Raw genomic sequence first — 55,563 nt, 5'->3', positions numbered from 1 at the left:
CCCGCGATCGTGAGCGATCAGGTGGGCTGCGCGGAGGATCTGGTGCGCAACGGGCGAACCGGGCTCGTGTATCCCTGCGGCGATGTGGAGGCCTTAGCCGAGGCCATGCGTTCGCTTTCTCTATCGCGCGATCGAGCCTCCGGCATGGGGGCTGAGGCTCGCCGCCGGGTGATGGAGCGCTACAGCGTGGATCAGAGTGCCGAAGGGGTGGAAGCTGCTCTGAACCGGATGCTAGGGAGTTTGGTGTGAGCACTACTGATCTGCTGCAATCGGTTTATCACCGGATCCTTCCGGCTGATCTCAGGGGGCGTCTCGGGTTCGGGTCTCTACTGAGCCGCTGGCGTGATCGCAGAGAGCATCAGCTGCTGGGCAGGTTGGCTTGCCACGCGCCCTTTTCCTCAGGTGAAGTGCGGCAGCGCTATGAACTGACCCTGGATGCGGCTGCACATTGCTACGACGATCTGCTGCATTTCATTGGGATCCAGAGCCCTGGATGGCTGGAGAATCGAATCATCGCCGTCACGGATGACGGCGAGCTCGATGCAGCGATCTTGGCGAGTGCTTCCGTGCTGCCGGAAGCGACAAGGCATAAGCCCACGCCTAGCATCTGTTGTATGGAAAGGCACTCCAAGACCGTTGCGAAGCATGACTGACTTGTGTGCCCCTGACTGTTCCCGCCTGCCTTTGGGTCTGGCTTTTCTGCGCTCATTGCCACTGCCCCATAAGCTGGGGCTGCTTGAGCGGCTCTATGGCCGCCGTCTGGCGGGGCGGGGGCTTTGCACGATTTCTCTCGCCAATGGCCATCTCTGGATGCTTGATCTCGAGGAGGTAACCCATCGCTGGATGGTGTATGGAGACTACGAAGGGCCTCTGCAGATGGGGTGGCTCAAGCAATGGTTGTCAACGGGAGGTGTGTTTGTGGATAGTGGAGCAAATATTGGTCAGATGGTGGTGAGCCTCTCCTCCCTTCCGGGGGTTCGCACACTTGCTTTTGAGCCTGTGCAGAGTGAACGGCAGTGGCTGGAGCGATGCCTCACTCGCTTCCCCGCGTGGCAAGTGACTGTCGTTCCCCTTGGACTTGGTGAGCAAGAGGGCGGCGCCACAATTCGCCTTTCTGGAGGTCGCTCCACCTTGCGAACTGATTGGTACTCCAATCGTGTGATGAAAGAAGAGCAGATTCAGCTAACCTCCCTGGATATCTATGCGCAGAACCACGGGATCGATCGTATCCGCCTCTGGAAGCTGGACATGGAGGGATATGAACTGCAGGCTCTCATGGGCGCCAAGCGTCTTCTGTCGGAGGGTCGAATCGATGCCCTGATGATTGAAACTCAAGCGTCTGCTCTCCCGGGCATTCAAGATCAGCTCTCCTTGGGTGGATATCGGCTGATGTGCCTTGATTCACCTGCTCAGCTCAGGCCCTTTCAATTGTCTCACTGGCCTGCCGATTACAGCGGGAACCTCATCGCATTGCCGCCCGCTGCGGAGCAGGACTGAGCGATGTGCGGCATCGCGGGTTGGCTCTTCCCAGCACCGATCCATCCTTCCAGTGAATCCGAACTGGCCTGGAACCTCCAGTTCAGGGTGCTCAAGCACAGAGGCCCCGACGACGCGGGCAACTGGGTTGAGGCATCAACAGATGGGCCATTCTCTGTCTTCTTGCACAACCGCCTGGCCATCCAGGATCTCTCCGCCGCCGGCCATCAGCCGATGGTGTCGGCCTGCGGTCGCTACGTGCTGGTGTTCAACGGCGAGATCTACAACCAGCGCCAGTTGCGCTCCGAGCTGGAAGCTCAGGGGCATCACTTCCGCTCCGGCAGCGACACCGAAGTGCTGCTCGAGCTGCTCGCTCGCCAGGGCGAGGCCGCCCTGGCGCGGTTGCGCGGCATGTATGCCTTCTGCCTCTGGGATCGCCGGCTCCGCAGCGCCCTGCTGGCCCGTGATCCCTATGGCATCAAGCCCCTCTACCTCTGGCACGGCCCGGCCGGCGAGCTGCTGTTCGCCTCGGAGGTGCGGGCCCTGCTGGCCAGCGGCCTGATCGAGCGGCGGCTCGATCCCCAGGGCCTGGCTGGTTTTCTCGCCACCGGCAGCCTGCCCGAGCCGCTCACCCTGGTGGCCGGTGTGCGCAGCCTTCCGCCCGGCCATTGCGGCACCTGGCAGGCGGGCCGCTGGACCCAGCGCCGGCATTGGCAGCCCAGCGAGGCCCACCCTGCTGCACCCGTGCCTCCTGTTGCGGCAGCACGGATCACGCGCCAGGCCCTGGAGCGATCCGTGCAGGCCCACCTGATCAGCGATGTGCCGGTGGGCCTGTTTCTCTCCGGCGGCCTGGATTCCTCGGCCCTGCTCGCCCTGGCCCCCGAGCCGCTCACCACCCTGTCGATCGGTTTCCCCCAGCAGGATTTCGACGAATCCCAGCGGGCCGCGCAGCTGGCGCGCCATTTCGGCGCCCGCCATGTGCCCCTGCAGCTGGACGCGGCCGCCGCTGCGGAGTTCTTACCGGGCTTCCTGGCCGCCATCGATCAGCCATCCGTGGACGGCTTCAACACCTACTGCGTGTCGGCTCTGGCGCGTCGGGAAGGCTTGAAGGTGGTGCTCAGCGGCCTGGGCGGCGATGAGCTCTTCGGCGGCTATCCCAGCTTCCGCGCCATTCCCCGCCTGCTGCGGCTGCATCGCGGCCTGGGGCCGGGCCGGGCGTCCATCGCCCGTGTGCTGGCCCGTCGCCGCACGCACCGGGCTCGCCGCCTGGCGGCCTTTCTGGCCGGCCCGGCCACCCCCGAGGCCGCCCATCGCTGCCAGCGGGGGCTGTTCGCCCCGGATGAGGTGCGGCTGCTGCTGCGGTACTGGCAGATCGACGCAGCCGGCTGCCCGGAGGCTGGGTCTGCCGATCACGCCGATGCCCTGCCGGCTGCCGCCTGCCCCACCCTGGCCGACCGCATCGCCTGGCTGGAGAGCAGCCGCTACATGGGGCCCCAGCTCCTGCGCGACAGCGACACCTATTCCATGGCCCATGGCCTGGAGCTGCGCCTGCCGCTGGTGGATGCCCAGCTGTTGGGTGACCTCGCCGCCATCCCCGCCCACCAGCGCCTGGCCCCGGGCAAACGGCTGCTGCAGCGTGCCGTGCCGGAGCTGCTGAAAGCGGTGCCCCTGGAACGCAAGCGCGGCTTCGCGTTTCCCTTCCAGAGCTGGTTCGGGCAGGCCGGTTCGCCCCTGCGCCCTGGCCAGGGTCCTCTCGCCCTGCCCGGCTGTCCGGCCGACATCGACCTCCGCCCCTGGGCTCGGCGCTGGGCGCTGATCGTGCTGCGCCACTGGCTGCACCAGCATCTCGGGCTGTCCCTGCCGGTGGCGTGAGGGTTCTCCATGTGATCCCCTCGATCAGCCCGCTGCGGGGCGGGCCTTCCGCGGCGGTGCTGGCGATGGTGGCAGCCCTGCGCCGCCGTGGCGTGGATGCGGCGATCCTCACCAGCAACGACAACGGGCCCGGCGTCGATCCCTCCCTGCCCCTCGGCGAGTGGTGCGAGCGGCAGGGTGCGCCGGTGCTGGCCTTTCCCCGCTGGAGCCCGCCGCTGCGGCCGCTGCGGGAGTTCGCCGTCACCCCCGGCCTCAACCGCTGGCTGGCCTCCAACCTGCACGGCTTCCAGTTGCTGCATGTGCATGCCCTGTTCTCCTGGCCCTCCACCACCGCCATGGCCCAGGCCCGCCGAGCCGGCGTGCCCTACGTGCTGCGTCCCATCGGTCAGCTCAACCACTGGAGCCTGCGCCGCAGTGCCGGCCGCAAGCGCCTGCTGCTGCGGCTGATCGAGCGCCGCAACCTGGCAAGCGCCGCTGCCCTGCACTTCACCAGCGAGGCGGAGCGGGATCAGGCGGCTGCTCTCGGGCTGGCAACACCCTCCTTTGTGCTGCCGCTGGGTGTGGAGGCCCCCGCCGACCTGCCGGCCGGGCCGCCGGCAGCGCCCCCCACCGTGTTCCTCTTCCTCTCGCGCCTGCATCCCAAGAAGCAGCTCGAGCAGCTGCTCGAGGCCCTCGCCCTGCTGCAGCGCCGCCAGCCAGCCGCCGCCTGGGAGCTGCGCGTCGCCGGCGATGGCGATCCGGCCTACGTGGCGGGCCTGCAGGAGCGCGCCCGTCGGCTGGGGCTGACGGGCCATTGCCGCTGGCTCGGCTTTCTGGAGGGCGAGGCGAAATGGCAGGCCCTGCGCCAGGCCCACTGGTTCGTGCTGCCCTCGGCCTCGGAAAACTTCGGCATCGCCGCCGTGGAGGCCCTCGCCGCCGGCACGCCGGTGATCCTCAGCCCTGAGGTGGCGGTGGCCCCGGCCGTGGCCCAGGCGGGCGCCGGCCTGATCTGCTCCTCCGATCCTTCCCAGCTGGCGGCCGCCCTGGACACCGCCCTGGCCGGGCCGGGCGAGCCGATGCGGGCCGCCGCCCGTAGCCTGGCCCTGAGCCGCTATGGCTGGGCCGGGATCGCCGAACACCTGGAGCACACCTACGCCGCCCTGATCCGTTGACGCTGCTGCTGCTCGCCCTCTTCGCCCTGCTAGCCCTGGTGCTGCTCAGCGGCGACTGGCGCGGCGGCCTGCTGCTCACCCTGGTGATCGGCTTCCTGCAGGATCCGATCCGCAAGCTCACCCCCGGTCAGCCCGGCCTCTACGTGGGCCTGGTGCTGATCGCCTTTCTGGGCACCGCCGTGGTGCTGCTGCAGAAGCGCCGCGGCCGCCTGGAGCTGCCGGCGATGTTCTGGAGCGCCCCGGCGCTCACCCGCTGGGTGCCGCTGTTCGTGCTGCTGATCGCCCTGCAGGCCGCCAACGGCCTGGTGCGTTCCGGCGTTCCCCTGCGCACCGTGGTCGGTGTGGGCTTCTACCTCGCCCCCCTGCTGGGGCTGTGGATGGGCTTCCAGCTCGGGCGCGAGCAGCCCTTCCTGCGCCGCGTTCTGCAGGTGTATCTGCTCGGTTCGGCGCTGGTGGCCATCACCGTGTTCCTCGACTACCAGGGCGTCGACATCCCCCTCTTCCGGGAGGTGGGCGGCGGCATCCTCATCCACTTCCGCTACGGCTTCTACACCTATGGCGCCAGTGGCCTCTGGCGCACCAGTGAGCTGGCCGCCTGGCACCTGAGTGCCTCTGCCGCCCTGGCGCTGGTGATGGCCTCAGCCGCCCGCCAGGCGCAGAGCCGCAACGGCTGGCTGCTGCTGGCAGGTGCCTTCGCCCTGCTCACCCTCAGCACCGGCCGCCGCAAGGGGATCGTGTTCGTGGCGGTGTTCGTGGCCGTGTTCCTCTGGCTGCTGGCCCGCAACGCCCCGGGTCGATCCGCCGGCCGTCTGCTCACCACCCTGGTTTCGGCGGGGGGCCTGGCCCTGGTGCTGGTGTTCCTGCTTCCCGAGACGATCCTCGGCGACGACTTCGGCGAATACGTCAGCCGCGCCGCCTCGGTGCGGGAAGACCTGCTGGAGCGCTTCAACGTGCTTGGCCTGCGCGGCTTCCTGCGGGGGGTGGAGATCTCCGGCGGTCTCGGCCTCGGGGCCGGCGCCCTCGCCCAGACCGGCGAGCTGCAGCTGGGCGTGGGCGGCGGGGAGGGTGCCGCCTTCGTGAGCGAGAGCGGTGCCGGCAAGCTGGCCGCCGAGCTCGGCATCCCCGGTCTGCTGATTCTGGCGGTGCTGGGCCTGGAGCTGCTGCGCGCCCTGGTGCGCAACCTCGCCCTGATGCGACGCCTGCCCACCGCCACCGCAAACCTGGAGCTGGGCCTGATGGCCTTCGCGCTCGCCCAGCTCCCCTTCTTCGCCGCCGCCGCCGGCGTCTACGGGGATCCCTTCGTGCTGCTGCTCTGCGGGCTCAGCATCGGCAGCGTGTTCGCGGTGCCATCGCTGCTCGCTCAGCAGGCCGCCCGCCAGCGCCCGGTGCTCGTGGTGCCGGAGGAGGCACCCCGGCTGGCGGCCCCGCTGGGCCGCGCCCCCTGAGGGCCCCGTCGTTGCCGACCCCCCGGGCCCTGATCAGCACCATCCAGCCCTTCAGCGGTGGCGTGCCGGCCAAGACGCGCTGGGTGGTGGCCGAGCTGGCCGCCCTCGGCATCCCCAGCCTGGTGGCCTGGTATGAGCCCTGGAGCTGCACCCCGCGTCTGTCGGTGCCGCTGCACCGGCTGCTCAGCGGCGCCCGGCCCGGGGCCGTGGATCACACCCTCTGGAGCGGCGTGCCGGGCCAGGGCATCGGCTGCTGGCTGCCGGAGCTGGAGTTCACCCACTACCTGCCCAACCGCCATTGGCGCCATCTGGTGGCTGCCGCTGATCTGCACCTGGCCGTCACCGGCAACCCCCTCTGTGCCCAGCGCTTTCTGCCCTTCCGGATTCCCTTCCTGGCCTGGATCGGCACCCCCTGGCACGACGACCGCGTCGACCGGGTACGGCGCTTCCCCTGGCCCCGCCGCCTGCTCGATGGCGCCGTGAACGCGCCGGTGCTGCGGGCCATGGAACGCCGCGTGCTGCGCGCCCCCCAGGGGCGGATCCTTACGATCAGCGCCCACACCGCCCGCGCCCTCGAGGCCCTCGGTGGCCGGGCTCCGGCCGGGGTGCTGCTGCTGCCGCCCGACCCGGCGCTGTTCCGCCCGGAACCGGCGGCCCGGGTGCCCTGGCGCATCGGCTTCGCCGGCCGCTGGAGCGATCCGCGCAAGCGCCTGCCGCTGCTGCTCGATGCCGTGGCCTTGCTCCGGCGCCAGGGCCACCCCGTGCGCCTGGAGCTCACCGGCGAGGCCGATGCCGATGTCCTGCAGCCGCAGCTGCAGGCCCGTGGCATCGCCGATCGCGTGCACTGCCATCCCCACCTGGGCCGCGAGCAGCTGGCGGCGGTGCTGCGCCGCTGGGACCTGTTCGTGATCCCGTCTCACCAGGAGGGGTTGTGCATCGCCGCCGTGGAGGCGATGGCCTGCGGCGTGCCGGTGGTGAGCACCCGCTGCGGCGGGCCGGAGGATTTCGTGCTGCCTGGTCGCAGCGGCGAACTGGTGCCGGCCGAGGCGGCGGCCATGGCGGCGGCGATCGCGGCGATCTGCGGCGATCCTGGCTGCCGGGGGCGGCTCAGCGCCGGCGCCCTGGCCTGGGTGGCCGCCCACGCCGATCCCGCTGCGGCCCGGCGCCGCTTCCGCGCCCATCTCGGCGCGGTGTATCCCCAGCTGGCGATGGCCCATGCCTCCTGAGCGGCGCCCCATGCCCGAGCACCCCGTGGTCCAGCGCCTCGACACCTACCGCACCCCGCCGGGCTGGTCGCCGGGCAGGCCGTGGTTGGTGCACACTCTCTGGTTCTGCCTGGGCTCGCCCCTGCTGGCCGCCCGCTGGCTGCCGGGCTCGGCCTGGCGCGTGCTGCTGCTGCGCGCCTTCGGGGCCCGCATCGGTGTGGGCTGCCGCCTCAAGCCCGGCCTGCGCGTGCAGCTGCCCTGGCGGCTGGTGGTGGGCGATCACTGCTGGCTGGGGGAGCACGCCTGGTTCGACAACCTCGCCCCGGTGACCCTCGGCGACCGGGTGTGCGTGTCGCAGGGGGCCTACCTCTGCACCGGCAACCACGACTTCCGCTCGCCCGGGTTCGAGCAGCGGCTGGCGCCGATCCAGGTTGGTGATGACGTGTGGATCGCCGCCAGGGCGGTGCTCGCCCCCGGCACCGTGGTGGGCCCCGGCGCCGTGATCGCCCTGGCGGCGGTGGTGAGCGGCACCGTGCCGCCCGGCGCCCTCCTGCGCGGCAACCCGGCGGCGGTGGTGGGGCAGCGGTAGGGGTGCATCACGGGCCACCATGTTTGCCTGGATCTCAATGACTACGATTGGTCTGACTGTTGGACTGAATGTGCAGAAGATCACCTGAAAAGGTGGCCATTGCTACGGCCGATGATGCGAGGGAGATTATATTGAGCTTGCTTAAGGACTAGCATGGCCAAAGCGTCTTCCAGTAGTGTCGATCAAAGCTCGCTTGTCTACGTTGCCGTAGAAATCAGCAAGGATCATCCCACTCCAATGTTCTGGAAGCAGGAGGCGGACGAGGGGAGGTTGGGGATTGATGTTGAAGACGAATCGACGGGCTATGCGCGGATTCTCATCAACAAGGAAACATCCGAAATTGTTCGGATGGAGCTGGAGGTCGACGGGGTTTTTCTGACGGATGGTGGAGATCCGGATAAAAATATTCTGGAGCAGAATCTTGCCACTCGCCAGCCATTTCACTTTCATAATCGATCCCAGGCTAGTCCGTTTTTCTTTGTTCAACAGCTATTCGACTATATCAATGGCGAGGTTGCTACCGCAACGTTGAAAGATACAGATACTGGGTTCTCGTTTGCCATTGAAGAGCCCTATGCCTTAAGAAATCCTGTCAACAATCCCAGTCTTACGAAGGAGTTTGTGATTCAGGAGATTCTTGACGGTGTTTCCTACCTGGGGCTTCACACAAGGCTCTACGGGATTCCGGTCACCCCCCTGGCCGGCCAGCTCATCGTCCTCTCCGACGGCACGATCGACGGCAAGATCGAATGGCTGGATGGCGAGAATGATGTTGCCAATGGTGGACCTAAGAACGACCTTCTCTCTCTTGGCGCCGGAGATGATAAGGGAAATGGTGGCAATGGAAATGACGTTCTTGATGGCGGAGCTGGTAATGACAGGCTCCGTGGCGGCGCCGGTGATGACAACCTGTGGGGCGGCGACGGCAACGACGATCTCGTTGGTGGCTCAGGCGATGATAGTTTGTATGGCAATCGAGGAGACGATAAACTTGATGGTGGCCTGGGAAATGATCTTTTGCTTGCAGGCGCTGGTGCCGACCTTTTGATCGGTGGCAACGGCGACGACATCCTCACTGGAGGGGCTGATCGAGATGTCTTTCAGTTTGGGAGAAACTCCGGAAACGACGTCATCACAGATTTCGTTGAAGATGAGGACGTTTTTAAGCTTGTAGGTGGCCAACAAATCAAAGGCATATCCTATGCCGATCTCGATGGAGCCGGATCGTTCGGCACATTGGTGAAATTGGTTGGTGGCGAAGTTTCCGTGCTCAATGTCGACCTCACATCGACGACAGGCTGGATCATCTAGCAGGGGCGCCACTCCGCCTTCTCCTGCGGCAACGTGAGGCAGCGCATGCCGAGCCTCCCGTCGACACCCGGCCTGTTTCACCGCCATGGCTTCAGTCCGCCCCGCATGCGCACCTGACGGTGTAGCCCGCCGAGGGCGAGCCCCAACGCCTCGATCAGGCCCGGCAGTTGGAGGGCGGTCCGGCCTTCCCGCGGCTGCGGCTCGATCTGGAGGAGATCTGGGCGGCCTGAACGGATTGGCCCAACGGGTTGGTCCAGTTCCGGACTGAGCTGGGTGCCCAGGCGGATCTGCCATGCGGACCGTGAATGTGCACGAAGCCAAAACCCACCTCTCCCACCCCTGAAGGCGGGCGTTCCTGGGCCCTGCCTTCACGGCGTTTCCGTCTCGAACGCTGTGGTGAAAGGCGTGGCGCTGCGAATTACCCGGCTTAAGATCTGGTAATTCAGCCCTGCCCTTCCGGGCCCTCGCCTTCGTCATGCGCAGCACCATCACCGCCCGGGGGCAGACGGTCATCCCCGCTCCGATTCGCGAGCGCTTCTCGCTCGGCCCCTCCCAGCGGCTGGAGTGGATCGTGGAGGCCGATGGGTCGATCCGCGTGGTGCCGGTGGATCCCTCGCCCGTGAAGGCCTTCCGCGGTCAGGGCCGCTGCGGTGGTTCCGCAGACCGCCTGGTGGCCGAGCGACGGGCCGACCGCCTGGCCGAGGGCGTTGCGGAAGCCTGATGGCTGGCCTGCTGCTGCTCGACACCTCCGCCCTGCTCACCCTGCGCGACGACGAGCCCGGTGCCGATCGCGTGGAAGCGGCTCTCGGGGGCATGCCCCGATGCTGCGCCTGCTTCCTCAGCCGCATGGAGGTGCTCGAACGGGTGTGGAAAGACGAAGGCGAGCGGGCTGGCCGTCTGGCCTACGAGCAACTCAAGGCCCTGCCGCTCGACTGGATCGAAGCCAGCGAGCCGCTGCTGGAGCGGGCCGCCAGCCTCAAGGCCCGCCACCCCCTCTCGGTGGCCGATGCCTGGATCGCTGCCGCCGCCCAGCAGACAGGCGCCACCCTGCTGCACAAGGACCCGGAATTCCGTGCCATCGCTGAGCTGGCCCAGGAGTGGCTCGGCTCCGAAGCCCCTTAGTCCTGCCCGAGGAGCAGGCCATGACGATCGGCCATGGGGGTGAAACGATTCTCGTCGCTCCGCCTTCACGGCCGCCTGTGTCGGCGCTCCGATCGGTGGTGCCATCACGCAATCACAGTCGTCTGCCGCACCCCACCGGCACGTCTGATGCGCTGATGCACTGACGCTACGGTCGATCCACAGACGCCTGTGGCATGCGCACCACGCTCGACATCGAGGACGACGTGCTCGCCGCGGCCAAGGAGCTGGCACGCCGCCAGGGCATGTCGGCGGGACGCATGGTCTCGCGCCTGTTGCGGGCCGCGCTGTCGGGCGAACCGCAACAGGCCCGGGCCGGGGAGACAAAGCCTGCTGGAGTGGCGGGATTCCGGCCCTTCACGGCGGCCGACCAGAAGCTGGTGACCAACGAACAGATCGATCAGCTGCGGGATCGAGAAGGCCTCTGATGCGGCCCCTGCTCGACAGCGGCCATGTGCTTCATCCCGCCGCCTGTCGTTGGATGGAGCAGGAGGTTGACCACGGCTGGGCCACCTGTCCGATCACCGAAAACGGTGTGATGCGCATCATGTCCCAGCCCGCCTATCCCAATTCCCGCCCCGCGCAGCAGGTGGCGCAACGCCTGGCTGAGGCCTGCAGGCATTCCAGTCACCAGTTCTGGCCGGAAACCATCAGCCTTCTGCACGATGGCCTCATCCAGTGGCAGCGAATCCTTGGCCCTCGGCAGATCACCGATGCCTATCTGCTGGCCCTGGCCATGGCCCATGAGGGCCGATTCGTGAGTTTCGATCAGCGCATCGGCATCGATGTGGTGCCCACAGCCACCGGGGAGCACCTCGCGATCATCGAGAGCTGAGTGATCCACCAGCTCTGCCGCGTCGGCGGCCCGCTTGGGCGGTGGTGTTTGCGGCTGATGCCAGGCTTACGGCATCTGGCTCTCGATCAGCCCTGGCGCCTCGTGATCGCCGCCCCCGTATCGATCGATCCGAGTTTCGGGATACGATCAGGTGATTGATCTCACAATCGTATCCCCCAAGTATCAGGTCGTCATTCCCAAGCGGGTGCGTGAGCAATTCGGCCTCAGGCCAGGCCAGCAGCTGCAGGTGATCGCCCTGCCCGGCAGGATTGAACTGGTACCCAGTCAGGCGCCGTCGACGCTGCGGGGCTTTCTCTCCGGGGAGAACACCTTCGAGCGGGAGGCGGATCGCCTGTGAGTGTCCAGCCAGCCGTTGTCGACTCCCCGGGCTGGATTGAGGTGTTCACCGATGGCCCGCAGGCCAGTGGGTTTCTCGATGTTCTGGATGCCGAATCCGCCTTGATCGTGCCTGCGATCAGCATCCTGGAGGTGTTCATGTGGGTGTTGCGGGAGCACAGCGAAGCCCAGGCCATCCAGGCGGTGGCGGCCATGCAGAGAGGGCAGGTCGTGAATCTGGACAGCAGCCTGGCCATCGCCGCTGCCCAGCTCAGTCACACCCTGCGTCTACCGATGGCCGACAGCATCATCCTCGCCACGGCCCGCATTCATCATGCCCGGCTGTGCACCATGGACGCCGATTTCCAGGGCCTCAACGACGTGGAGCTGATGGCCAAACAGGGCTGAACGAGTCCACAGCGGCTTCCATCCCCCCAGGGGAATCTGCAGCCGTTCCAGGGCGATTCGATGGTGCTCGGCGGCGTCCGTGCCGTGCTGGGCTCCTGCCTCCACGGCCTGCAGCAGCTGAGAGATGGGAGCATTGGCCTGGGCCGCCGTGAGGCTGCGCATGGCGAACTCTTCTTGGTCACCTGACTAGTTTATTCGTGATGTTTCCGGCCAGCCCCGCCCGCTCAGGTGCCCGATCCCGTGGCTGATCTCCTCGATCAGGTCACCCCGTTGATCCTCACGTACAACGAGGAGGCCAACATCGGCCGCACCCTCGAGGGACTGGGCTGGGCGCAGCGCATCGTGGTGGTCGACAGCGGCAGCACCGACCGCACCCTGGCGATCCTGGCCGGCTTCTCCCAGGTGGATGTGGTGACCCGGCCGTTCGACGACTTCGCGGCCCAGGCGAATTTCGGCCTCGGCCTGATCCGCACCCCCTGGTGCCTGAGCCTGGATGCCGACCACGGCATCACTTCGGCGTTCCGCGCTGCTCTGGCCCGGCTGATCGCTGCGGCGGAAAGGGATGCGGTGGCGGTGCGCACGCCGTTTCGCTACCTGGTGCATGGCCGCCCGCTGCGTTCCGCCTTGCTGCCCCCCCGCATCAACGTGATGCGCCCCGGCTGCGGCAGCTACGTGAACGACGGCCACGCTCACCGCTTCCTCCCCAGCGGCCGCGTACTGGAGCTGGCCGAGCCGATCCTCCACGACGACCGCAAACCGCTCGACCGCTGGATGGAGACCCAGCGCCGCTACCTGCCCCAGGAGGTGCACAAGCTGCGCACCACGCCTCGCCACCAGCTCTCCCGCGCCGACCGCCTGCGCCAACGCCACGTGATCGCCCCCTTCGCGGTGCTGCTGCTCTGCCTGATCTGGCACCGCGGCCTGCTCGATGGCTGGCGCGGCTGGTATTACGCCTTTCAGCGCATGCTGGTGGAGCTGATGCTCAGCCTGATGCTCTGGGAGGCGCGCAACGGAGCCTCGATCGATGATTGAGCGATCGGTTGACCGATCGGCTGACCAATCGGCCGAGCATTCCTTCGTTGATTACGGCTGGGGTGCGTGCACCCCCCACACCCAGGCCTATCTGTTCAAGCCGCTGCTGCACCTGCTGCAGCAGGGCACACCCTCGGGCAGCCGCATCCTCGATCTGGGCTGCGGCAACGGCGCGCTCTGCGACCGGCTCAGCCGCCTGGACTACGAGGTTGTGGGCGTGGACCCCAGTGCCAGCGGCATTGCTGTGGCGCGGCGATCCTTCCCCACCCTTTCCTTTCACCAGGCTGCTGCCACGCCCGATGATCTGCAGGCACTCGCACTGGCACCGTTCGATGTGGTGATCAGCACCGAAGTGGTGGAGCACTGTTATGCCCCCCGCCTGTGGGCTGCCGCGGCCTTTGCCAGCCTCAAACCCGGCGGCCTGTTCATCTGTTCCACGCCGTATCACGGGTATCTCAAGAATCTGGCCCTGGCCCTGAGCGGCAGGCTTGATGCCCACTTCACCGCCCTCTGGGATGGCGGTCACATCAAGTTCTGGAGCCGCCGCACCCTCTCCCGGCTGCTGAGCGAGGCGGGATTCGTGGACCTCCGTTTCGTGGGCGCCGGCCGCTGGCCATGGTTGTGGAAGTCCATGTTGTTGGGGGGGCGCAGGCCCTGATCCCTCAGCAACGATTAGAAGGCGCGCTACGGCAATCTGCCGGCTTCCCTGGCGGATGCCGCGCGAGTGCACCGGAGTGAGAGCATCGATGGTGCTGCTCTGCTCACCATCGACGGCAACGCTCACCTCTACCGTCGCCATGGCCGTCAGTCCGTTCCCGTGATCCACCCTTGATCCTTCGCCCTGCTCAGCACCGGTCTGGTGGGGCAGTGCTGATGCCCGCGTCTGGCTTCCTGGCCCGCTTCTGGCAACGCTGGCGCCACTGGCTGCGCTGGCGCCGCAACCGCTCTGGGGCCGCCCGGCTCACGGTGGTGAGCCAGTTCTTCCCGCCCGACTACGCCGCCACCGGCCAGCTGCTCGATGAGCTCACGGCCCGGCTGGCCACCGGTGGGCTGCAGGTGCAGGTTCTCACCGGCATGCCCGCCTACGCGGGTGAGCAGCAGCCGGCGCGCTCCCTGGAATTCGAGCTCAACCGCTGCATCCGCCGCACCCGGGCATCGCGGCTCTGGCCCCGGCGCATCCGCGGCCGGGCCGTGAACGGCTTCATCTTCTGCCTGCGCATCGGCCTGCGCCTGCTCCGCTACGCCCACCGCGGCGACCTGATCCTCTATTCCAGCGAGCCGCCCTACCTGCCGGTGCTGGCCTGGCTGGTGCACCAGCTCACCGGCACGCCCTACCTGCTGATCGTCTACGACCTCTACCCAGAGGTGCTCATTGAACTCGGCGTGCTGCCAGCCGATCACTGGCTGTGCCGCCTCTGGCGCCAGCTCAACCGCCGCGCCTTCGCCGCCGCCGCCGAGGTGGTGGTGCTCAGCCGGCCCATGGCCGACCGCATCGCCGCCCAGGTGCCGGCCGTGGCCCCGCGCCTGCAGGTGATTCCCAGCTGGGCCGATCCGGAGCGGATCCAGCCGATCCCCAAGGCCGAGAACTGGTTCGTGCGCCAGCACGGACTCGAGCACGCCTTCACGGTGCTCTATTCCGGCAACCAGGGCCGCTGCCACGACCTGGTGACCCTGCTGGCCGCCGCCGCCATCCTCCAGGGCGAGGCCGGCATCCAGTTTCTGATCGTGGGTGGCGGCCCTCAGCACGAGCGCCTGCGCCACCTGGCCCGCGAACTCAACCTGCGCCACTGCCGCTTCCTGCCCTGGCAGGACCCCTCGGTGCTGCCCTTCTCCCTTGCCGCCGCCGACCTGGCGGTGGTGAGCGTGGCCATCCAGGCCGAGGGTCTGGTGGCCCCCAGCAAGCTCTACGGTCACCTGGCCGCCGGCACGCCGATCGCCGCCGTCACCCCCGCCGGCTCCGATCTGCGCGCTCTGGTGGAGGAGAACGGCTGCGGCCGCTGGTTCGCCAACGGCGATGCCGTGGGCCTGGCCGACTGGATCCGCCAGCTGCAGGCCGATCCCGCCCTGGCCGCCCGCCACGGCGCGGCCGCCCGCAAGCTGCTGCTGGCCACGGCCACACCCGAGCGGGTCACCGCGGCCTACCGGGAGCTGGTCGAGCGGCACCTGCCCGTGGGGATGAAGACATCAACGGAACTGGCAGGCATGAGAAAGCCTGCCGGCGCTCCTACACTTCGTTGATCCCGGATCCCTACCCACCCGGTCGACTCCACAAGATGCTGACCCGGTGGATCCGATCGATCACAGCGCCACGGCCCATCCTCTCGGCGTTGGGGGGCGCAGCACTGGCAGTAGGCATCGTGTTGGCCACGGAAGCCCGGGCCTCGGCTCTCACCCTGCCCTTTTCCTTCTCCAATACCACCTTCACAACCACATCCGGAAGCGGAACCCTTTCCGGCCAGTTTTCCCTGAATTGCGGCGCCCAGACAGACGCCACGCAGTGCGTGACCGAGCCGTTCGGTAGCAACCTTGATGGCAACACCGGCACTTTCAGGCCCCTGACCATCAGCAGTATCAGCCCTGTGACCTACACACTCACATCACCCGCTGAGACTGTGGTGTTTCAGACCGGTGTGTATGGCTTCAACACCCAGGCCAACAGCTATTTTCTATCCTTCAGTTTCGACGGTCCTGGAGGCGGCGGCGACCGCAATATCCTGATCTGGCTCACCGGAACACTGCCGACCGAAGGAGGTGGAACGATTCCTGTCACCGCGTCGGTGACGAATAACAACATGACCTTCAACTCCGAGATCTGCACCAATGTACTTCCTCCTTCCGCTGCTAATGCTTGCCCGCCTGGTAAGCGAGAAACGATCACTGGATTCCAGGGTCAGGTGATCAACCTTGTGCCTTCCCCCTTCTCCATCACCCTGCTGATCCCGGCCGCCGCACTTGTGAAACTGCGCCGCCGCTATCAGCCGAAGGGCTGAAACCCCAGCCTGCTCACCCCTCCAGCCACCGCTTCACCGTGCGCCGCCAGCGCCGGCGGTTCGCCGCGCTTGGCAGCAGCGCCGACAGGCCCCGGCCCTGAGTGGGCTCGCCGGCGCCGTCGCCGCGGTAGTAGCTGTAGGCCAGCGCCGGGTCGTAGGGGTCGTCGGCTCCATAGCCATAGCCCCCATAGCGCCCGTTCCCGGAGCCGTAGCCGCCGTAGGGCCGCTCCAGTCCCTCGCGCGCCAGCCGGGCATTGGTCACCACCCCCAGCAGCGGTGCCCCGGCCGCCTGGATGCGCTGCAGGGCCTCGGCGGGCAGGCGCCGGTCCACCTTGCCCAGGCTCACCAGCAGCAGGATGCCATCCAGGTGCTCGGCCACCAGAGCCGCATCGGCCAGGCCCAGCGCCGGCGGCGTGTCGAACAGCACCAGGTCGTAGCCGCCGGTTTCGGCGATCTCGCGCACCAGTTCGCCCATCCGCGCCGAACTCAGCAGCCGCGGCGGATCGGGCGGCCGCTGCCCGGCCGTGATCACGTCCCAGTTGGGGTAGTCGGGCACCGGCTGCACCACCTCCCTCCAGGGGCGCTGCTCCTCGGTGAGCAGGTTGGTCAGTCCCGCCAGGTTGTTCAGCCCCAGCCGGTGGTGCAGCTGAGGCTTGCGCAGGTCGGCATCCACCACCAGCACCCGCTGGCCCAGTTCGCTCAGCGTTTTCGCCAGCAGCACCAGCACCAGGCTCTTGCCCTCGCCCGGCACCGAACTGCTCAGCACCACCGAGCGCACCTGCCGGTCGCTGTTCAGGAAACGCAGGCTGGTGTAGAGGTTGCGGAAGGCCTCCTGGTAGGAAAAACGCTGGTAGCTCTCCAGGCCGCCGTCGGCGCTGTCGAGCTCCCCGAGCAGGAAGCGCCTGTCGCGCCGCACCCCCTGGAAGAAGCTGATGTAGGGGATGTGGCCGAGCAGCGGCTTGCGCAGCTCATCGCGCACCTCGCCCGGGCTGTGGAACACATGATCGAGCCGGTCGTGCAGCAGCGCCGCGCCCGCCCCGGCCAGCACCCCCAGCAGCAGGCCCTGCAGCAGCCCCCGGCGCAGATTCGGCTCCACCGGGCTGGGGTTCACCGCCGAGGGGGCGATCACCTTCCAGGGCACGTTGTTCTGGGCGATCTCCAGTTGGAACTGCTCCCGGGTGCGCAGGTAGCTGGCCAGATTGCCGTCGGCGATCTCCAGCCGGCCCTGCAGGTCCTGAAATTCGCGCAGCAGCGCCGGCTGGGTGCTGAAGCGTCCCTCCAGTTCGTCGATCTTGCGCCGGGTGCCGCTGATCGCCTGGTTCTGCTGCTGCAGGGCCGCGTCCACCGCCTCCAGCTGTTTGCGCTGCAGCTCCGGCAGCAGTTGGTCGCGCGCCCGGATCAACCCCTGCAGCATCGGCGTGCCCGGTTGGTAGGTGGCCCGGGCTGTGGCGATCTTCCCCTCCAGCCGGCTCAGTTCCTCCAGTTCGGCCTGGTTGGGCACATCCACGCTCACGCTGCCGCCGCCCTCGGCACCGCCCTCACCGGCGTTGCTGCTGAAGCCCCGCGCCGCCAGCCGGCCGCTGGCCACCTCCGCCCGCAGCTGTTGCAGCCGGTTGCGTTCGCCCTCCTGGCTCAGCAGGGTTGTGCGCAGGCCCTCCACCTGGCCGCGCACTGCCTGGGCGTCCTCGGCCGGCGCCACCACGTTGTGCCGCAGCCGAAACTGCTCCAGCTCCCCCTGCAGCGCGTTGCTCCGCTCCCGAAGCACCGGTGCCTGCTCATCGAGGAACTTCACCCCCTCGCTGAGCTTCTCGCGGCGCTGCTGCAGGGCCCAGTCGAGAAAGGCGGTTTCGGTGAGCTGCAGGGCCAGGCGCACCAGTTCCGGATCGCTGCCCCGTCCTGACACCGCCAGCACCCCGGCCGACATCACGTTCTGGCCGCCGATGCCGGCGGGCAGCAGCGACACGCCGATCTGCGGCAGGGGCTTGTTGGGATGCAGCTTGCGCAGCTCGCCATACACCTGCTCCATCACCGTGGGGCTCTCCAGCACCCGGATCAGCGTCGGCACATCCACGCGGCTGATGTTGCGGGCCACCGAGGAGATCGCCCCCCCTTCGGCGCTGCCGCTGGCCTGGCCGGCGTCGTTCACCGGATCGGCGATCAGCAGCGTGAAGCCGCCCGCGAACACCGGCGACAGCATCCGCTGCGACACCGCCATCGCTCCGGCCCCCAGGGTCACCAGCGCCGTCACCAGCACGAAGGTGCGCCGCCGGCGCCGCAGCACCTTCCACAGCGTCTGCAGCTGGAAGCCGCCGCCGTCTGCCTCCTCCAGCCCCGTTGCCGGGGGCACGTAGTAGAGGCCCATCGGCTGGGATGCCCCAGCCGCTGCACCGTCAGGGGCGGAAGACCTGGCTGGACCGCTGCTGGTGGCCATCGGATCCGTTGCGTGCCCGCACTGTATGGGCGTCGGGCGGGGTGTGCTGTTCAGGGCTGTCCGTTGCGCACATGCCATCGCGGATAGCCTCAGCGGCGGCGGCCTCGCAGCAGAGCGGATGGACTTCACCGGCCGTCGGGCCCGCAGCCTCGCCCGCCTCGGCGCCTACACCCTGCTGGCGGTGTTCCTGATCAGCCTGCTGAGCGCGGTGCTGCCCCCGCCGCTCGACAACCCCGACCGGGCCATGGCGCTGATCGCGGAGCTGCTGGAGCGCTCCAGCCTGCCGCTGGTGGCGCTGCTGCTCCTCTACGCCGGCCTCGCCGACGACGCCCAGCCGGCGCTCTGGGAGGTGGGCCTGCTGGCCCGCTGGCTGCGGCCGCTGCTGCGCCTGGTGGCCCTGGCCTATCTGCTGCTCGCGATCGCCGTGATCGGCCTGGCCCAGCGCATCGAGGTCACCGGGGTGGGGCAGCTCACCAGCCAGGTGCAGACCTCCCTGCAGACCCTCGAGCGCCTGCGGCAGGGGGTGGATTCCGCCGCCGATCCCCAGCAGCTGCGCCAGCTGCTCAGCCACGACCCCGCCCTGATGGAGGCCATGCGCCAGGCCGGTGTGCCCGCCGGCGAGGCCGGCACCCTCTCCGAGCAGCGGGCCCTGGCCCGGCAGCTGCTGGAGCGCGCCGAGCTCAATCTGCGCGACGCCAGCCAGCGCCGCCGCGCCGACGCCAGCGGCAACCTCACCCGCCAGGCCCTGCGCCTGGTGCTCCTCGCCCTTGCCTATGGGAGCTTTTTCCTGCTGGCCGGCTTCATCTGGCCCCGCTCGGTAGCGGCCACCCTGGAGCGGGCGATCGAGCGGCGTGACGCCCGCGCCCGCGAAGACGATGAAAAAATAGAAGAAGGAATGGAAGAAGACAAGGAGGGCGGCGAGCTGGAGCGTCACCAGCCTTCGCCGCCATGAGCGGCTCCCCCTTGACGCCCACGCTGGCCCGCCTCACGCTGCTGGCGGCCCTGGCGGCCACCCAGCTCACCCTTGCGGCGCGGGCGGGGGTGGGCGATTTCGTGATCATGGCCGGCCTCTCCTGGCTCGGCGGGGGTGTGCTGCTGCTGGAGCGGGAGGAGCAAGTGGCAGTGGAACCTTCAGCCCTGGCTGCTCTGGCCGCTCTGCCTCTGCGCCGCTTCCTGCCCGGCGCCCTGCTGCTGCTCTGGGCACTGCTGGTGCTGAGCTTCGCCGGCCGCCTCTACGACCCCCTGTTCTGGGCGTTGCCGCTGGCGGTGCTCACCGGCCTGGGTCTGCTGGCCGGCGCCTCCTGGCGCTCGCCCCTGCTCACGCGCCTGGCGCTGATCGGCGCCCTGCTGCCGGCCCAGGGCCTGTTCAACGCCCTCTGGCCCGTGGAACCGCTGGCGCTGCTCACCGCCCGCGTCACCGCCCTGCTGCTGTGGCTGATCGGCCGGCCCGCCTACGCCAGCGGCCGGGCCGTGATGCTCGACGGCCAGGTGCTGCTGGTGGATGGCGGCTGCACCGGCCACACCACCCTGAGCTTCTGCCTCGTCACCCTGGCCCTGCTCTGGCTGCTGTTCCCCCTGCGTCTGCGCAGCGGACCGGCGCGCCTGGCGCCGCTGCTGCTGGTGCCGGTGCTGCTGGTGGCGGTGTTCCTGCTCAATGCGGTGCGCATCGCCGTGCTGGCCTACACCGTGCGCGACCCCGGCGATGGCTGGTGGCGGGCCTGGCGCGGCTTCGCCTTCTGGCACGACGGCGCCGGCGCCCAGCTGTTCGCCCTGCTCGCCAGTGGCCTGGTGTGCCTGGTGTATGTGGGCCTGCTGGAGTGGCAGCTGCGCCGCCGGCGGAGGCTGGCCCGATGAGCTCCCGCCTGCCGCCGCTGCGGCTGGTGCTTCTGGTCGCCCTGGCCGGCTGGGCCAGCCTGCTGGCGCTGGAGAGCTGGTGGCGCCTGCCTGCCGCCGGGCCGGAGCAGGGCCTGCCCGAGCGCCTCGTGCTCGACGGTCGCCCCTACCGGCGTTTCTCCGGCGTGCAGGCGCCCTTGCCCCCGAAGCGGGCCCTGCCCATCGGCCTGGTGCTGCTGGAGGCGGCCGACTACCGGCCCGCCCCTGCCTCAGGAGACGGGGCAGCAGACGGGACAGCGGACGGTGCCGCGGCTGTGCTGCAGCTGCGCCGGGTGGTTCACGCCCGCACCGGCAACAGCGGCGTGATGCCGGTGCGGGCGATCACCAGGGCCCTGGCGGGCAGCGATGGCCAGGGCCGCTGCGTGCGGCTCGATGCCGATGGGCGGGTGCAGAACACCCCGGCCGAGAGCGCCGCGTCCGCAGCCCCCACCGCCCCGGAGTCCCCGGGCGGGGTCGAGCGCCTGATCTGGCTGGCGGGCCTGCGGCCCTACCGCGTCAACACCTGCCTGTGGCTGGGGTCTCCGCAAAGCGACGGCCATCCGGCCGGCGCTGGCGCTGCCGCCGCGCCTCCCGCCGGCTGAACTCGCTGACGCTGGGGTTCGGGTTCGCCGGATCCACATGGGCCACCTGCTGCCACAGCTCCCGTGGCGCCCAGCGGACCGTGTGCTCGATGCGGTCGTGGCGGGTCACGTGGCACCAGCGCTTCTGGCCGCAGTGCGGGCACCAGAGCTCCTCCAGCCACTCGTTGCTGAGCACCAGCACCGGATGGGCCTGGATCGCCAGCTTCGCCCGCTTGTCGCTCAGGCCCCGCTGCCTGAGCTCCTCAGGGGTGAGCAGGTGCAGGAAATACTTGCGCCCGGTGCCGCTCAGGCGGCTCTCGGGATGGGCCGGACAGCGCAGATCGCGGCGCTTGGGACGCCGCGAGCGCATGGAGGGACCGCGTGCGCCGGTGCTGTCGGCTTCGACGCCTGCAGTGGCGGCGGAACGGTTGGCTGCTCGAACTTCGGCTGCTCGCACTTCGGTTGTTTGAACTTCGGCTGCTTGAACCTCGACATCCGGCTGCAATCCCGAACTGACCATCAGGCATGGGTCGTTTTTCCCACGATCTTCCTGGAGTTCTCTGCCCTTTGGTGCTGGCTTATACCAATTGCCGGCGCGATCGCTCGGGATTCCTCGGCGTACCTCCGCTGCAGTGTCCACCGATGCCTCGGCAACCACACCAGATGTGGTGTCCGGATCCGCCCTGAGCTGGACAGTCCGGCGCAGGTGCCTGGCCTGCCGGTGCTGCCGCGGCGGCCTACTTCGCCTCCTTCCAGTTCGCTCCGCTGCCGGTCTCCACCACCAGGGGCACGTCGAGCTGCACCGCCCCCTCCATCGCCTGCTTCACCACCGCCGTGGTGGCCGCGAGGGCGTCGGGAGCCACCTCCAGCACCAGTTCGTCGTGCACCTGCAGCAGCAGCCGGGCCGGCAGGCCGTCGGCCGCGAGCCGGTGGTGCAGGCGCACCATCGCCAGCTTGATGATGTCGGCCGATGAGCCCTGGATCGGCGCGTTGGCCGCCGCCCGCAGCTGCTGGGCCTCCAGCCCGCCGCGGCGGGCCACGTCCAGGTCGATCTCCAGCGGGTCCTTGCCCCGCAACCGCCCCAGCCCGGCCGGATCGAAGCTGAACGGCCGCCGCCGGCCCAGGATCGTCTCCACATAGCCCCGGCTCAGGGCCAGCCGCTCCTGCAGTTCCAGGAAGGCGAACACCTTCGGGTAGCGCTGCTTGTAGCGACTCAGGAACTCCTTGGCCTCGGCCTGGCTGACGCCCGTCTCGCGTGCGAAGCGCTGCTGGCCCATGCCGTAGATCACGCCGAAGTTGATCGTCTTGCCCAGCCGCCGCTCGTCTGTGCTCACCGTCTCCCCTTCGCCCTTCTCCAGCAGCAGCCGGGCGGTGAGCTCGTGCACGTCGGCGCCGCTGCGGTAGGCCTCCACCAGCACCTCCTCACCGCTGAGGTGGGCAAGGATGCGCAGCTCGATCTGGGAGTAGTCGGCGCTGAGCAGGGTCCAGCCCTCCTGGGGCAGGAAGGCCTGGCGGATGCGCCGGCTGAACTCGGTGCGGACCGGGATGTTCTGCAGATTCGGATTGCTGCTCGAGAGGCGCCCGGTGGCGGTCACCGCCTGGTTGAAGTCGGTGTGCACGCGGCCGGTCTCGGGCTCCACCAGGGCCGGCAGCGCGTCCACGTAGGTGCTCTTGAGCTTGCTCAGGGTGCGGTGCTCCAGCACCAGCGGCACCACCGGGTGGTCGTCCTCCAGCTTCTCCAGCACCGCCGCGTCCGTGCTCCAGCCGGTCTTGGTGCGGCGCGACTTCTTGCGCTCCAGCCCCAGGGTGTCGAACAGCAACTCCCCCAGCTGCTTGGGCGAGGCCAGGTTGAAGTCCACCCCGGCGGCCGCCTTGGCCTCGCTCTCCAGCCGCTCCAGGGTGGCGCCCAGCTCGGCGCTGAGTTCGCCCAGGTAGGCGGTGTCGATGCGGATGCCGGTGGCCTCCATCGCCGCCAGCACCGGCTCCAGGGGCAGCTCCACCTGCTCCAGCAGCGCCGGCAGCGCCGGCCCCAGCTCCGCCAGCTGGGCGCGCAGCAGCGGCGTCAGCCGCCGGGTGAGGTGCACGTCCATGCCGCAGTACTGCGCCGCGGCCTCGACCGGCACCGCCGAGAAGTCGGCACCCTTGGGCACCAGCTCGCCGTAGCTGGTGGGCGTGAAGCCGAAGTTGCGCTCCGCCAGCACCTCCAGGCCGTGGCGGGCGTTGGCGTCGCGCAGGTAGTCGGCCAGCAGGGTGTCCATCACCACCCCGCCCAGCTCCAGGCCGTGGCGCAGCAGGATCAGCCGGTCGTACTTGGCGTTCTGCAGGGCCTTGGGGTGGTCCGGGCTGGCCAGCCAGGGGGCCAGGGCGGTGAGCACCTGATCGAGGGGGAGCTGGGTGGGAGCCGGGGGGGGCTCGCTGAGCAGATCCTGCGGCGGCGGGGGCTGGTGCCCGATCGGGATGTAGGCCAGATCGGCCGGGCCCTCGCCCCAGGCCAGGCCGATGCCCACCAGCTCGGCCCGGAAGGGGTTGAGGGCGGTGGTCTCGGTGTCGAGCGCCACGGGGCCGGTCGAATCGGTGGCGGCCGCATCGGTGCAGGCCAGCAGCCGCGCCACCAGCGTTTCCAGGGCCGAGGCGGTGGTGATCAGTTCGGGCTCCAGCTCGGGCATCGCCGGGGCCGGGTCGGGCGCCTGGCTGCTGAGGTCGGCGTCAGCGACGGTACTGGTTCCCCCTGCGCTGTCGCCGGCTGCACCGCCGCCGCTCGCTGCGCTGGCTTGATTTCCGCCGCTGGTCGGGCCGGCGTCCTCTCCGGCGCCCGGCGGCACGGCCGAGAACAGCTCGGCGAACCGGTCCACCTGCCGCGCCAGCGACTTCAGCTCCAGCTCCTCCAGGCTCTGCTGCAGCGCCTCGGTGTTGACTCGGCCCAGCTCCAGCCGCGGCGGCTCGGGCAGGGGGATGTCCACCAGGATCTCGGCCAGCATGCGCGAGCGGTAGGCGCTGTCCCTGTCGGCCCGCAGCTTGTCCACCAGGGCGCCCTTGAGCACCCCCTTGGGGTCCTTGGCCTTCGGTCCCGCCTGCTCCAACTGCTCCAGGGCGGCGTAGATGCCGTCCACGTGGGTGTAGGCGGCCAGCAGGTTCACGGCCGTCTTGGGGCCCACCCCCTTCACGCCGGGGATGTTGTCGCTGCTGTCGCCGGTGAGGGCCTTGAGGTCCACCACCTCCTCGGGCGTCACGCCCAGCTTGGCGATCACCCCCTCGCGGCGGATCTCGGTGGGACCGCTGTTCCTGGCGTAGGGCCCACCGCCCATGTAGAGCACGGCGATGTCGCGCTCGTCGTCCACCAGCTGGAACAGGTCGCGGTCGCCGGAGAGGATGCGCACCCGCCAGCCCTCAGCGGCGGCCCGGTTGGCCAGGGTGCCGAGCACGTCGTCGGCCTCGTAGCCAGGCGCCATCGCCAGGGGGATGTCGAGGCTCTCGCGCAGGATGCGCTGCAGGTTCTCCACGTCGGCGAAGAACTGCTCCGGGGCCTCGTCGCGGTTGGCCTTGTAGGCCTGATCGGCGTCGTGGCGGAAGGTGGGCTGGTCGGTGTCGAAGGCCACCACCAGGCCCTGGGGGCGCAGGCCCTTGCAGTTGTCCAGCAGGGCCTTGAGGAAGCCGTAGGTCACCGAGGTGGGCACGCCGTCCCTGGTGCTGAGACCGCCGTCGCCACCCTTGGCGAAGGCGTAGAAGCTGCGGAAGGCCAGCGAGTGGCCGTCGATCAGCAGCAGCAGGGGTTTGCCGGCGCCGTTGGTGTCCGTTGCGCCGGTTTCAGCCGCCGAGTCTGCCGCCGCGCTCACTGGTTGTTTTGCTGATCGAGGGCCCAGCCTGGCAGAGCTGGGCCACAGATGATCCGGGGCGTATTATCTGCGTAGGACAATCTGCGTAAGGCAGCGGCCGGGCGATGCGAACCATCTCCGTGCGCCTCGACGACGCCAGCGAGGCCACGCTCGAGCACCTGTGCCGGAGTCTCGGTCTCTCCCAGACCGATGTGGTCAAGGCTGGTCTGCATCTGTTGCAGAGCCAGCGCCAGACCCCCGAAGCCCTGGCCAGGTCGCTGGCGCTGGTGGGGTGCTTCTCCCAGGACGGTGGGGCTGAAACCGTGCTGCAGGCCCGCCATCACTCCGATGCCGTCAAGGAGAAGCTGCGGCAGCGGCAACGGCGGCAACGGCTCTTGCCCAGTCCATGACAGCGGCTCTTCCGGGCCAGCCCACCCTGGTCGATACGGGTCCGCTGGTGGCCTGGTTGGACCGCTCGGATCAGGACCACCTGCTCTGCGCCCGTTACTTCGCCTCCGCCACCGGCCCGTTGATCTCCACCTGGCCCGTTGCCACGGAGGTGTGCCATCTGGTGCCAGCGCAGGTGGCCCCCCGTTTCCTGGAGTGGATTCAGCTTGGCGGTCTGCAGCTGGCGGAGATCCCCACGGCTGCCCTGCTCTCGATCGCACCCTGGATGAAGCAGTACGAGGATCTGCCCCTGGATCTGGCTGGTGCCTCCCTGCTGTGGGTGGCGCAGCAGACCGGCATTCGCGCCATCGCGACCCTCGATCGCCGCGATTTCGCTGGCTATCACCTGCCGGGAGGGGACCCGCTCATCAACGTTCTGGAGCCGCAGCTCTGAGCTGATCTGCAGACCTCAGCCAGGGATGGGCGGCGCCACGTCGCCCCCGGCCAGCGAACCGAAGAGCCACCCTTCGCTGCCTGGGTGGCCGGCCGCCGCCGCCTCGGCACCCAGGCGCAAGGCCTCCAGGCGAGCGCTGTGGCGTTGAGCCCTTGATCAGGCAATACGCATCACGATATCATGATATCAAGGATTGTCTGTCCGAAAAAAACAACGCTCGTCTGTTCCGAATTCAGTGTGACGAATTCAGTGGGATCCGTTCCCAGCAGCGTGATCAGGCGATCCAGTCGGTCGAGAAGGTGGTCACGCCCTCCATCTGCACGCGCAGGTCGGCGCTGCGGTTGCCGCTCACGTCGCCCTGGAGCAGTCCGCCGCTGAAGCGCAGTTCGCCGCGCCGCCCGGAGAAGCCGCGGCTGCCGATGAACCGCCAGCCCCGGTTGGCGAAGGGATCGGGGCCATCGAGCAGGGCCGTGATCGCCAGGCGGTCGCCCTGCCGGCCGTCGAAGTCCTCGATCACGTCCAGCGGCCGGCCGCTCAGGTCGCCGCTCCGCCAGAGGAAGGCGTCGGCGCCGGGGCCGCCGCGCAGGCGGTCGCTGCCCGGCCCGCCGATCAGCACGTCGTTCCCAGCCTTGCCCACCAGCCGGTCGTCGCCGCCCCCGCCGATCAGCAGGTCGTTGCCCTTGCTGCCGCCGAGCCGGTCGTTGCCGCTGCCCCCTTCCCGGCGGCGGGTGAGCGCCGCGGCGGCAAAGGTGCCGCGGCTGCTGCGCAGGGTGAGCTCCAGTGAGCGGGCCAGCATGCGGTTGCCGTTCTCGCCGAAATGCACGTTGTCGAAGTGCAGGAAGCGGCCGATCTGCCGGCGCGAGAGCGTGGCGAAGTTGCGGCTGCCCTGGGCGGCCCGCCGGGTGTCGCCGATGCCGAAGTCGGCGAAGTCGCCCAGGCGGCTGCCGAAGCGACGCCAGGAGTTCTCGAACTCGTTGCGGAATCCCACGATCGCCGCGTAGGGATAGCGCTCGCGCAGTCGGTCCAGGCCGCGGTCGAAGGCGTCGAGCAGCTCCGCGCTGCCGTTGCGGCGGAAGTAATCGGCCCAGGCGCGGGTGTTGCGGCTGGCGCCGGGTCGCTCGGCGCGCCTGACCAGCTCGGTGATGGTGGGGAGCTGGTACGCCACCCCGTTCACCTGGCCCGCGAAGGGCACCAGGGCGGAGGCCACGATCTGGCGGGCTTCGCCGGAGCGCAGCATCACCTCCACGTTGGCCAGCATGCGCTGCACGGTGCTGCGCACCACCTGCTGCGGCCTGCGCTCCTGCCGCACCCCCAGCAGCAGGTCATTGGCGCCGCCCCAGATCACCGTCAGGTCGCCGGAGGTGGGTCGGATCCCCTGGTCCAGGGCCGCGTCGATCTGGCCCTGAAGGCCGCGCCCGCGCAGGCCGGCGATCGCCAGCGGCTGCTCCTGCGGATCGCCGAACTCCGCCAGGTGCTCCCGGCCGCTGGTGGCGCCGCTCACCGCGAAGGAGGGATCGCCGGGGGAGCTGGGGCGCTGGGGCGCCACGAAGCGGTTGGCGATGCGGAAGCCGCCGGCCAGCGGATCGCGCGGCAGGGGCAGGTTGAGGCGCCGCCGCAGCAGGACCTGCCAGTTGTTGGGCGTGTTGTGGGCGGTGACGCCGCTGTAACGGCCCCGGGCTGAGGTCTCGGCGCGCAGGGCCGCCGCCAGGCTGCCGTAGTCGCTGGCGCTGTCGCCGAACACGTAGAGCTGGCTGAAGCTGGCCATCGGGGAGAGACGCGAAGTGAGGGAGGGGCAGACGGGGCCGTGGCGGGCCGAAGGTCCATCCCACCGTCTCCTCAGGGGCTTGTCGAGGGGCTCAGGGCCTCATTGAGCACCAGCTCCTGGCGCGGCAGGCCGAGGCGGATGCCCTCGCGGTCGAAGGCCTCCTTCACCCGCAGCCGGAACTCCCGTCCCACCGGCCACTGGGCCAGGGGCTGGGTCTGGATCCACACCCGGATCAGGCAGCCCGACTGGCGCACCTCATCCACCCCCAGCACCTCCGGGGGGCCGATCACCTGGTCGGCCCAGTCGGGATCGCGGCGCAGGTCCTCGGCCACGGCGCGGATCAGCTCCAGCACGGCGCGCAGGTTCTCGCGGGGGGCCACCTCGATGGTGAAGTTCACCCGCGACCAGTCCTTGGTGAGGTTCTCTACGGCCCGGATCTGACCGTTGGGCAGGCTGGTGAGCTCGCCGTCGATGCCCCGCAGCTGGGTGTTGAACAGGTTCATGTTCTCCACGAAGCCGCTGTGGGGCGGAATGCCCACCACATCGCCCACCGCGAAGCGGTCGGTGCAGATGATCACGATGCCCTGCATGAAGTCCTCCAGCAGGTTGCGCAGCAGCAGGCTCAGGGCCACGGCCACCACGCTGGCGCCGGTGAGCAGCGAGCGGTCGATGCCCAGCACCACCAGCGTGACCACCACGCCGATGGCGATGCACACCATTGTCGCCAGGTTGCGGAACAGCTTGGCGTTCGTCACCGCCCGCAGCTCGTAGCGCCGCGACTGGGGGTTGCGGATCGTGGCTTCGATCAGCCAGTTGTTGACGCTGTGGTCGATCGCCAGCACCAGCAGCCAGCGCAGCACGATCACCGCCAGCCAGGTGATCGGCAGCATCAGCGACTGCTTCATCAGCAGCGTGGCGGTGATGCGGTTGCTGGGGAAGAACGCCGCCATCGCCCCCAGTCCCCCCACCACCAGGGTGAGCTGCAGCAGCGTGCTGCTCAGCATCCCCAGCTCCAGCAGGTTGATGGCCTGGCTGCGCCAGCCCTGCTGCTGCAGATAGGGGATCGGCAGCGATCGGATCAGCCGCCGCGGCTGGCGCTCCACCCGGCGCAGCAGACGGCTGAAGCGGCCGCGGCGTGGGCTGCTGGGGCCGGGGCCGGAGCGCTGCGGTTCCTGTGGTTCCGGCTCCGGTGGTTCCGCCTCCGGTGGTTCCGCCTCCGGCGCGGCGGCGTCCGGAGCGGAGCTGGCACCCGCGCCGGCGTCCGGGCTCTCCCGGTTGCCGGCGTAGGCCGCCATCACGGTGCGGGTGGCCGACTCCCGCAGCTCCTGCTCCTGGCGGCGCAGCCGGCCCAGGGCCGCGCGCATGCTGCGGCGCAGGCCCGACACCAGCAGCAGCACCGCCGTCACCGCGGTGCCCAGCAGCAGGGCCAGCAGCGCCCTGCCGGGGGGGAAGCTGCGGTTGAACTCCATGCCCCACAGCGATTCGCTGATCACCTGCTGCAGCACCGTGCTCCAGCGCTCGGCCAGGTCCCGTTCGTCCGTTCCGGCCGTCACCGCATCCGGCTCGGTGACGGTGAGCAGGGTCACCGGACCGAGGCTCAGCTCGGGGGAGGCCGGCACGAAGATCACCGTGGCCTTGTTGCGGAAACCCACGGTCACGGTGGGGGTGAGGGGGTGGAGCGGCTTGCGCTGCAGAAAGCTCCAGAACTCGGGCGTGGCCATGCCCGCCGCCTGCCGCAGTGCGCGCACCCGCTCAGCCGTGGCCTCCGGCTGCAGGTCGGGCGGCAGGTCGTCGACCTGGCCGCTCACCACTCTGCGCAGCTGCCGCACCACCCCGTCCACGCTCACCTGCACGGTCTGGGCACGCTCCTGCGCCGCCAGCGACGCGGCGGCGGGGCCCATCTCCGCACCGGGAACGATCGCCAGGGTGAGCCGCCGGCGATCCAGCACATCGTGGGGGAACACCACCGCGCTGCACCACATGCGGCCGCAGCGGTAGCCCCGGTTCACATCCAGCCAGGAGGGCGCCGGAGCCGCCGGGGCCGCCGTCTCGCCGCCCGGCACCAGCGACTGGGCGGCGGCGGGCCGGTGGGCTGCGGCGGGCGCGAGCAGCATCAGCAGGCCCAGCACCACGGCCAGCAGTCGCGCCGGGCGGTGTCGCATCGGTCGTCTCCCCGCTGCCCTGGCGGCAGGCTAGGGGGCGTGCCCAGCCGCCCCTGCGGGATCCATGCCCGGCGCTTCCCCCCAGGCCCGCTTCAGCCCCTGCGGCCGCTACCGCTGGTGGCTGGAGCGCTGCTGGGACGCGGCCGCGCCGCGGCTGCTGTTCATCGGCCTCAACCCCTCCCGGGCCGACGGCGCGCGCGACGACCCCACCCTGCGCCGGCTGGTGGGCTTCGCCCGCGCCGGCGGCTTCGGCGCCCTGGAGGTGCTCAACCTGTTCGCCGCCGTGAGCCCCAGCCCGGCGGTGCTGAAGCGCCTCGCCGATCCGGTGGGCGGCGCCAACGACCGCTGGATCCGCCGCCGTCTGGCGGCCTGGCCCGAGGCGACGCTGGGGCTGGGCTGGGGCGCCGGCGGCGGCTGGCGCGGCCGCGACCGCCAGGTGCTGCGGCTTCTGGCCGGCCGCCGGCTGCTGGTGCTGGGGCTCACCCGCGGCGGCCAGCCCCGCCATCCCCTCTACCTGCCTGCCGCCGCCAGATGGCGCGAAGCCGCCCCGCTGGTGCATCCTGAGGACGCTCTCTCGCGATCCGGCGCCCTCCGCCCATGTCAGCCAGTCCACGGCGCTACGCCGTCCACCTGCACATGAGCGGCGGCCAGAGCGAGACGGTGATGTTCCCGACCCTGCAGGCCTTCCAGCAGTGGTATGGCGAGGTGCTCACCGCCTCGGCCCCCGACACCTTCGTGAACGTGCCGATCAGCGACCTGGACGGGGAATACCTGGTGGTGCGCCCCAGCGCCGTGGTGGGCATCCGCGTGGAGCCCCGGTTCAACGCCCTCGACGATGCATGACGCCTGAGCGGCTGGGGCTGCTCTGGGGCGTCACCGTGTTCTCCGGCGCCTTGGCCCAGGCGCTGGCCTGGCTCACCGGCCTGCCCGGCGTGGTGCTGCTGCTCAGCTCCGGCCTGCTGATCGGCCGCGCCGGGCTGGGGCTGGTGGAACCGCTGGATCTGGGCTCCGGGCTGGGCACGATCGTGGGCCTGCTGGTGAGCCTGGTGCTGTTCGACGGCGGCCTCAACCTGCGCCTGCCCGCCGACGGCACCCGCCAGGCGGTGCTGCGCATCTGCGCCGTGCGCCTGGTGCTGGCCCTGCTGGGGGGGCTGGTGCTGGCCCATGGCCTGGCGGGGCTGAACTGGCCCCTGGCGGCGGTGTTCAGCGCCATCGTGCTGGCCACCGGCCCCACGGTGGTGAACCCGCTGGTGCGCCAGATCCGCCTGGCGGCGCCCCTGGGGGAGGTGCTGGAGGGGGAGGGGCTGGTGCTGGAGCCGATCGGCGCCGTGCTGGCCCTGCTGCTGCTGGATCTGCTGCTGGGCACCCTGCAGGGCTGGCGGGAGCTGGCCACCGGTCTGCTGGTGCGCCTCGGCGGCGGCGTGCTGATCGGCGCCCTGAGCGGCTGGCTGCTGGCCGAGCTGCTGCGCCGCATCCCCGCCTCCGCCGGCAACGGCGCCCTGCGCCTGCAGCTCACCCTGGGCGTGCTGTTCCTGATGTTCACCGGCTGCGAGCAGCTGCTGCCGGAATCGGGCCTGCCGGCGGCGGTGGCCGCCGGCGTGGTGGTGGGCCGCCGGCCCGACACCGATGCCAAGGAGCTCGACGAGCTGATCCGGCAGCTGGCCCAGCTGGCGATCACCATGCTGTTCCCGCTGCTGGCCGCCGACGTCACCTTCGCCCAGCTCAGCCCCCTGGGCTGGGGTGGGGTGGCCTGCGTGCTGGCGATGATGCTGCTGCTGCGGCCCCTGGCCATCGGCCTGGCCACCTGGGGCATGGACTTCAGCCTCCCCCAGCTGGCCCTGCTCAGCTGGCTGGCGCCGCGGGGCATCGTCACCGCCGCGGTGGCCAGCCTGTTCGCCATCCGCCTGGAGCAGGCGGGCGTGGTGGGCGCCGGGCGGCTGCAGGGGCTGGTGTTCCTCACCATCCTGCTCACCGTGGGGCTGCAGGGCCTCAGCGCCGGGCCGCTGGCCCGCTGGCTGGGGCTGGTCGAGGCGTCACCCCCGGCCGCCGGATCAGCGGCAGCGGGCGAGGCGGGCGCGGTCGTCGCCGCTGCGGTGCAGCAGCAGCCAGGTGGCCAGTAGGTCGGGGCCCTGCAGGCTGCCCAGCAGGGCGGCGCGCACGCTCTTCATCACCACCCCCTTCTTCACCCCGGCGGCGGTGGCCGCCTCGCCCAGCAGCGCCTGGGCCTGATCGGCGTCCAGCTCTCCCTCCGGCAGCCGCTCCAGCAGCGCCGTCACGGCGGCGCCGGCGCCGGCGGCCTCCAGCTGGGCGCGGGCGGCGTCGTTCAGCTCCGGGGTGGTGAAGAAGGGCTCGGCCTGCTCCACCCCGTCGGCCAGGAGGGTGAGCGAGGGGCCCAGCAGCTCGGTGAGCTGGCGCTGCCAGGCGGGATCGGCGTGCACGGGGTTGGCGCCATCGGCCAGGCCCCAGCCCCGCGCGGCCCACAGCGGCGCCAGCTGCTCCCGCAGGCTCTCGGGGCCCTGCTCGCGCAGCACCTGGCCGTTGAGCCAGTTGAGCTTGTCCCAGTCGAAGCGGGCGCCGGCGCGGTTGACGCGCTCGAAGCCGAACACGGCCGCCGCCTCCTTGAGGCTGAAGCGCTCGCCCATCCCCTCCGGCGGCGACCAGCCCAGCAGGGTCATGTAGTTGGCCAGGGCGGCGGCGGTGTAGCCCATGGCTCTGAAGTCGCTGATCGAGGTCACGCCGTCGCGCTTGGAGAGCTTCTTACCCTCCTGGTTGAGGATCAGCGGCGTGTGGGCGAACACCGGCGGTTCGGCGCCCAGGGCCTCGTAGAGCAGCAGTTGCTTGGCGGTGTTGGCGATGTGGTCCTCACCGCGGATCACGTGGCTGATGGCCATGGCCGCGTCGTCCACCACCACCACCAGGTTGTAGAGGGGGTCGCCGATCCGGTCGGCCGGGGCGCGGCGGGCGATCACCATGTCGCCGCCCAGGTCGGCGCCGCTCCAGCGCATCTCGCCGCGCACCAGATCCGTCCAGGTGATCGTGCGCGCGTCGTCGATGCGGAAGCGCACCACAGGTTGGCGGCCCTCGGCGACGTAGGCCGCCTCCTGCTCGGGGCTGAGGTCGCGGTGGCGGTTGTCGTAGCGGGGGGCCTGCTTGCTGGCGGCCTGCTGCTCGCGCATGGCCGCCAGTTCCTCCTCGCTGGCGTAGCAGCGGTAGGCATGGCCCGAATCGAGCAGCCGCTGGATGGCGGCGCGGTGCTGCTCCAGGCGCTGGCTCTGGATCACGGGTTCCCCGTCCCAGTCCAGCCCCAGCCACTGCAGGCCCTCGAGGATGTTGGCGGTGTATTCGGGCTTGCTGCGCTCGCGGTCGGTGTCCTCGATGCGCAGCAGGAAGCTGCCGCCGCAGTGGCGGGCGAACAGCCAGTTGAACACCGCCGTGCGGGCCGTGCCGATGTGCAGGGTGCCGGTGGGGCTGGGGGCCAGGCGCACGCGGACGGGACGCGCTGCGTTCGCCTCAGCTGCCACGGCCGGCTCTCCTGGAAAGTGAAACGGGACTGACGGGGCTCGAACCCGCAACTTCCGCCGTGACAGGGCGGTGCTCTAACCGATTGAACTACAGTCCCAGGCCGCCGTTGCGGCGCCGCTGCGTGGTGTGCTGCGGCCTGCCGCTGGGGGCGCTGTTGTCGCCTGTGCGACCAGAAAAGTATCCGTCGCCGCCCCCCCTTCCGTCAACTCGGCCGGCGTGCAGCCGGCTCAGCCAGCAAAAAACCCATCCCCGCGGGGATGGGCTGGAGGTCTGCGGCGACGGCCGCAGACGGACGGGCGATGGCGGCCCCCCAGGGACGGGGGGTGCGCTCAGGGACGGAACCCGGCCGGTTCGATCAGGCGCACCTGATTGCCCCGGGCGGTGAATTCGCGGCCCTGGTCGCTCTGAACAACCACGCGGCCACCGGATTTGACCCGGATCACGCGGGCGCGAACCCAGCCCAGGGCTGCGGATTCGAGCACCTTGACCACATCTCCAGGTTGAAGATCCAACTCCATGTTCGGTGAGGAGAAACGGCGAGGCGAGAGCAGGAAGCCGGCAGAGCATGCCGGAGGGGACATCGAGCGCGCCGTGGAGGACTTGAACCCCCGACATCAGGTTTTGGAGACCTGCGTTCTACCAACTGAACTAACGGCGCAGGGTGATGTCCCCTGCTGGACGGTGCCAGACTGACCGGTGCGGGACCGGACTCAGCGATCGAAGCGCTGCTTGACCCTGGTGGCTTTACCCACCCGATCGCGCAGGTAGAAGAGCTTCGCTCGGCGAACCTTACCGCGCCGCTCCACCTTCACGGAGGCAACCTGGGGGCTGTGGAGCATGAAGATCCGCTCCACACCCACGCCCTGGAAGATTCGCCTCACGGTGATGGTGGCGTTCAGGCCGCCGTGGCGCTTGGCGATCACCACGCCCTCATAGGGCTGCACGCGCTCCTTGTTGCCCTCGCGGATGCGCACACCCACCTTCACGGTGTCGCCCACGTAGATGTCTGGCAGATCGCTCTTGAGCTGCTCGGCCTCGAAGGCGCGGATCAGGTCCTGGGCGCTGAGCCGGCCGGTGCGCACGCTGGCTGCGCCGGCTGCGGGCTTCTCCTGCACAGCGGTGGCCGCGACCTGGGTGGCCGTCTCCGGCTGCCCGCCGGGCTCGGGCTGGCCGCCGCTCGCCTCCAGCTCCTGTTCTGCCTGCTTCTCCTCAGCTGCCATCTCAGCTCCGCAACGCCTGGCCAAACCGACAGTGTACCGGCTGGGGGTCACCCCCTCCCCCGGGTCAGGCGCTGCAGGGCCATGGCGCCGCCGCTGATCAGCATCCACAGCAGCCCCAGGCCGTTGAGCAGCACGTACACCGTCTCACCGTTGGGGCCGAACCAGCTGGTGAGCCACTCCCCCTCGTGCAGCACCATCAGCAGGTGGGCCCGGTCGCGGTCCAGGCCGCCCCAGTCGCGCAGCAGCCGGTAGCCCATGCCCGTGGTCACCGTGAGCAGCAGGGGCAGGAGCACGAACGGCGCCAGGCCGGCGTGCAGCCGGCGCAGGCGCTGGGTGAGCTGGACGGGCAGCAGGGGCATCGGTGCGGTGGCCGGTGCGCCGTTGATAGCTTGACGGTCAATCCGTGCCCTGGCCGCGGGGCTGCCGCCCTCCTTCCATGAATCTCTTCGCCGATCTGCTGGCCAGCACCACCGGCGCCCGCCAGGCCAGCGGCCAGCGGCCCAAACCCTCGCCGCTGGTGGAGGCCGGCCCGCGCATCCAGAAGAGCCGCCGTGGCGTGGAGGTGAAGAGCGCCCGCGAGATCGAGACGATGCGCCAGGCCAGCCGCATCGTGGCCACGGTGCTGCGCGAGATCATGGAGATCGCCGCCCCGGGCCTCACCACCGGCGACCTCGACGCCCACGCCGAGAAGCGCATCCGCGAGCTGGGGGCCACCCCCAGCTTCAAGGGCTACCACGGCTTTCCCGCCAGCATCTGCGCCTCGATCAACAACGAGGTGGTACACGGCATCCCCAGCGCCAAGCGGGTGATCAGGGCCGGCGACCTGCTCAAGGTGGACACCGGCGCCTACTACGACGGCTACCACGGCGACAGCTGCGTGACCATCTGCGTGGGCGAGGAGACCCCCGACGAGGCCCAGCGTCTGGCCCGGGTGGCCCAGGAGTCGCTGATGCAGGGCCTGGCCCGGATCAAGGCCGGCAGCACCCTGCTCGACATCGCCGGCGCCGTGCAGGACCACGTGGAGGCCCACGGCTACGCCGTGGTGGAGGACTACACCGGCCACGGCGTGGGCCGCAACCTGCACGAGGAGCCCTCGGTGTTCAACTACCGCACCCGCGACCTGCCCAACATGACCCTGCGGGCCGGCATGACCCTGGCGGTGGAGCCGATCCTCAACGCCGGCAGCAAGGCCTGCCGCACCCTGCGCGACCGCTGGACCGTGGTGACGGTGGACGGCAGCCTCTCGGCCCAGTGGGAGCACACCATCGCCGTCACCAGCGACGGCTGCGAGATCCTCACCGACCGCGAGTTCTAGGTGCGGGTGAGCACCTTGTAGTAGAGCCAGCGGCTGAGGGTGGCCAGCGGCATCAGCGCGTAGGTGAAGGGATTGGGGGTGACGATGATCAGGTTGAAGCCCAGGCCCGCCTGGCCCATCACCTGGCCGGCCACGAAGTCGGCGCTCATCACGCCCACCGGGTTGAGGGCCGAGCGGAAGGGCCCCAGCACCAGCCGGCGGATGCGCAGCTGCGGCCCCGCCAGATCCAGGGCCCGCAGGCTCACCAGCTGGCCCAGCAGCCGCTTGCTGATCTCGTAGAGCGGGCTGAGGGCCGGCTGGATCTCGGCTTCCGAGGTGTTCACCCACACCTCAGCCTGGGGCCGGCCCGGCTGCTCGGCCCGCTGGGCCACCTCGGCGGCGAACAGCTCCAGCAGCCGCCAGCCGCTGAGGGCGTTCACCTCCAGCGAGCGCACGCTGGCCTCGCCGCTGCGCTGGCCGTGCACGTTCAGGCCGTGGTTGAGCACCAGCACGTCCACCTCCCGCAGCAGTTCGCTCAGCTCCTCCTCCTGGCCCACGCACCAGGTCACGTCCCGCAGCGGGATCGGCTGACCGCCGGCGTCGCGCAGATCGAGGTTGCGGGGGCCGCAGCTGAGGGCGATCAGCCGGGCGCCGCGGCGGTGCCAGCGCCGCAGCAGGGCCTGGCCGAGGCTGCCGCTGGCGCCGGTGATCGCCACGCAGGGGGAGGAGGTCATCGGCGATGGGCGGGTCAAGGGGCCGGCGGGGGAGGGCGATGGTGGGTGACGGCGGCGGCATGCGCCTGGCCCGTCCAGGCTGCGGGACCTTGGCTGGGTGCATGATGTGCCGGGCGGCCGCTGCACCGGCGGTCGCCAGCAGAATTGTGCCTGCCCTGGCCGTCCCGCCACGACGATGTTTCCACCGCCGCCGCCGCCAGGCCCTAGCGATCCAGGCCTTCTGCAGACCCCGTTCGGGTTCGATTCCGAGGGGATCCTCGAGCCGCTTGTGCCCCTGTTTGCGCCCTACTGCGGCGGGGTCACCCGGCAGCTGCTGCTGGAGGCCGCCGTGGGCCAGCTGCTGATGGGGGAGTGGTCCGGGGAACGGCGGCTGGATGGGGATGTCAGCCGTGCCTTCACCCTGCGCTGGCACGGGGAGCCGGCGCCGCTGGAGACGCTGCGCTGCGAGCTGCACTTCCCCGATCTGCCCTCGGTGAACTACGAATTCACCCTGCCGGCCTACCGGCTGGTGCTCTGGCTGATGCAGCGCCAGGACCACCAGCTGCCGGTGAGCTTCTGGCGCTGGCTGCTGCTGGGCGAGCTGCCCGGCTTCCACGGCGGCCCCGACGCGGGCGACCAGGCAGCGGTTGCCTAGCCTGGGCCCGCGGCGCGGTTGACCCATGGCCCCCACTCTGCTGATCGGCTCGTGTCAATCGTTCAGCGGCAAGTCGGCCGTTGTGCTGGGCCTGGCCCGCCAGCTGCTGCGCGCCGGCGTGCTGCTGCGCTTCGGCAAACCCCTCGCCACCGTGCTCGAGAACGAAGCCCCCGCCGCCGATGACGGCGAGCTGTTCGACGCCGACGTGCGCTTCGTGGGCGCCAACCTGCGCCTCTCCGCCGGGCAGCTGCTGCCCTCGCTGCACTCCCTCGATCTGGCGGAGGTGCGCCGCCGCCTGCTGGCCGGCGAGCAGGACCCCGGCGACGGCTACACCCGCCTGCAGGCACTGCTGGCCGACCCGCCCGCGACCGAACCGGCCCTGGCCGGCGCGCTGCGGCTCAATCTGCTGGAGGCGGCCGGCAGTCTCGACGAGGGCCTGCTGCACGGGCTGAGCCTGGCTCAGCTGGCCCGGGAACTGGACGCGCCGGTGCTGCTGGTGCATCCCTGGAGCGATGTGCGCAGCGTCGATCCGCTGCTGGCGGCCCGCGCCGCCCTGGGCGAGCGGCTGGCCGGCGTGGTGCTCAACGGCGTCGATCCCGACGGCCTGGCCGGCGTGCGCCAGGAGATCGTGCCGGCGCTGGAGCGCTTCGGCCTGCCGGTGCTGGGGGTGATGCCCCGCAGCCCGCTGCTGCGCAGCGTCACCGTGGAGGAACTGGCCCGGCGCCTGCAGGCCGAGGTGCTCTGCAGCCGCGACCGCCTCGACCTGCTGGTGGAGACCCTCTCGATCGGCGCCATGAACGTGAACTCCGCCATGGAGTTCTTCCGCCGCCGCCGCAACATGGCCGTGGTCACCGGCGCCGACCGCACCGACATCCAGCTGGCGGCTCTGGAGGCCTCCACCCAGTGCCTGATCCTCACCGGCGCCGGCGAGCCCCTGCCCCAGCTCGTGACCCGCGCCGAGGAGCTGGACGTGCCCCTGCTGAAGGTGGAGCACGACACCCTCACCACCGTGGAGGTGATCGAGCAGGCCTTCGGCCATGTGCGCCTGCACGAGGACGTGAAGGCCACCTACGCGGTGCGGCTGGTGGAGGAGCACTGCAACTTCGAGCCACTGTTTCAGCGCCTCGCCCTGCCCCTGCCGGTGGCCTGAAACCCCTTCCACCACTGCTAGTTTCGGGTTGCCGCCTGGGGTTTGGTGTGACCCGGTCTCTGGATATCGCCTCGCTGGATCGGATCGACACGCTGGCCCAGGAGCTGGCGATGCTGCAGGACCGCAGCAAGCGGCGTATCGCCATCCTCGGCAGCCGCCACGTGCCGGTGGTGTCGGTGCATCTGGTGGAGCTGGTGGCCCGCTCCCTGGCCCAGGAGGGCCACAGCCTGATCACCTCCGGCGCCCAGGGTGTGAACGCCGCCGTGATCCGCAGCGTGCTGGAGATCGACCCCGGCAAGCTCACGGTGCTGCTGCCCCAGAGCCTGGACCGCCAGCCCAGCGAGTCGCGCGAGCAGCTCGAGCAGGTGCTGCACCTGGTGGAGAAGCCCGAGCACGACGAACTGCCCCTGCCGATGGCCAGCAGCCTCTGCAACCAGGAGATCATCAGCCGCTGCGACCAGCTGATCTGCTACGCCTTCCACGACAGCGAGACGCTGCTGGCGAGCGTGCGCGTGGCCGAGGACATGGGCAAGGTGGTGAGCCTGATGTACTTCGACTGAACTGGCGTGCAGGCTCAGCCGGCCAGCATCGCCTGCAGCCCCGCCAGGTAGAGGATGCCGCTGCAGGTGAGGCCGCCGGCCCAGCACAGCCCCCGCAGCGGCGGCACGTTGCCCAGATAGGCGCCCATGTAGGCCAGGCGCAGGGCCGGGTGCAGCCAGGCGGCCGCCACCGCCGCCTTCACCGCCAGCGGCGCCCCCTCCGTGGCGGCACCCACGCCGGCCAGCAGGCAGAGCAGGGCCGCCGGCGCGTGCAGCGTGAAGGCCTCGAAGCAGTTCTGGTGCGCCCAGGCCGCCCGCTTGCCCCAGGCCGGCAGGCGCTCGAACATCGCCCGCGGCGCCGCCAGGTCGGCCATCTGGAAGTTGGCCTGGGAGCGCGCCGCCCCCAGGGGCACGGTGCTGAACACCACCACCCCGGCGGCCAGCAGCAGCGACCAGGCGAAGGGGGCGGCGGCCGCGGCGGGGGCGGCGAGACCGGTGGCGAGTGCCATGGCGGGCTGGGTGGATGCTCTTTTCTAGGCTGCCCGAAGCCCGTTCCACCCGCGCCGCCCCGCCCCATGGCTGAGTCCTTCTCCTTCGACGTCGTGTCGGATTTCGACCGCCAGGAACTGGTGAACACCGTGGATCAGGTGCGCCGCGAGCTGGTGCAGCGCTACGACCTCAAGGATTCCGGCACGGAGATCGAACTGGAGGAGGCCAGCCTCACGATCACCACCGCCAGCGACATGACCCTGCAGGCGGTGAGCGACGTGCTGCGCCAGAAGGCCACCAAGCGCAACCTGTCGCTGAAGATCTTCGACTTCCAGGACCCCGAGGCGGTGGGCGGCAACAAGGTGAAGCAGGTGGTGAAGCTGCGCAAGGGGCTCAGCCAGGAGCTGGCCAAGAAGCTCAGCAAGCAGGTGCGCGACAGCATCAAGAAGGTGACGGTGGCGATCCAGGGCGACAGCCTGCGGGTGACCAGCAAGAGCAAGGACGATCTCCAGCAGGTGATCGCCCTGCTGCGCGAGCAGGAGAAGGATCTGGAGGTGCCGCTGCAGTTCGAGAACTACCGTTGAGCGCCCCCCGTTGAGCTCGCCGCTGCTGTTCGGCAAGACGCACTTTCTCGAGGCTCAGATCGATGAGTTCCTCGACAAGGTGTCGGAGGGTGGGATCTACTTCCAGCGCGGCATGGAGCTGCTGCTCGATCGCGGCGTGGTGCCGGAGACCGAGCTCAAGCTCGACCAGCTGATCCAGCTCAAGGAGCGCGCCAACGAGCTGCGCCGGGCGGTGGTGAACACCCTCTACAGCGAGATGCTGATCCCCGACTTCCGCGGCGATGTGCTGCGGCTGCTCTCCCATCTCTACGGCCTGCTCGATGCCACCAAGAATGTGTTCCAGGAGCTGCTGATCGAGTACGCCGCCGCCTTCGAGGGGCTGGAGACGGGCGCCGACGTGCGCGAGCTGGTGGCGGTGGTGGACCAGAGCATGCAGGCGGCGGTGCGGGGGGCGCGGGCGTTCTTCCGCCAGCCCGAGGCCGTGCGCGACCACATCAACCACATCCGCGTCTACGAATCCGAGGCCGACGCCATCACCCTGCGCCTCAAGAAAGGCCTGTTCGGCAGTGCCCTGCCGCTGGAGAGCAAGCTGCTGGCCCGCGACGCCCTGGCGGTGATCGACGGCCTGGCCGACCGGGCCGAGGAGATCAGCGACGAGCTCTCGATCCTGGCCATCAAGCGGGTGCTGGAGTGATCGCCAGCCTGGTGTTCCTCTCCAGCGGCCTGTTCCTGGGCTGGTCGCTGGGGGCCAACGACGCCTCCAACGTGTTCGGCTCGGCGGTGGGCAGCCGCATGCTGCGTTTCTCCACCGCCGCCGTGCTCTGCAGCCTGTTCGTGATCCTCGGGGCGGTCACCGCCGGTGGGGCCGCGTCCGGCGGGCTGGGCGAGCTGGGGGCGGTGAACGCCATCGCCGGCTCCTTCACCACCGCCCTGGCGGCGGGGGTGACGATGACCTGGATGACCCGCGCCGGCCTGCCGGCCTCCACCTCCCAGGCGGTGGTGGGGGCGGTGGTGGGCTGGAACTGGTTCAGCGGCTCGATCACCGACCTCAGCCAGCTCTCGCGCATCGCCTTCGCCTGGGTGGCCTCGCCCCTGCTCGCCGCCCTGCTGGCCGCCGGCCTGCACCGGCTGCTGGTGGCCGCCATCCGCCGCGGCCGGCCGCACCTGCTGAGCCTGGACGCGAACCTGCGCCTGGGGCTGATCCTGGCGGGGATGTTCGGCTCCTACAGCCTCGGCGCCAACAACATCGGCAACGTCATGGGGGTGTTCGTGAACGCATCCCCGTTCGCCGAGCTCACCATCGCCGGCGGCCTGCACCTCAGCGGCGAGCAGCAGCTGTTCCTGCTCGGCGCCATCGCCATCGCCGTGGGGGTCGCCACCTACTCCCGCCGGGTGATGCTCACCGTGGGCGGCAGCCTGATGACCCTCTCGCCGGTGGCGGCCCTGGTGGTGGTGCTGGCCAACGCGCTGGTGCTGTTCGTGTTCTCCTCGCCGCAGCTCTCCGCCCTGGCGGTGGCCCTGGGGTTGCCGCCGATTCCCCTGATCCCGGTGTCCAGCTCCCAGGCGGTGATCGGCGCCGTGCTGGGCATCGGCCTGCTGCAGGGGGGCCGCGGCGTGCGCCAGATCCGCTGGGGGGTGCTCGCCCGCATCGCCTCCGGCTGGATCACCACGCCCCTGATCGCGGCGCTGGTGGCCTTCGTGCTGCTGTTCGTGGTGCAGAACGTCTTCGGCCAGCAGGTGTTCCGGCCGGTGGCCTACCAGCTCTCGCCGCCGGCCCTGGTGCGGCTGGCGGAGGAACGCCTGCCCAGCGAGCGGCTGGCCATGGATCTGCAGCCGGTGGTGGGCTCGGTGCGCTTCCGCGCCTGGCTGCGCCGCCAGGTGCGCCTGGATCCCGCCCAGGAGGCGCAGGTGCTGCGGATCGCCGAAACCCGCCCGCTCACCATCGATGCCCGGGGCCTCGAAGCCCTGGAGCGCACCAGCCTGCCCGCCCCCTACCGCGAGGCGGTGGCCGGCCTGGAGGGCCGCAGCTTCCTGCATCCCTGGCAGCTGGCCGAGGCCCTGGCCAGCCGGAGTCCGCTCTGGGCCCCGGCGCCGGATGCGCCCAGGGCCGAAGCCGCCCGCCGTGCCGCCCGCCTGGCCCTGGTGCTCGATACCTTCAGCCGCAGCCCCCCGGACCGCAGCGCCCAGAACCGCGGCGCCCAGAACCGCGGCGCCGGACCAGTGCCGCCGACCTCCCTACGCTCGCCTGGGGCGGAGGGTTGATGGTGGGGGCTGACGGCGGCTGGAGCTTCTGGATCGATCGCGGCGGCACCTTCACCGACGTGATCGGCCGCGACCCCGCCGGCGCCCTGCACGTGCGCAAGGTGCTGTCGGTGCAGCCGGAGCGGCCGGGTGATCCGGCCGTGAACGCCATCGCCGATCTGCTGGGCTCGGCGGATTCGGTAGCGCCAGGTGCCGGCTGTCCCCGCTCCGTGCTGGAGGAGGTGCGGCTGGGCACCACCGTGGCCACCAACGCCCTGCTGGAGCACCACGGCGCGCCGGTGCTGCTGCTGATCAACCGCGGCCTGGCCGATCTGCTGCAGATCGGCGATCAGCACCGTCCCGACATCTTCGCCCTGGCGATCGAGCGGCCCCGGCCCCTGGAGGTGCGGGTGCTGGAGGTGGAGGGCCGCCTCGCCGCCGACGGCAGCGAACTGGAGCCCCTGCGCCTCGATGACGCCCTGGCGGCCGCCCTGCGGGCCGCCATGAGCGAGGGCTACCGCAGCTGCGCCGTGGCCCTGCTGCATGCCTGCCGCAATCCGGAGCATGAGCGCCGCCTGGCCGCCTGGCTGGAGCCCTTCGGCTTCGAGCGGCTGGCGCTCTCCCACCAGCTCAGCCGCCAGCCGCGGCTGGTGCCCCGGGGCCACACCACCCTGGTGGAGGCGGCGGTGGCGCCGGTGCTGGAGCGCTACCTGGAGCAGGTGCGTGCTGCGCTCGGCGAAGGGCCGCGGCTGCGGGTGATGCGCTCCAGCGGCTCCCTGGCGGCCCCGGAGCTGCTGCACGCCAAGGACACGATCCTCTCCGGGCCGGCCGGCGGCATGGTGGGGGCGGTGGCGGTGGCCGAGCAGGCCCTGGCGGCGGCGGGCGAGGCGCCGCGGCCGGTGGTGGGCTTCGACATGGGCGGCACCTCCACCGACGTGTTCCACTTCGATCCGGCCCTCGGCGCCCTGGCCTGGGAGCGGCAGGCGGAGACGGAGGTGGCGGGGCTGCGGCTGCAGGCGCCGATGCTGCCGATCCACACCGTGGCCGCCGGCGGCGGCTCGATCGTGCGCTTCGACGGCCAGCGGCTGATCGTGGGTCCTGAATCGGCCGGCGCCGACCCCGGCCCGGCCGCCTACCGCCGCGGCGGGCCGGCCACGATCACCGACGCCAACCTGCTGCTGGGCCGCCTGCCCGCCGCCGCCCTGCCGGCGGTGTTCGGCCCCGGCGGCGACCAGGCGGCGGATCTGGGCGCCGCCCGCGAGCGCTTCGCCGCCCTGGCGGCGGCGATGGCCGTGTCGCCCGAGCGGGTGGCGGCCGGGGCCCTGGCGATCGCCATCGAAACCATGGCCGGCGCCATCCGGCGCATCTCCATCCAGCGCGGCCACGACCTGCGCGGCGCCCTGCTGGTGAGCTTCGGCGGCGCCGGCGGCCAGCACGCCTGCCGCCTGGCCGAGGCCCTGGGGGTGAGCCAGGTGCTGCTCCATCCCCTGGCCGGCGTGCTCTCCGCCTACGGCATCGGCCGCGCCGAGCAGCGCCTGCTGCTGGAGCGCTCCCCGCGCCTGCCCCTGAGCCCGGCCGCGCTGGCGGAGCTGCGGCGCCAGGCCGGGGAGCTCACGGACCGCGCCCGCGCCGATCTGCAGCGGGCCGGCGATCTGGCGGCAGGCGAGCCGGGGCGGGTGTGGTGGCGGCTGGAGCTGCGCTTCGCCGGCAGCGAGCAGGGGCTGGTGGTGGCCTGGGATGCGGCGGACGAGCTGGAGGGGCTGCTGGAGGCCTTCGGCTGCAGCCACCAGCGGCGCTTCGGCTACCGGCCGGCCCTGGCGGCCGCCGATCTGGTGGTGGAGCGCCTGCTGGTGGAGCTGGCCGAACCCCTGCGCCCGCCGCCGCCGGCCCGGATCAGCGCGGATGCCGGCGGCGAGGGCCCTGGCAGTGGGGGCGGCGAGCCGGCCAGCGTGCCGGTGTGGCTGGACGCGGAGCGGGGCCCCCAGCCGGTGCCCCTGTGGCGGCGCTCGCAGCTGCGGCAAGGCCAGGAGCTGCAGGGGCCGGCCCTGGTGCTCGACCCCACCAGCACCACCCTGCTGGAGCCCCACTGGAGCGGCCGGGTGCTGGCGGACGGTGCCCTGCTGCTGCGTCACCAGCCACCGCCGCCACCGCCAGCTCCCGACGGCGCCGCCACCCCAACGGCCGCCGCGGCTCATCAGGAGCCCGATCCCACCCTGCTGGAGCTCTACAACCACCGCTTCTCCGCCATCGCCGAGCAGATGGGGGTGCAGCTGCAGCAGAGCGCCCGCTCGGTGAACATCCGCGAGCGGCTGGATTTCTCCTGCGCCGTGTTCGACGGGCGCGGCCGGCTGGTGGCCAACGCCCCCCACATCCCGGTGCACCTGGGCTCGATGGGCGAGAGCATCGCCGCCCTGCTGGCCGCCATCGCCGCCGGCCGCCGGCCGCCCCTGGCCCCCGGCGACGTGGTGCTCTCCAACAACCCCTACGACGGCGGCACCCACCTGCCCGACATCACCGCGATCACGCCGGTGTTCGTGGCCGACGCAGCGGGTGCCGATGCGCCGCTCTTCTACGTGGCCAGCCGCGGCCACCACGCCGATGTGGGCGGCATCACCCCCGGCTCGATGCCGGCCTTCAGCCGGCGCATCGAGGAGGAGGGCCTGCTGCTCGACAACGCCTCCTTCCTGCGCGCCGGCCGCCTCGATGAGCAGGCCTGGCTGGCGCGCTTCGCCGCGGGCGAGCATCCGGTGCGCGATCCGGCCCAGCTGCTGGCCGACCTCAAGGCCCAGGCGGCGGCCAACCGCCTCGGCGAGCGGGAGTTGCGGCGGCTCCTGAAGCTGGCGGGCCGGGCCGAGGTGGAGGCCTACATGGGCCATGTGCAGGCCAACGCCGCCGAGGCGGTGCGCCGCACGATCGAGCGCCTCCGGCCCGGCAGCGCCGCCGTGGAGCTCGACGACGGCAGCCGCATCCGCGTGGCCGTGAGCCTCGATCAGCGCCGCCGCCGGGCCCGCATCGACTTCAGCGGCACCTCCCCCCAGCAGGACGGCAACCACAACGCGCCCCTGGCGATCACCAAGGCCGTGGTGCTCTACGTGTTCCGCTGCCTGGTGGGGGAGGACATCCCGCTGAACGCCGGCTGCTTCGAGCCCCTGGAGCTGGTGGTGCCGGAGGGCTCGCTGCTGCGGCCGCGGCCGCCGGCGGCGGTGGTGGCCGGCAACGTGGAGACCTCCCAGGCCCTGGCCAACGTGCTCTTCGCCGCCCTGGGGGTGCAGGCGGCGGCCCAGGGCACGATGAACAACCTCAGCTTCGGCACCGACCGCTTCCAGTACTACGAGACGATCTGCGGCGGCAGCGGCGGAGGCCGCACCCCGGCCGGGGTGGGGTTCGCCGGCGCCTCGGCGGTGCAGACGCACATGACCAACTCCCGCCTCACCGATCCGGAGGTGCTGGAGCAGCGCTTCCCGGTGCGTCTGGAAACGTTCGCCATCCGCCGCGGCTCCGGCGGCGCCGGCCGCTGGCCCGGCGGCGATGGCGTGGTGCGCCGCCTGCGCTTCCTGGCACCGATGACGGTGGACCTGCTCACGGGCAGCCGCCGCGTGCCTCCCTTCGGCCTGGCGGGCGGCGAGCCGGGCCTGCCGGGCCGCAACAGCCTGCTGCGGGCCGGCAAGGCCGGCGAATTCCTGGGCGGTGCGGCCCAGATCGAGGTGGCAGCCGGGGATGTGCTGGTGATCGAGACCCCAGGCGGCGGCGGCTTCGGAGCGGCCGATGCGGCGGTCGATGCGGCAGTCACTCCGGCGGGCTGAGGCCGCATCGCGACACATTCGTGGTCGGGCCCGGGGATCGGCCGCACACTGGATCAGAGCCGCCCCCGGCCGGGATGAGCATCCTGATCAGCTATTCCAAGGTGCTCGAGATCGCCGGCGACATCATCCGCGTGGAGGTGCCCGCCGGCGGCCACGACAGCGACGCCGCCCCGCGCTTCAACGATCTGGCGGTGGTGCAGACGGCCGGCGGCGGCCAGTCGCTGGCCCAGGTGATCGACCTGAAGGAGCGCTCGGTGGCGCTGCAGGTGTTCCGCGGCACCAAGGGGGTGTCCACCGATTCCCAGGTGCGCTTTCTCGGCCACCCGATGACGGTGACCTACTCCGGCAACATCCTCGGCCGGGTGTTCCGCGGCACCGGTGAGCCGATCGACGGCGGTCCCGACCTCTCCCAGGATCCGCGCGTGACCATCGGCGGCCCGTCGGTGAATCCGATGCGGCGGGTGCTGGCCTCGAAGATGATCCGCACCAACGTGCCGATGATCGACGTCTACAACACGCTGGTGGAGAGCCAGAAGATTCCGATCTTCTCGGTGTCCGGCGAACCGTTCAACGCCTTTCTCGGCCGCATCGGCATCCAGGCCGACGCCGATGTGGTGGTGTTCGGCGGCCTCGGGCTGATCTTCGACGACTACTACGCCTTCCGCAAGACCTTCGAAGAGGCCGGCGTGTTTCACCGCACGGTGATGTTCGTGAACCTGGCCTCCGATCCGATCGTGGAGCGGATGCTGATCCCCGACATGGCGCTGGCGGTGGCGGAGCGCTTCGCCGTGGAGGAGGGCAAGCGCGTGCTGGTGCTGCTCACCGACATGACCGCCTTCGCCGACGCCCTCAAGGAGGTGAGCATCGCCATGGACCAGGTGCCGGCCAACCGCGGCTATCCCGGTGATCTCTATTCCCAGCTGGCGCGCCGCTACGAGAAGGCCGCCGACTACGCCAAGGGCGGCTCGGTGACGGTGCTCACCGTGACCACCATGCCCGGCGACGACATCACCCACCCGGTGCCGGACAACACCGGCTACATCACCGAGGGGCAGTTCTATCTGCACAACGGCGTGATCGACCCCTTCGGCTCCCTGTCGCGCCTCAAGCAGAACGTGATCGGCAAGCGCACCCGCGAGGACCACAACCAGGTGATGAACACCACCATCCGCCTCTATTCCGGCGCCCGCGATGCCCAGCAGAAGCAGGCGATGGCCTTCGAGCTCTCCGACTACGACCAGAAGCTGATCCGCTTCGGCGAGCTCTTCCGTCAGCGCTTCATGGACATCAACGTGGACATGCCCCTGGAGGCCGCCCTCGATCTGGCCTGGCGGACCATGGCCGAGTGCTTCGAGCCCCAGGAGCTGCTGATGAAGCAGGAGCTGATCGACAAGTACTTCCCCCGGCCGACGCAGCAGGTATGAGCCGGATCTCCCTCACCAAGGCCTCCCTCAGCCGCCAGAAGGGGCTGCTGAAGACCTACGGCGCCGTGCTGCCGTCGCTGGATCTCAAGCGCCGCCAGATCAGCGCCGAGCGGGCCCGGGCGCGGCACGAACTGCAGGAGCTGGAGCGGCGGGCCGGCGAGCTGGAGGCGGAGGTGGCGCGGCTGTGCCCGATGCTGGCCCACGAGCACATCCGGCTCGAGGGTCTGGCCCGGGTGGTGGACGTGCGGCTCGGGGAGGAGAACCTGATCGGCACCCGGCTGCCCCGCGTCGAGGAGGTGCGGGTGGAGGTGGCCGACTACGGCCTGCTCAGCCTGCCCTTCTGGGTGGACCACATCGTGGCCTGCCTGCGCGAGGCGCTGGACACCCAGGTGCGGCTGCAGGTGGCACGGGAGCGGATCGAGCGGCTGCTGCGGGCGGAGCGCACCGTGACCCAGCGCTTCAACCTGTTCGAGAAGGTGCTGATCCCCCGCACCCGCCAGCAGATCCGCAGCATTGCCATCTACCTGGCCGACGCGGAGCGGGCCGGGGTGGTGAACTCCAAGATCGCCAAGCGCAAGAAGCAGCGGGCCGGGGCGCGATGACGATCGTTCCCCTGCGCAGGCTCACCGTGGTCGGCCTGAGCGCCGACAAGCAGGACCTGCTCGATGGCCTGCAGCAGCTCGGCTGCCTGCACCTGATCCCCTTCGAGGAGCCCTCCGGCGACGACCAGCCGTTCGTGAGCCGCCGGCCGATCGAGGACGCCCGCAAGGCGCTGCGCTACCTGGGCGACGTGCGCCGGCGGCGCCACCAGACCCGGGTGGATGCCGCGTTCGACTTCGACCGCCTGATCGCCGCGGCCCTCGCCAACCGGCGGGCCAAGCGCCAGGCGCAGGACCGGTTGCTGGCCCTGGAGGCGCGGCTGCGGCTGCTGGAGCCCTGGGGCGACTTCGTGCTGCCCGCTCTGCAGGAGCTGGGCGGCCAGCGCCTGTGGTTCTACCGGGTGCCCCATGCCCGGGCGAAGGCCTTCCAGCAGGCCCTGGCCCGGCTCGACACCCCCTGGCAGCAGCTCTACGAGAGTCCGCGCCACATCTATGTGGTGCTGATCGCGCCGGAGGAGCCCGACCCCGCCGCCCTGCCGGTGGCCCGCTCCCGCCTGGGCTCCGAATCCCCGGCCACGGTGCGCCGTGAGCTCGACCTGGCCCGTTCCGCCCTGGAGGAGGTGGAGGCCGAGCACGAGGCGCTCAGCCGCTGGATCTTCCTGCTCTCGCGCAACCTGGCCCGCGCCGAGGACGCCCAGGCCCGCGCCGAGGCCCAGACCATGACCCGCGACGACCACGGCCTGGTGCAGCTGCAGGGCTGGATCCCCGCCCGCGACCTGCCGCGCCTGGAGGCCTTCGCCGCCGTGCGGGGTCTGGCCTGGCTGGCGGAGATCCCCGATCCCGGCGATGCGCCGCCCACCCTGCTGGAGAACCCGCCGGTCCTGAGCGGCGGCCAGGACCTGGTGACCTTCTACGAGACCCCCGCCTACCGCGACTGGGATCCCTCGGCGCTGGTGTTCTTCTCGTTCGCGGTGTTCTTCGCCATGATCCTGGCCGACGCCGGCTACGCCCTGGTGCTGGGCGTGGTGGTGGGGTTGCTGTGGAAGGGCATGGGCCGCACGCCGGGCGGGCGCCACTTCCGCGTGCAGGCGGTGACGGGGCTGGCCTTCGCGTTGATCTACGGCGTGCTGGCGGGCAGCTACTTCGGCGTGGAACCGGCCGCCGCCTCGCCGCTGGCGGCCCTGAAGCTGCTCGACCTCAACGACTTCGACGCGATGATGAAGCTCGCCCTGGTGGTGGGCGGGCTGCACCTGCTGCTGGCCAACGGCATCGTGGCGGTGCGTGCCACCGGCGTGGCTGGCCGCGCCCGACCCCTGGGCTGGATGGCGGTGATCCTGGGGGGCTTCGTGCTCTACCTGGGCGCCGCTTCGCCCGGGGCCCGGCACCTGGGGCTGGGGCTGGCCGTGGGCGGTCTGCTCACCGTGCTGCTGCTCAGCAGTGAGCGTCGCATCGCCCGGCCGGCCGATCTGCTGCTGCGGCTGGTCGACGGCCTGGGCGCCCTCACCGACATCTCCAAGCTGTTCGGTGACGTGATGAGCTACCTGCGGCTGTTCGCCCTGGGGCTGGCCAGCGCGTCGCTGGCCGTCACCTTCAACCAGCTGGCCAGCCAGGTGGTGGAGTCGGGGGTGGTGCTGGCCGTGCCGATCGCCCTGCTGATCCTGATCCTCGGCCACGGCATCAACCTGCTGCTGGCCGTGATCAGCGGCTTCGTGCACGGGCTGCGGCTGAACTTCATCGAGTTCTTCAACTGGGGGCTCTCCGGCGAGGGCATTCCCTTCAAGCCATTTCTCAAAAAGGAGCCTGTCTCGTGAACGACCATCTCTCCCTGCTGGTGCTCGGCTGGATCGGCATCTACGCCCCGGTGGCCCTGGGGGCGATCGGCGCCTCCGTGGGCTGCACCATCGCCGGCCAGGCCGCCATCGGGGCGATGATGGAGGTGAGCAGCGGCTACGGGCGCTTCGTGGGGCTCTCGGCCCTGCCCTCCTCGATGTCGATCTACGGCATCGTCGTGATGTTCATCCTCAACCGGCCGGTCACGCCCGCCAATGCCGGCGGCCTGTTCGGCATCGGGCTGCTCTCCGGTGTGGCCTTCCTGATCGCCGCCATCTACCAGGGCCTCTGCTGCGCCTCGGCGATCGCCGGCTCCAAGGCCAAGCCGGAGATCTTCGGGCTGGCGCTGGCACCGGCGGCGATCGTGGAGGGCTTCGCCGTGTTCGCCTTCGTGTTCGCCCTGGTGGCGGCCGGCGGCATTCCCAGGAGCTGACGCCTTCGCTCCCCGCACCCCGCTCTCCGCACTTCGCACCCCGCACTCCGCCCCCGCGATCTCGCCGCTTCCCCCATGGCCCAGCCACACTCCAGCCGCAAGAACACGCCGGTGCAGGTGGCCGCCGGGGTGGAGGCGCTGATCGCCCGCCTGCGCGATCAGGGCGTGGAGGCCGGCCGCCGCCAGGCCGAGGAGATCGTGGCCCAGGCCCAGGCCGACGCCCGCCACACCCTCGACCAGGCCCGCCAGCAGGCCGAGCGGATCGTGGCCGACGCCCGCCGCCAGGCCGAGAACCTGGAGCAGTCGGGGCGCGAGGCGCTGGAGCTGGCCCTGCGCGATGCCGTGCTGGCCCTCAAGACGCGCCTGATGGAACGCTTCCGCGGCGAGGTGCGCCAGCTTGTGGGGGAGGAGCAGCAGAAGCAGGAGCTGCTCGAGAGGATGGTGCTGGAGGTGGTGGGGCGGGTGCGCGACGAGGCCGACCGCGCCGCCCAGGTGGAGGTGCTGCTGCCGCGGCGGGCGGTGGGTCTGGCCGAGCTCAGCCAGGATCCCGAGGAGCTGGCCCGGGGCGACCTCACCGAGTTCGTGCGCCTGGTGGCCGCCGGCATGCTGCGGGAGGGCGTGAGCTTCGCCGTGGCGCCCGATCAGGCCGCCGGCCTGCGGGTGCGGCTGGTGGACCGGGAGGTGGTGCTCGACCTCAGCGACCGGGCCGTGGCCGACGTGATCCTCGAACACCTGCAGCCCCGCTTCCGGGCCCTGCTGGAGGGGGTGGTGAAGTGAGCCCCCGCTACACCACGCTGATGGCCAGCCTGCCGCCGCTGGGGGGGCTGTTCGAGGCGCGGGAGCCGGCCATCTCCCGCCTCCGGCTCACCAGCCGCATCGGCCTGCTGCACCCCGACGACCGCGCCGACCTCGACCGCGCCGCCGGCATCCTCTCCCAGTCGCTGCTGCCGGAGGCGGGCGAGGGCGACGGCCGCAGCGCGGCGGCAGGCCCGCCCGCCGGCGCCGATGCCCTGCTGCTGGAGGAGGCGGCCCGCTTCTTCCGGGAGGTGCGCCAGCCGCTTCTGCGCCAGCTGGTGCGCCAGCGCCTCGACCGGCGCACGATCGTGGCCGCCCTGCGCCGCCGCCACCGCGGCGAGGCCGAGCCGCCCCGCGGCCAGGTGTGGGGCTTCGGCGAGCTGGTGCCCACGATCGAGCGCCACTGGCGGGAGCCCGCCTTCGCGCTGGCCGGGGTGTTCCCCTGGATCCCCGAGGCGGTGCGGCTGCTGGAGAGCGGCGACCTGATCGGCCTGGAGCGCCTGCTGTTCTCCCTGATCTGGCGGGAGCTCGACCAGCTGGGCCAGGGCCACCACTTCGACTTCGAGGCGGTGGTGATCTACCTGGCCCGCTGGAGCCTGGTGGAGCGCTGGTCGAACTACGACGCCGAGGCCGCTTCCCGGCGCTTCCGCCAGCTGGTGAGCGACGGCCTCGGCCGCTTCACCGACACCCTCGCCGTCTGCCCCGCCCGATGACCGCCACCCCCGCTCCCGCCACCGCCAGCGCCACCAACAGCACCGCCGCCGCCGACGCCCGCTTCAATCCGGCCCGCGTGGTGGCCGTTCAGGAGGATCTGGTGACCATCGCCATGGCCCCCGAGCGGCCGCGGCCGATCCTCAAGAACGAGGTGATCTACATCTGCCCGCGGCGCCTGGACGGCGACCGCCAGGAGCGGCTCAAGGCCGAGGTGCTGCGGGTGCAGGGCAGCACCGCCGACGCCCAGGTGTTCGAAAGCACCCGCGGCGTGGGCATTGGCGATCCGGTGGAGCAGACCGGCGAGCTGCTGTCGGTGAGCCTGGGGCCGGGGCTGCTCACCCAGGTGTACGACGGCCTGCAGAACCCCCTGGCCGGCCTGGCCGCCGGCTACGGCACCTTCCTGCCCCGGGGGGCGGCGGTGGCGCCGCTCGATCCCGACCGGAAATGGTCATTCCAGTCGGTGGCGCGGATGGGCGACAGCCTGCGCGCCGGCGACGTGATCGGCACGGTGCAGGAGGGGCGCTTCAGCCACAAGATCATGGTGCCCTTCGACCAGCCGGGCACGGTGCGGCTGGACTGGATCCAGCAGGGCACCTTCACGGTGCACACGGTGGTGGCGCGCATCGTCGACGAGCGCGGCCAGGCCCGCTCCCTCACCCTGGTGCAGGAGTGGCCGGTGCGCCGGCCCCTGCCCCAGCACCTGCTGGAGGCGCGCAGCAGCGAGCGCCTCTATCCCCAGGAACCGCTGATCACCACCCAGCGGATCATCGACACCTTCCTGCCCATCGCCCGTGGCGGCACCGGCTGCATCCCCGGACCCTTCGGCGCCGGCAAGACGGTGCTGCAGAACCTGATCTCCCGCCACTCCGACGTGGACATCGTGCTGGTGGTGGCCTGCGGCGAGCGGGCCGGGGAGGTGGTGGAGACGATCACCGAATTCCCCAAGCTCACCGACCCCAAGAGCGGCGGGTCGCTGATGGACCGCACGATCATCATCTGCAACACCTCCTCGATGCCGGTGGCGGCACGGGAGGCCTCGATCTACACCGGCCTCACCCTGGGCGAGTACTACCGCCAGATGGGCTACGACGTGCTGCTGATCGCCGACTCCACCTCCCGCTGGGCCCAGGCGATGCGCGAGACCTCCGGCCGGCTGGAGGAGATCCCGGGCGAGGAGGCCTTCCCCGCCTACCTCGATTCCTCGATCAAGGGCATCTACGAGCGGGCCGGCATCATCCGCACCAACGACGGCAGCATCGGCAGCCTCACGATGATCGGCACCGTGTCGCCGGCCGGGGGCAACTTCGAGGAACCGGTCACCCAGTCCACCCTCGGCACCGTGAAGACCTTCCTGGGGCTGAGCGCCGAGCGGGCCTACAAGCGCTGCTACCCGGCGGTGGACCCGCTGATCTCCTGGTCGCGCTACTTCGGCCAGCTGGAGGACTGGTTCGCCCACCATCTGGCGCCCGGGTGGGTGGCGCGGGTGCGGGAGCTGAGCGAGCTGCTGCGGCGCGGCGATGCCGTGCAGCAGATGATCCTGGTGACCGGCGAGGAGGGGGTGAGCCTGGAGGATTTCCTGCTCCAGCAGAAGGCCCAGTTCCTGGACATGGTGTATCTGCAGCAGGACGCCTTCGATCCGGTGGACGCCAGCTGCCCGATCACGCGCCAGCAGCGCAGCCTCGATCTGGTGTGGGACCTGATCCAGCGTCCGTATCACTTCGCCGACAAGGCCGCGGCGCGGGAGTTCTTCACCCGCCTCACCGGCCTGTTCCGGAACCTCAACTACGCCCCGGAGGACTCGCCCACCTACCAGGGGTACCGCAGCCAGATCGAGGAGCTGGCGGCCTCCGCCTGCGTCTGATGCGGCCGCTGGCGCTGCCGGCCCTGCTGCCCGCCCTGGCGCTCTCCGCTGCGGCGCTCGCCGCCTCGCCCCCCCAGAACGCCTCCCCCCTGCAGGAGCGCGAGCAGCGCTTCCATGGCGTGCCGTCGGGGGGCGGGGTGGTGGCCGCCCAGGACCGGCTGGCGGCGGAGGTGGGCACGGCGATGCTGCGCCGCGGCGGCAACGCGGTGGATGCGGCCGTGGCCAGCGCCTTCGCCCTGGCGGTGACCCTGCCCCAGGCCGGCAACCTCGGCGGCGGCGGCTTCCTGGTGCTGTGGCTGCCGGGGCCGTCGCCGGCGGCCGCTCGTGGCTGTGCCACGGCGGCCGAGCTGCCCATCGGCGGCGGCACCGCCGTGGCCGTGAACTTCCGCGAAACCGCCCCGCAGTCCGCCACGGCCGGGATGTTCCTGGCCGCAGACGGCACGGTGGATCGCTGCCGCGCCACCCGCAGCCTGCTGGCCACGGGGGTGCCGGGCACGCCGGCGGGGCTGGTGCTGGCCCAGCGCTGTTACGGCCGCCTGCCGCTGCCGGAGGTGCTGCAGCCCGCCATCGGCCTGGCCGAGGACGGCTTCACGGTGGATCAGCCCCTGGCTGAGTCGTTGCGGCGGGCGGCGCCGCTGCTGCAGGCCGATCCCACCTCCCGGGCGCTGTTCTTCCGGCCGCCGGCGCAGCCGGGCGGGGCGCCGCGGCCCTACGGGGCGGGCGAGCGGTTGCGCCAGCCGGAGCTGGCGGCCACGCTGCGGCGCATCGCCGCCGAGGGGGAGGCGGGCTTCTACGCCGGACCCACCGCCGAGCGGCTGGCGGCGCTGATGCGGCAGGGGGGCGGGCTGAAGGGAGGGCTGATCAGTGCCGCCGATCTGGCCGCCTACCGGGCCCAGCTGGTGCGGCCCCTGGCGGGGAGCTTCCGCGGCCACCGGCTGCTCACCATGCCGCCCCCCAGCGCCGGCGGGGTGGGCCTGCTGCAGCTGCTGGCGATCCTCGAGCCCCTGCCGCTGCGGGAGTGGGGCCTCAACGGCGCCGCCTCCCTGCACATGCAGGTGGAGGCCATGAACCTGGTGTACCGCGACCGCTACCGCTGGCTGGGGGATCCCGATCAGGTGGCGATGCCGCTACAGCGCTTGCTGAGCCGCGCCTATGCCGCCGAGCTGCGCGCCCGGATCGACCCCCGCCGCCACCGCCCCGCCGCCGAGCTGGATCCCCAGCCCCCGCCCGCCGGCGGCGGCGGCGGCGGCGACAACACCACCCACCTGTCGGTGGCGGATCGCCAGGGCGGCCTGGTGGCGCTCACCACCACCCTCAACTTCGCCTACGGCAACGGCATCAGCGTGCCGGGGGCCGGCTTCCTGCTCAACAACGAGATGGACGACTTCAGCGCCGCGCCCGGCCGCCCCAACGCCTTCGGGCTGGTGCAGGGGGAGGCCAATGCCATCGCCCCGGGCCGGCGGCCCCTGAGCTCGATGACGCCCGCGCTGGTGTTCCGTCCCGACGGCCGGCCCTGGCTGGCCACCGGCACTCCCGGCGGCAGCCGCATCCCCACCACGGTGCTGCAGGTGCTGCTCAACCGCATCGTGCACGGGCTCAACCTGGCCACGGCGGTGGCCAGCCCGCGGGTGCACAGCCAGCTCTGGCCCGACCGCCTCAGCCATGAGCAGGGCCTCAGCCCCGACACCCTGGCCCTGCTGGCCGGGCGGGGCCACACCCTGACGGCCGGCAGCGCCATGGGTTCGGCCAACAGCGTGGAACTGCTCTGGTCGCCGGGGCCGGCTGGAGCGGCGGGGAGCCCGGTGCTCGCGGGCAGCCTGGGGGTGGCCGACAGCCGCCGGCCGGAGGGGGCGGTGGCGGTGGAGCGTCCGCCCGCCGCCGGCATCAGCGAACCCTGATCGGTCTGTGGCAATCCGTCACAGCCCCGCGCGCCGCCGGCGACGGCTGCCGAGGGTGGGAGGCGGTTGCCTGGTCGTCCAGCGCACCACCGGGCCGCTGCGCCTCACCCACACTTCACGCCACCTCACTCCACTTCACGCCCCCGAGCTCAACCCGCCCCGATGCTGGAGCTGCTGCCCCCGCTCAACGACCGCAACCTGCCGTGGATGGACACCATCCACCCGATCGTGGTGCACTTCGTGATCGCCATGGCGCTGATCAGCGTGGTGTTCGATCTGATCGGCCGCTTCGGCCGCCGGCCGGCCCTCTATGAGGTGAGCTTCTGGAACCTGCTGGTGGCCACCATGGCCATCTTCGTGGCGATCATCTTCGGCCAGATCGAGGCGGGCCTGGCCAATCCCTACGGCGAGGCCAGCACGATCCTCAACCTGCACAGCACCCTGGGCTGGTCGCTGGCGGGGGTGCTGGCCCTGCTCTCGGGCTGGCGCTACGTGATCCGAAGCCGCGACCCGCTGCGCCTGCCGCCGGCCTTCCTGGGCGCCGGCGCACTGCTCAGCGTGCTGGT

Annotated in this window: 55 protein-coding genes and 2 tRNA genes (2 of these 57 running past the window's edge); 44 read left to right on the top strand and 13 right to left on the bottom strand. The window is 70.8% G+C overall.

Translation table 11 applies throughout. The annotated features are described in order from the left end of the window. The 19 genes from KBY90_RS08455 to KBY90_RS08365 all read left to right on the top strand — a co-directional run. Window positions 1-249, top strand: partial view of a glycosyltransferase gene (locus tag KBY90_RS08455; RefSeq protein ID WP_254968121.1) — the end only. It extends 1,824 nt beyond the left edge of the window; 249 of the gene's 2,073 nt are visible here — the last part of the coding sequence; the start codon falls outside the window, past its left edge; its stop codon occupies window positions 247-249. Then, window positions 246-653 carry a hypothetical protein gene (locus KBY90_RS08450; RefSeq protein ID WP_254968119.1) on the top strand — a complete coding sequence of 136 codons (408 nt, stop codon included), beginning with the start codon at window positions 246-248 and terminating at the stop codon, window positions 651-653. The genes KBY90_RS08455 and KBY90_RS08450 overlap by 4 nt, the downstream gene beginning before the upstream one ends. A 31-nt stretch (window positions 654-684) precedes the next feature. Next, a complete protein-coding gene (locus KBY90_RS08445; RefSeq protein ID WP_254968118.1) occupies window positions 685-1,497 on the top strand; it encodes an FkbM family methyltransferase in 813 nt (270 codons plus the stop codon). Between the two features lie 3 nt (window positions 1,498-1,500). Next, on the top strand, window positions 1,501-3,348 hold the full coding sequence (asnB, locus tag KBY90_RS08440; protein WP_254968116.1) for an asparagine synthase (glutamine-hydrolyzing): 1,848 nt from the start codon (window positions 1,501-1,503) through the stop codon (window positions 3,346-3,348). After that, window positions 3,345-4,499 carry a glycosyltransferase gene (locus KBY90_RS08435; RefSeq protein ID WP_254968115.1) on the top strand — a complete coding sequence of 385 codons (1,155 nt, stop codon included), beginning with the start codon at window positions 3,345-3,347 and terminating at the stop codon, window positions 4,497-4,499. Before asnB ends, KBY90_RS08435 begins: the two co-directional genes overlap by 4 nt. Continuing rightward, on the top strand, window positions 4,496-5,944 hold the full coding sequence (locus KBY90_RS08430) for a hypothetical protein (protein ID WP_254968114.1): 1,449 nt from the start codon (window positions 4,496-4,498) through the stop codon (window positions 5,942-5,944). The genes KBY90_RS08435 and KBY90_RS08430 overlap by 4 nt, the downstream gene beginning before the upstream one ends. Window positions 5,945-5,955: 11 nt before the next feature. Then, window positions 5,956-7,170, top strand: coding sequence for a glycosyltransferase family 4 protein (locus tag KBY90_RS08425; protein ID WP_254968113.1), 1,215 nt, complete (start codon window positions 5,956-5,958; stop codon window positions 7,168-7,170). Window positions 7,171-7,180: 10 nt separating this feature from the next. Beyond that, complete coding sequence (locus tag KBY90_RS08420; RefSeq protein ID WP_254968112.1) at window positions 7,181-7,738, top strand: putative colanic acid biosynthesis acetyltransferase; 558 nt, start codon at window positions 7,181-7,183, stop codon at window positions 7,736-7,738. Window positions 7,739-7,891: 153 nt separating this feature from the next. Beyond that, complete coding sequence (locus KBY90_RS08415; protein WP_254968111.1) at window positions 7,892-9,049, top strand: calcium-binding protein; 1,158 nt, start codon at window positions 7,892-7,894, stop codon at window positions 9,047-9,049. A 475-nt stretch (window positions 9,050-9,524) separates the two neighbouring features. Then, complete coding sequence (locus KBY90_RS08410) at window positions 9,525-9,770, top strand: AbrB/MazE/SpoVT family DNA-binding domain-containing protein (protein WP_254968109.1); 246 nt, start codon at window positions 9,525-9,527, stop codon at window positions 9,768-9,770. Next, entirely contained in the window at window positions 9,770-10,171 is a 402-nt protein-coding gene (locus KBY90_RS08405) for a PIN domain-containing protein (RefSeq protein WP_254968108.1), read from the top strand. Before KBY90_RS08410 ends, KBY90_RS08405 begins: the two co-directional genes overlap by 1 nt. Before the next feature lie 194 nt (window positions 10,172-10,365). After that, on the top strand, window positions 10,366-10,617 hold the full coding sequence (locus tag KBY90_RS08400) for a ribbon-helix-helix domain-containing protein (RefSeq protein WP_254968107.1): 252 nt from the start codon (window positions 10,366-10,368) through the stop codon (window positions 10,615-10,617). Continuing rightward, a complete protein-coding gene (locus tag KBY90_RS08395; protein ID WP_254968106.1) occupies window positions 10,617-11,024 on the top strand; it encodes a TA system VapC family ribonuclease toxin in 408 nt (135 codons plus the stop codon). The genes KBY90_RS08400 and KBY90_RS08395 overlap by 1 nt, the downstream gene beginning before the upstream one ends. Window positions 11,025-11,175: 151 nt before the next feature. Beyond that, on the top strand, window positions 11,176-11,382 hold the full coding sequence (locus KBY90_RS08390) for an AbrB/MazE/SpoVT family DNA-binding domain-containing protein (RefSeq protein WP_254968105.1): 207 nt from the start codon (window positions 11,176-11,178) through the stop codon (window positions 11,380-11,382). Further along, window positions 11,379-11,768 carry a type II toxin-antitoxin system VapC family toxin gene (locus KBY90_RS08385; protein WP_254968103.1) on the top strand — a complete coding sequence of 130 codons (390 nt, stop codon included), beginning with the start codon at window positions 11,379-11,381 and terminating at the stop codon, window positions 11,766-11,768. Before KBY90_RS08390 ends, KBY90_RS08385 begins: the two co-directional genes overlap by 4 nt. A gap of 240 nt (window positions 11,769-12,008) precedes the next feature. Next, entirely contained in the window at window positions 12,009-12,800 is a 792-nt protein-coding gene (locus KBY90_RS08380; protein WP_254968102.1) for a glycosyltransferase family 2 protein, read from the top strand. After that, the gene (locus KBY90_RS08375; protein WP_254968101.1) at window positions 12,793-13,458 is read left to right on the top strand and encodes a bifunctional 2-polyprenyl-6-hydroxyphenol methylase/3-demethylubiquinol 3-O-methyltransferase UbiG; all 666 of its coding nucleotides are present in this window, start codon (window positions 12,793-12,795) and stop codon (window positions 13,456-13,458) included. The genes KBY90_RS08380 and KBY90_RS08375 overlap by 8 nt, the downstream gene beginning before the upstream one ends. Window positions 13,459-13,673: 215 nt before the next feature. Beyond that, the gene (locus KBY90_RS08370; protein WP_254968100.1) at window positions 13,674-15,038 is read left to right on the top strand and encodes a glycosyltransferase family 4 protein; all 1,365 of its coding nucleotides are present in this window, start codon (window positions 13,674-13,676) and stop codon (window positions 15,036-15,038) included. 35 nt (window positions 15,039-15,073) lie between these two features. Further along, window positions 15,074-15,790, top strand: a complete 717-nt coding sequence (locus KBY90_RS08365; RefSeq protein ID WP_254968098.1) for a hypothetical protein — start codon at window positions 15,074-15,076, stop codon at window positions 15,788-15,790. 13 nt (window positions 15,791-15,803) lie between these two features. Here the strand turns inward: KBY90_RS08365 and KBY90_RS08360 are convergent, their stop codons facing one another. Next, window positions 15,804-18,152, bottom strand: a complete 2,349-nt coding sequence (locus KBY90_RS08360; RefSeq protein WP_254968097.1) for a polysaccharide biosynthesis tyrosine autokinase — start codon at window positions 18,150-18,152, stop codon at window positions 15,804-15,806. 187 nt (window positions 18,153-18,339) lie between these two features. On the opposite strand from KBY90_RS08360, the gene KBY90_RS08355 reads away from it, so the two are divergent. The 3 genes from KBY90_RS08355 to KBY90_RS08345 are packed head-to-tail and all read left to right on the top strand — an operon-like array spanning window position 18,340 to window position 20,695. Beyond that, on the top strand, window positions 18,340-19,173 hold the full coding sequence (locus KBY90_RS08355; protein WP_254968096.1) for an HpsJ family protein: 834 nt from the start codon (window positions 18,340-18,342) through the stop codon (window positions 19,171-19,173). Between the two features lie 11 nt (window positions 19,174-19,184). Further along, window positions 19,185-20,075: an archaeosortase/exosortase family protein gene (locus KBY90_RS08350; protein WP_254968095.1), complete on the top strand. Its 891-nt coding sequence runs from the start codon at window positions 19,185-19,187 to the stop codon at window positions 20,073-20,075. Then, a complete protein-coding gene (locus KBY90_RS08345; protein ID WP_254968094.1) occupies window positions 20,072-20,695 on the top strand; it encodes a hypothetical protein in 624 nt (207 codons plus the stop codon). Before KBY90_RS08350 ends, KBY90_RS08345 begins: the two co-directional genes overlap by 4 nt. Here the strand turns inward: KBY90_RS08345 and KBY90_RS08340 are convergent. Both KBY90_RS08340 and polA read right to left on the bottom strand, forming a co-directional pair. Continuing rightward, entirely contained in the window at window positions 20,610-21,044 is a 435-nt protein-coding gene (locus KBY90_RS08340) for a hypothetical protein (RefSeq protein ID WP_254968093.1), read from the bottom strand. The two genes, KBY90_RS08345 and KBY90_RS08340, sit on opposite strands and share 86 nt — an antisense overlap. 367 nt (window positions 21,045-21,411) lie before the next feature. Next, window positions 21,412-24,507 (bottom strand): DNA polymerase I, encoded by a 3,096-nt coding sequence (gene polA, locus KBY90_RS08335; protein ID WP_254968092.1) that lies wholly within the window; start codon window positions 24,505-24,507, stop codon window positions 21,412-21,414. A 104-nt stretch (window positions 24,508-24,611) separates the two neighbouring features. On the opposite strand from polA, the gene KBY90_RS08330 reads away from it, so the two are divergent. Further along, complete coding sequence (locus tag KBY90_RS08330) at window positions 24,612-24,896, top strand: hypothetical protein (RefSeq protein ID WP_254968091.1); 285 nt, start codon at window positions 24,612-24,614, stop codon at window positions 24,894-24,896. Next, the gene (locus KBY90_RS08325) at window positions 24,893-25,327 is read left to right on the top strand and encodes a type II toxin-antitoxin system VapC family toxin (protein ID WP_254968090.1); all 435 of its coding nucleotides are present in this window, start codon (window positions 24,893-24,895) and stop codon (window positions 25,325-25,327) included. Before KBY90_RS08330 ends, KBY90_RS08325 begins: the two co-directional genes overlap by 4 nt. A 274-nt stretch (window positions 25,328-25,601) precedes the next feature. Here KBY90_RS08325 and KBY90_RS15005 read toward each other — a convergent pair whose 3' ends face one another. Together KBY90_RS15005 and KBY90_RS08310 are read right to left on the bottom strand one after the other, a co-directional pair. Further along, window positions 25,602-27,092 (bottom strand): SGNH/GDSL hydrolase family protein, encoded by a 1,491-nt coding sequence (locus KBY90_RS15005; protein ID WP_261353175.1) that lies wholly within the window; start codon window positions 27,090-27,092, stop codon window positions 25,602-25,604. Window positions 27,093-27,163: 71 nt separating this feature from the next. Continuing rightward, a complete protein-coding gene (locus tag KBY90_RS08310; protein WP_254968089.1) occupies window positions 27,164-29,254 on the bottom strand; it encodes a mechanosensitive ion channel family protein in 2,091 nt (696 codons plus the stop codon). Between the two features lie 64 nt (window positions 29,255-29,318). Here KBY90_RS08310 and KBY90_RS08305 point away from each other — a divergent pair, with 64 nt between their 5' ends. The 3 genes from KBY90_RS08305 to KBY90_RS08295 are packed head-to-tail and all read left to right on the top strand — an operon-like array spanning window position 29,319 to window position 31,374. Beyond that, window positions 29,319-29,894, top strand: a complete 576-nt coding sequence (locus tag KBY90_RS08305; protein WP_254968088.1) for a DUF1643 domain-containing protein — start codon at window positions 29,319-29,321, stop codon at window positions 29,892-29,894. Continuing rightward, complete coding sequence (locus tag KBY90_RS08300; protein WP_254968087.1) at window positions 29,852-30,097, top strand: hypothetical protein; 246 nt, start codon at window positions 29,852-29,854, stop codon at window positions 30,095-30,097. The genes KBY90_RS08305 and KBY90_RS08300 overlap by 43 nt, the downstream gene beginning before the upstream one ends. Continuing rightward, entirely contained in the window at window positions 30,094-31,374 is a 1,281-nt protein-coding gene (locus tag KBY90_RS08295) for a sodium:proton antiporter (protein ID WP_254968086.1), read from the top strand. Before KBY90_RS08300 ends, KBY90_RS08295 begins: the two co-directional genes overlap by 4 nt. Here the strand turns inward: KBY90_RS08295 and gltX are convergent. The 6 genes from gltX to KBY90_RS08265 all read right to left on the bottom strand — a co-directional run bounded on the left by gltX (window position 31,306) and on the right by KBY90_RS08265 (window position 34,355). Next, the gene (gene gltX, locus KBY90_RS08290; RefSeq protein ID WP_254968085.1) at window positions 31,306-32,739 is read right to left on the bottom strand and encodes a glutamate--tRNA ligase; all 1,434 of its coding nucleotides are present in this window, start codon (window positions 32,737-32,739) and stop codon (window positions 31,306-31,308) included. The genes KBY90_RS08295 and gltX overlap by 69 nt on opposite strands. 60 nt (window positions 32,740-32,799) lie before the next feature. After that, window positions 32,800-32,873 (bottom strand) — tRNA-Asp (locus tag KBY90_RS08285). A gap of 232 nt (window positions 32,874-33,105) precedes the next feature. After that, complete coding sequence (locus KBY90_RS08280; protein WP_006043540.1) at window positions 33,106-33,294, bottom strand: hyperconserved protein Hcp; 189 nt, start codon at window positions 33,292-33,294, stop codon at window positions 33,106-33,108. Window positions 33,295-33,361: 67 nt separating this feature from the next. Continuing rightward, window positions 33,362-33,434: transfer RNA gene (locus KBY90_RS08275), tRNA-Trp, on the bottom strand. Window positions 33,435-33,486: 52 nt separating this feature from the next. Continuing rightward, window positions 33,487-33,996, bottom strand: coding sequence for a 50S ribosomal protein L19 (gene rplS / locus KBY90_RS08270; RefSeq protein ID WP_254968084.1), 510 nt, complete (start codon window positions 33,994-33,996; stop codon window positions 33,487-33,489). A gap of 47 nt (window positions 33,997-34,043) precedes the next feature. Then, window positions 34,044-34,355, bottom strand: coding sequence for a peptidase (locus tag KBY90_RS08265; RefSeq protein ID WP_254968083.1), 312 nt, complete (start codon window positions 34,353-34,355; stop codon window positions 34,044-34,046). Between the two features lie 77 nt (window positions 34,356-34,432). Between KBY90_RS08265 and map the strand changes: the two genes are divergently transcribed. Then, window positions 34,433-35,311, top strand: a complete 879-nt coding sequence (gene map / locus KBY90_RS08260; RefSeq protein ID WP_254968082.1) for a type I methionyl aminopeptidase — start codon at window positions 34,433-34,435, stop codon at window positions 35,309-35,311. Here map and KBY90_RS08255 read toward each other — a convergent pair. After that, window positions 35,308-36,024, bottom strand: a complete 717-nt coding sequence (locus KBY90_RS08255; RefSeq protein WP_254968081.1) for an NAD-dependent epimerase/dehydratase family protein — start codon at window positions 36,022-36,024, stop codon at window positions 35,308-35,310. The two genes, map and KBY90_RS08255, sit on opposite strands and share 4 nt — an antisense overlap. A 175-nt stretch (window positions 36,025-36,199) precedes the next feature. On the opposite strand from KBY90_RS08255, the gene ebsA reads away from it, so the two are divergent. From ebsA to KBY90_RS08240, 3 genes are read left to right on the top strand one after another with little or no spacing between them, the layout of a single operon-like run. Continuing rightward, window positions 36,200-36,658, top strand: coding sequence for a type IV pilus biogenesis protein EbsA (gene ebsA / locus KBY90_RS08250; RefSeq protein WP_254968080.1), 459 nt, complete (start codon window positions 36,200-36,202; stop codon window positions 36,656-36,658). A gap of 25 nt (window positions 36,659-36,683) precedes the next feature. After that, on the top strand, window positions 36,684-37,808 hold the full coding sequence (locus KBY90_RS08245) for a phosphotransacetylase family protein (protein ID WP_254968079.1): 1,125 nt from the start codon (window positions 36,684-36,686) through the stop codon (window positions 37,806-37,808). 47 nt (window positions 37,809-37,855) lie between these two features. Then, window positions 37,856-38,368 (top strand): DNA-protecting protein DprA, encoded by a 513-nt coding sequence (locus KBY90_RS08240; RefSeq protein WP_254968078.1) that lies wholly within the window; start codon window positions 37,856-37,858, stop codon window positions 38,366-38,368. Window positions 38,369-38,382: 14 nt separating this feature from the next. Here the strand turns inward: KBY90_RS08240 and KBY90_RS08235 are convergent, their stop codons facing one another. Further along, complete coding sequence (locus KBY90_RS08235; RefSeq protein ID WP_254968077.1) at window positions 38,383-38,856, bottom strand: MAPEG family protein; 474 nt, start codon at window positions 38,854-38,856, stop codon at window positions 38,383-38,385. Window positions 38,857-38,922: 66 nt separating this feature from the next. Here KBY90_RS08235 and KBY90_RS08230 point away from each other — a divergent pair, with 66 nt between their 5' ends. From KBY90_RS08230 to KBY90_RS08170, 13 genes are all read left to right on the top strand, one after another. Continuing rightward, window positions 38,923-39,420: a YajQ family cyclic di-GMP-binding protein gene (locus KBY90_RS08230; RefSeq protein WP_254968076.1), complete on the top strand. Its 498-nt coding sequence runs from the start codon at window positions 38,923-38,925 to the stop codon at window positions 39,418-39,420. Between the two features lie 10 nt (window positions 39,421-39,430). Further along, window positions 39,431-40,093, top strand: a complete 663-nt coding sequence (locus KBY90_RS08225; protein ID WP_254968075.1) for a DUF47 domain-containing protein — start codon at window positions 39,431-39,433, stop codon at window positions 40,091-40,093. Beyond that, window positions 40,090-41,661, top strand: coding sequence for an inorganic phosphate transporter (locus tag KBY90_RS08220; protein WP_254968074.1), 1,572 nt, complete (start codon window positions 40,090-40,092; stop codon window positions 41,659-41,661). The genes KBY90_RS08225 and KBY90_RS08220 overlap by 4 nt, the downstream gene beginning before the upstream one ends. Further along, window positions 41,661-45,443: a hydantoinase B/oxoprolinase family protein gene (locus tag KBY90_RS08215; protein WP_254968073.1), complete on the top strand. Its 3,783-nt coding sequence runs from the start codon at window positions 41,661-41,663 to the stop codon at window positions 45,441-45,443. The genes KBY90_RS08220 and KBY90_RS08215 overlap by 1 nt, the downstream gene beginning before the upstream one ends. Before the next feature lie 74 nt (window positions 45,444-45,517). Then, window positions 45,518-46,867 carry a V-type ATP synthase subunit B gene (locus tag KBY90_RS08210; protein ID WP_254968072.1) on the top strand — a complete coding sequence of 450 codons (1,350 nt, stop codon included), beginning with the start codon at window positions 45,518-45,520 and terminating at the stop codon, window positions 46,865-46,867. Then, the gene (locus KBY90_RS08205; protein ID WP_254968071.1) at window positions 46,864-47,469 is read left to right on the top strand and encodes a V-type ATP synthase subunit D; all 606 of its coding nucleotides are present in this window, start codon (window positions 46,864-46,866) and stop codon (window positions 47,467-47,469) included. Before KBY90_RS08210 ends, KBY90_RS08205 begins: the two co-directional genes overlap by 4 nt. Further along, window positions 47,466-49,277 (top strand): V-type ATP synthase subunit I, encoded by a 1,812-nt coding sequence (locus tag KBY90_RS08200; RefSeq protein ID WP_254968070.1) that lies wholly within the window; start codon window positions 47,466-47,468, stop codon window positions 49,275-49,277. Before KBY90_RS08205 ends, KBY90_RS08200 begins: the two co-directional genes overlap by 4 nt. Next, on the top strand, window positions 49,274-49,729 hold the full coding sequence (locus KBY90_RS08195) for an ATP synthase subunit C (protein WP_254968069.1): 456 nt from the start codon (window positions 49,274-49,276) through the stop codon (window positions 49,727-49,729). Before KBY90_RS08200 ends, KBY90_RS08195 begins: the two co-directional genes overlap by 4 nt. A 75-nt stretch (window positions 49,730-49,804) precedes the next feature. Continuing rightward, entirely contained in the window at window positions 49,805-50,506 is a 702-nt protein-coding gene (locus KBY90_RS08190; protein ID WP_254968068.1) for a hypothetical protein, read from the top strand. Beyond that, a complete protein-coding gene (locus KBY90_RS08185; RefSeq protein WP_254968067.1) occupies window positions 50,503-51,237 on the top strand; it encodes a DUF2764 family protein in 735 nt (244 codons plus the stop codon). Before KBY90_RS08190 ends, KBY90_RS08185 begins: the two co-directional genes overlap by 4 nt. Beyond that, a complete protein-coding gene (locus tag KBY90_RS08180; protein ID WP_254968066.1) occupies window positions 51,234-53,099 on the top strand; it encodes a V-type ATP synthase subunit A in 1,866 nt (621 codons plus the stop codon). Before KBY90_RS08185 ends, KBY90_RS08180 begins: the two co-directional genes overlap by 4 nt. After that, complete coding sequence (ggt, locus tag KBY90_RS08175) at window positions 53,099-54,997, top strand: gamma-glutamyltransferase (protein WP_254968065.1); 1,899 nt, start codon at window positions 53,099-53,101, stop codon at window positions 54,995-54,997. Before KBY90_RS08180 ends, ggt begins: the two co-directional genes overlap by 1 nt. A gap of 162 nt (window positions 54,998-55,159) precedes the next feature. Next, a protein-coding gene (locus KBY90_RS08170) for a DUF2231 domain-containing protein (RefSeq protein WP_254968064.1) crosses the window boundary here: on the top strand, window positions 55,160-55,563 show its 5' portion. The gene runs 94 nt beyond the window's last position; the window shows 404 of its 498 coding nt (coding positions 1-404); its start codon is at window positions 55,160-55,162; its stop codon lies beyond the right edge, outside the window.

Source organism: Cyanobium sp. CH-040 (assembly GCF_024346135.1).
Lineage (GTDB): Bacteria > Cyanobacteriota > Cyanobacteriia > PCC-6307 > Cyanobiaceae > NIES-981.
This window is presented reverse-complemented; position numbering and strand designations above follow the sequence as displayed.

Bases quoted from the DNA above. Each gene is read 5' to 3' on its own strand.
- asnB (WP_254968116.1), top strand. From the start codon at position 1,501: ATGTGCGGCATCGCGGGTTGGCTCTTCCCAGCACCGATCCATCCTTCC.
- KBY90_RS08420 (WP_254968112.1), top strand. From the start codon at position 7,181: ATGCCCGAGCACCCCGTGGTCCAGCGCCTCGACACCTACCGCACCCCG.
- KBY90_RS08415 (WP_254968111.1), top strand. From the start codon at position 7,892: ATGGCCAAAGCGTCTTCCAGTAGTGTCGATCAAAGCTCGCTTGTCTAC.
- KBY90_RS08410 (WP_254968109.1), top strand. From the start codon at position 9,525: ATGCGCAGCACCATCACCGCCCGGGGGCAGACGGTCATCCCCGCTCCG.
- KBY90_RS08405 (WP_254968108.1), top strand. From the start codon at position 9,770: ATGGCTGGCCTGCTGCTGCTCGACACCTCCGCCCTGCTCACCCTGCGC.
- KBY90_RS08400 (WP_254968107.1), top strand. From the start codon at position 10,366: ATGCGCACCACGCTCGACATCGAGGACGACGTGCTCGCCGCGGCCAAG.
- KBY90_RS08395 (WP_254968106.1), top strand. From the start codon at position 10,617: ATGCGGCCCCTGCTCGACAGCGGCCATGTGCTTCATCCCGCCGCCTGT.
- KBY90_RS08375 (WP_254968101.1), top strand. From the start codon at position 12,793: ATGATTGAGCGATCGGTTGACCGATCGGCTGACCAATCGGCCGAGCAT.
- KBY90_RS08370 (WP_254968100.1), top strand. From the start codon at position 13,674: ATGCCCGCGTCTGGCTTCCTGGCCCGCTTCTGGCAACGCTGGCGCCAC.
- KBY90_RS08365 (WP_254968098.1), top strand. From the start codon at position 15,074: ATGCTGACCCGGTGGATCCGATCGATCACAGCGCCACGGCCCATCCTC.
- KBY90_RS08360 (WP_254968097.1), bottom strand. From the start codon at position 18,152: ATGGGCCTCTACTACGTGCCCCCGGCAACGGGGCTGGAGGAGGCAGAC.
- KBY90_RS08355 (WP_254968096.1), top strand. From the start codon at position 18,340: ATGGACTTCACCGGCCGTCGGGCCCGCAGCCTCGCCCGCCTCGGCGCC.
- KBY90_RS08345 (WP_254968094.1), top strand. From the start codon at position 20,072: ATGAGCTCCCGCCTGCCGCCGCTGCGGCTGGTGCTTCTGGTCGCCCTG.
- KBY90_RS08340 (WP_254968093.1), bottom strand. From the start codon at position 21,044: ATGCGCTCGCGGCGTCCCAAGCGCCGCGATCTGCGCTGTCCGGCCCAT.
- KBY90_RS08330 (WP_254968091.1), top strand. From the start codon at position 24,612: ATGCGAACCATCTCCGTGCGCCTCGACGACGCCAGCGAGGCCACGCTC.
- KBY90_RS08325 (WP_254968090.1), top strand. From the start codon at position 24,893: ATGACAGCGGCTCTTCCGGGCCAGCCCACCCTGGTCGATACGGGTCCG.
- KBY90_RS15005 (WP_261353175.1), bottom strand. From the start codon at position 27,092: ATGGCCAGCTTCAGCCAGCTCTACGTGTTCGGCGACAGCGCCAGCGAC.
- KBY90_RS08310 (WP_254968089.1), bottom strand. From the start codon at position 29,254: ATGCGACACCGCCCGGCGCGACTGCTGGCCGTGGTGCTGGGCCTGCTG.
- KBY90_RS08305 (WP_254968088.1), top strand. From the start codon at position 29,319: ATGCCCGGCGCTTCCCCCCAGGCCCGCTTCAGCCCCTGCGGCCGCTAC.
- KBY90_RS08300 (WP_254968087.1), top strand. From the start codon at position 29,852: ATGTCAGCCAGTCCACGGCGCTACGCCGTCCACCTGCACATGAGCGGC.
- KBY90_RS08295 (WP_254968086.1), top strand. From the start codon at position 30,094: ATGACGCCTGAGCGGCTGGGGCTGCTCTGGGGCGTCACCGTGTTCTCC.
- KBY90_RS08280 (WP_006043540.1), bottom strand. From the start codon at position 33,294: ATGGAGTTGGATCTTCAACCTGGAGATGTGGTCAAGGTGCTCGAATCC.
- rplS (WP_254968084.1), bottom strand. From the start codon at position 33,996: ATGGCAGCTGAGGAGAAGCAGGCAGAACAGGAGCTGGAGGCGAGCGGC.
- KBY90_RS08265 (WP_254968083.1), bottom strand. From the start codon at position 34,355: ATGCCCCTGCTGCCCGTCCAGCTCACCCAGCGCCTGCGCCGGCTGCAC.
- map (WP_254968082.1), top strand. From the start codon at position 34,433: ATGAATCTCTTCGCCGATCTGCTGGCCAGCACCACCGGCGCCCGCCAG.
- KBY90_RS08255 (WP_254968081.1), bottom strand. From the start codon at position 36,024: ATGACCTCCTCCCCCTGCGTGGCGATCACCGGCGCCAGCGGCAGCCTC.
- ebsA (WP_254968080.1), top strand. From the start codon at position 36,200: ATGTTTCCACCGCCGCCGCCGCCAGGCCCTAGCGATCCAGGCCTTCTG.
- KBY90_RS08245 (WP_254968079.1), top strand. From the start codon at position 36,684: ATGGCCCCCACTCTGCTGATCGGCTCGTGTCAATCGTTCAGCGGCAAG.
- KBY90_RS08235 (WP_254968077.1), bottom strand. From the start codon at position 38,856: ATGGCACTCGCCACCGGTCTCGCCGCCCCCGCCGCGGCCGCCGCCCCC.
- KBY90_RS08230 (WP_254968076.1), top strand. From the start codon at position 38,923: ATGGCTGAGTCCTTCTCCTTCGACGTCGTGTCGGATTTCGACCGCCAG.
- KBY90_RS08215 (WP_254968073.1), top strand. From the start codon at position 41,661: ATGGTGGGGGCTGACGGCGGCTGGAGCTTCTGGATCGATCGCGGCGGC.
- KBY90_RS08210 (WP_254968072.1), top strand. From the start codon at position 45,518: ATGAGCATCCTGATCAGCTATTCCAAGGTGCTCGAGATCGCCGGCGAC.
- KBY90_RS08205 (WP_254968071.1), top strand. From the start codon at position 46,864: ATGAGCCGGATCTCCCTCACCAAGGCCTCCCTCAGCCGCCAGAAGGGG.
- KBY90_RS08200 (WP_254968070.1), top strand. From the start codon at position 47,466: ATGACGATCGTTCCCCTGCGCAGGCTCACCGTGGTCGGCCTGAGCGCC.
- KBY90_RS08190 (WP_254968068.1), top strand. From the start codon at position 49,805: ATGGCCCAGCCACACTCCAGCCGCAAGAACACGCCGGTGCAGGTGGCC.
- KBY90_RS08180 (WP_254968066.1), top strand. From the start codon at position 51,234: ATGACCGCCACCCCCGCTCCCGCCACCGCCAGCGCCACCAACAGCACC.
- ggt (WP_254968065.1), top strand. From the start codon at position 53,099: ATGCGGCCGCTGGCGCTGCCGGCCCTGCTGCCCGCCCTGGCGCTCTCC.